Annotated in this window: 46 protein-coding genes (1 of these 46 running past the window's edge); 21 read left to right on the plus strand and 25 right to left on the minus strand. The window is 69.1% G+C overall.

The window, feature by feature from the left end:
- The 3 genes in view from C3B61_RS11915 to C3B61_RS11925 are tightly spaced (at most 55 nt apart) and all read left to right on the plus strand, a layout consistent with a single transcriptional unit that may run on beyond the window.
- Positions 1 to 821, plus strand: partial view of a sensor histidine kinase gene (locus C3B61_RS11915; RefSeq protein ID WP_103460844.1) — the 3' portion only. It extends 349 nt beyond the left edge of the window; 821 of the gene's 1,170 nt are visible here — the last part of the coding sequence; its start codon lies off the left edge, out of view; its stop codon occupies positions 819 to 821.
- Positions 818 to 2,098 carry a hypothetical protein gene (locus C3B61_RS11920; RefSeq protein WP_103460847.1) on the plus strand — a complete coding sequence of 427 codons (1,281 nt, stop codon included), beginning with the start codon at positions 818 to 820 and terminating at the stop codon, positions 2,096 to 2,098. Before C3B61_RS11915 ends, C3B61_RS11920 begins: the two co-directional genes overlap by 4 nt.
- A 55-nt stretch (positions 2,099 to 2,153) precedes the next feature.
- A complete protein-coding gene (locus tag C3B61_RS11925) occupies positions 2,154 to 2,825 on the plus strand; it encodes a response regulator transcription factor (protein WP_255416771.1) in 672 nt (223 codons plus the stop codon).
- A gap of 28 nt (positions 2,826 to 2,853) precedes the next feature.
- Here C3B61_RS11925 and C3B61_RS11930 read toward each other — a convergent pair whose 3' ends face one another.
- The 4 genes from C3B61_RS11930 to C3B61_RS11945 are packed head-to-tail and all read right to left on the minus strand — an operon-like array spanning position 2,854 to position 6,659.
- On the minus strand, positions 2,854 to 4,131 hold the full coding sequence (locus C3B61_RS11930; protein WP_088455346.1) for an MFS transporter: 1,278 nt from the start codon (positions 4,129 to 4,131) through the stop codon (positions 2,854 to 2,856).
- A 58-nt stretch (positions 4,132 to 4,189) separates the two neighbouring features.
- Positions 4,190 to 4,501 carry a thiamine-binding protein gene (locus C3B61_RS11935; protein ID WP_088455345.1) on the minus strand — a complete coding sequence of 104 codons (312 nt, stop codon included), beginning with the start codon at positions 4,499 to 4,501 and terminating at the stop codon, positions 4,190 to 4,192.
- A gap of 2 nt (positions 4,502 to 4,503) precedes the next feature.
- The gene (locus C3B61_RS11940; RefSeq protein WP_103460849.1) at positions 4,504 to 5,766 is read right to left on the minus strand and encodes a glycosyltransferase 87 family protein; all 1,263 of its coding nucleotides are present in this window, start codon (positions 5,764 to 5,766) and stop codon (positions 4,504 to 4,506) included.
- 50 nt (positions 5,767 to 5,816) lie between these two features.
- Positions 5,817 to 6,659, minus strand: coding sequence for an ADP-dependent NAD(P)H-hydrate dehydratase (locus tag C3B61_RS11945; RefSeq protein WP_103460851.1), 843 nt, complete (start codon positions 6,657 to 6,659; stop codon positions 5,817 to 5,819).
- A gap of 22 nt (positions 6,660 to 6,681) precedes the next feature.
- Between C3B61_RS11945 and C3B61_RS11950 the strand changes: the two genes are divergently transcribed.
- Positions 6,682 to 7,818, plus strand: a complete 1,137-nt coding sequence (locus C3B61_RS11950; RefSeq protein WP_244285919.1) for an NADH:flavin oxidoreductase/NADH oxidase — start codon at positions 6,682 to 6,684, stop codon at positions 7,816 to 7,818.
- A 4-nt stretch (positions 7,819 to 7,822) separates the two neighbouring features.
- On the opposite strand, the gene C3B61_RS11955 is transcribed toward C3B61_RS11950, so the two are convergent.
- Entirely contained in the window at positions 7,823 to 8,200 is a 378-nt protein-coding gene (locus C3B61_RS11955) for a VOC family protein (protein ID WP_088455342.1), read from the minus strand.
- Positions 8,201 to 8,305: 105 nt separating this feature from the next.
- On the opposite strand from C3B61_RS11955, the gene C3B61_RS11960 reads away from it, so the two are divergent.
- Positions 8,306 to 9,157: a Cof-type HAD-IIB family hydrolase gene (locus C3B61_RS11960; protein WP_103460854.1), complete on the plus strand. Its 852-nt coding sequence runs from the start codon at positions 8,306 to 8,308 to the stop codon at positions 9,155 to 9,157.
- Position 9,158: 1 nt separating this feature from the next.
- On the opposite strand, the gene C3B61_RS11965 is transcribed toward C3B61_RS11960, so the two are convergent.
- From C3B61_RS11965 to guaB1, 3 genes are all read right to left on the minus strand, one after another.
- Positions 9,159 to 10,226 carry a hemolysin family protein gene (locus tag C3B61_RS11965; RefSeq protein WP_103430718.1) on the minus strand — a complete coding sequence of 356 codons (1,068 nt, stop codon included), beginning with the start codon at positions 10,224 to 10,226 and terminating at the stop codon, positions 9,159 to 9,161.
- A complete protein-coding gene (locus C3B61_RS11970; RefSeq protein WP_103460856.1) occupies positions 10,223 to 11,593 on the minus strand; it encodes a hemolysin family protein in 1,371 nt (456 codons plus the stop codon). The genes C3B61_RS11965 and C3B61_RS11970 overlap by 4 nt, the downstream gene beginning before the upstream one ends.
- A gap of 132 nt (positions 11,594 to 11,725) precedes the next feature.
- Positions 11,726 to 13,165, minus strand: a complete 1,440-nt coding sequence (gene guaB1, locus C3B61_RS11975) for a GMP reductase (RefSeq protein ID WP_088455339.1) — start codon at positions 13,163 to 13,165, stop codon at positions 11,726 to 11,728.
- Positions 13,166 to 13,299: 134 nt separating this feature from the next.
- Between guaB1 and C3B61_RS11980 the strand changes: the two genes are divergently transcribed.
- A complete protein-coding gene (locus tag C3B61_RS11980) occupies positions 13,300 to 17,103 on the plus strand; it encodes a multifunctional oxoglutarate decarboxylase/oxoglutarate dehydrogenase thiamine pyrophosphate-binding subunit/dihydrolipoyllysine-residue succinyltransferase subunit (protein WP_103460858.1) in 3,804 nt (1,267 codons plus the stop codon).
- A 61-nt stretch (positions 17,104 to 17,164) separates the two neighbouring features.
- Here C3B61_RS11980 and C3B61_RS11985 read toward each other — a convergent pair whose 3' ends face one another.
- The 3 genes from C3B61_RS11985 to C3B61_RS11995 all read right to left on the minus strand — a co-directional run bounded on the left by C3B61_RS11985 (position 17,165) and on the right by C3B61_RS11995 (position 20,334).
- On the minus strand, positions 17,165 to 19,369 hold the full coding sequence (locus C3B61_RS11985) for an MMPL family transporter (protein WP_103460860.1): 2,205 nt from the start codon (positions 19,367 to 19,369) through the stop codon (positions 17,165 to 17,167).
- Between the two features lie 142 nt (positions 19,370 to 19,511).
- Entirely contained in the window at positions 19,512 to 19,775 is a 264-nt protein-coding gene (locus C3B61_RS11990) for a GlsB/YeaQ/YmgE family stress response membrane protein (protein WP_088455336.1), read from the minus strand.
- Between the two features lie 103 nt (positions 19,776 to 19,878).
- Complete coding sequence (locus C3B61_RS11995) at positions 19,879 to 20,334, minus strand: Asp23/Gls24 family envelope stress response protein (RefSeq protein WP_103460862.1); 456 nt, start codon at positions 20,332 to 20,334, stop codon at positions 19,879 to 19,881.
- A 159-nt stretch (positions 20,335 to 20,493) separates the two neighbouring features.
- On the opposite strand from C3B61_RS11995, the gene C3B61_RS12000 reads away from it, so the two are divergent.
- A complete protein-coding gene (locus tag C3B61_RS12000; RefSeq protein WP_088455334.1) occupies positions 20,494 to 20,823 on the plus strand; it encodes a hypothetical protein in 330 nt (109 codons plus the stop codon).
- A gap of 11 nt (positions 20,824 to 20,834) precedes the next feature.
- Here C3B61_RS12000 and C3B61_RS12005 read toward each other — a convergent pair whose 3' ends face one another.
- Both C3B61_RS12005 and C3B61_RS12010 read right to left on the minus strand, forming a co-directional pair.
- Positions 20,835 to 21,077, minus strand: a complete 243-nt coding sequence (locus C3B61_RS12005) for a zf-HC2 domain-containing protein (RefSeq protein WP_088455333.1) — start codon at positions 21,075 to 21,077, stop codon at positions 20,835 to 20,837.
- Positions 21,074 to 21,688, minus strand: a complete 615-nt coding sequence (locus tag C3B61_RS12010) for a sigma-70 family RNA polymerase sigma factor (RefSeq protein WP_244285920.1) — start codon at positions 21,686 to 21,688, stop codon at positions 21,074 to 21,076. The genes C3B61_RS12005 and C3B61_RS12010 overlap by 4 nt, the downstream gene beginning before the upstream one ends.
- A 125-nt stretch (positions 21,689 to 21,813) precedes the next feature.
- Between C3B61_RS12010 and aroA the strand changes: the two genes are divergently transcribed.
- The 3 genes from aroA to bcp are packed head-to-tail and all read left to right on the plus strand — an operon-like array spanning position 21,814 to position 24,741.
- Positions 21,814 to 23,175: a 3-phosphoshikimate 1-carboxyvinyltransferase gene (gene aroA / locus C3B61_RS12015; protein WP_103460867.1), complete on the plus strand. Its 1,362-nt coding sequence runs from the start codon at positions 21,814 to 21,816 to the stop codon at positions 23,173 to 23,175.
- Positions 23,176 to 23,185: 10 nt separating this feature from the next.
- Positions 23,186 to 24,250, plus strand: a complete 1,065-nt coding sequence (rsgA, locus tag C3B61_RS12020) for a ribosome small subunit-dependent GTPase A (RefSeq protein WP_103460869.1) — start codon at positions 23,186 to 23,188, stop codon at positions 24,248 to 24,250.
- 17 nt (positions 24,251 to 24,267) lie between these two features.
- Positions 24,268 to 24,741, plus strand: a complete 474-nt coding sequence (gene bcp, locus C3B61_RS12025) for a thioredoxin-dependent thiol peroxidase (protein ID WP_103460872.1) — start codon at positions 24,268 to 24,270, stop codon at positions 24,739 to 24,741.
- On the opposite strand, the gene C3B61_RS12030 is transcribed toward bcp, so the two are convergent.
- On the minus strand, positions 24,742 to 25,179 hold the full coding sequence (locus tag C3B61_RS12030) for a hypothetical protein (RefSeq protein WP_241990378.1): 438 nt from the start codon (positions 25,177 to 25,179) through the stop codon (positions 24,742 to 24,744).
- 182 nt (positions 25,180 to 25,361) lie between these two features.
- Here C3B61_RS12030 and C3B61_RS12035 point away from each other — a divergent pair, with 182 nt between their 5' ends.
- Complete coding sequence (locus C3B61_RS12035; RefSeq protein WP_035837005.1) at positions 25,362 to 25,610, plus strand: WhiB family transcriptional regulator; 249 nt, start codon at positions 25,362 to 25,364, stop codon at positions 25,608 to 25,610.
- Between the two features lie 89 nt (positions 25,611 to 25,699).
- Here the strand turns inward: C3B61_RS12035 and C3B61_RS12040 are convergent, their stop codons facing one another.
- Positions 25,700 to 27,193: a sensor histidine kinase gene (locus tag C3B61_RS12040; protein ID WP_088455328.1), complete on the minus strand. Its 1,494-nt coding sequence runs from the start codon at positions 27,191 to 27,193 to the stop codon at positions 25,700 to 25,702.
- A gap of 49 nt (positions 27,194 to 27,242) precedes the next feature.
- Here C3B61_RS12040 and C3B61_RS12045 point away from each other — a divergent pair, with 49 nt between their 5' ends.
- Complete coding sequence (locus C3B61_RS12045; protein ID WP_103460874.1) at positions 27,243 to 27,746, plus strand: LpqB family beta-propeller domain-containing protein; 504 nt, start codon at positions 27,243 to 27,245, stop codon at positions 27,744 to 27,746.
- 5 nt (positions 27,747 to 27,751) lie between these two features.
- Positions 27,752 to 29,434, plus strand: coding sequence for a DUF5671 domain-containing protein (locus tag C3B61_RS12050; RefSeq protein ID WP_103460931.1), 1,683 nt, complete (start codon positions 27,752 to 27,754; stop codon positions 29,432 to 29,434).
- Here C3B61_RS12050 and C3B61_RS12055 read toward each other — a convergent pair.
- Both C3B61_RS12055 and C3B61_RS12060 read right to left on the minus strand, forming a co-directional pair.
- Positions 29,422 to 30,870 carry a CpaE/TadZ family protein gene (locus C3B61_RS12055; RefSeq protein WP_103460877.1) on the minus strand — a complete coding sequence of 483 codons (1,449 nt, stop codon included), beginning with the start codon at positions 30,868 to 30,870 and terminating at the stop codon, positions 29,422 to 29,424. The genes C3B61_RS12050 and C3B61_RS12055 overlap by 13 nt on opposite strands.
- 2 nt (positions 30,871 to 30,872) lie before the next feature.
- Positions 30,873 to 31,529: an SAF domain-containing protein gene (locus C3B61_RS12060; protein ID WP_103460879.1), complete on the minus strand. Its 657-nt coding sequence runs from the start codon at positions 31,527 to 31,529 to the stop codon at positions 30,873 to 30,875.
- A 141-nt stretch (positions 31,530 to 31,670) separates the two neighbouring features.
- Between C3B61_RS12060 and C3B61_RS12065 the strand changes: the two genes are divergently transcribed.
- The gene (locus C3B61_RS12065) at positions 31,671 to 31,994 is read left to right on the plus strand and encodes a helix-turn-helix domain-containing protein (RefSeq protein ID WP_103460881.1); all 324 of its coding nucleotides are present in this window, start codon (positions 31,671 to 31,673) and stop codon (positions 31,992 to 31,994) included.
- A 5-nt stretch (positions 31,995 to 31,999) separates the two neighbouring features.
- Here the strand turns inward: C3B61_RS12065 and C3B61_RS12070 are convergent, their stop codons facing one another.
- On the minus strand, positions 32,000 to 32,593 hold the full coding sequence (locus tag C3B61_RS12070; RefSeq protein WP_103460883.1) for a hypothetical protein: 594 nt from the start codon (positions 32,591 to 32,593) through the stop codon (positions 32,000 to 32,002).
- A 205-nt stretch (positions 32,594 to 32,798) separates the two neighbouring features.
- Between C3B61_RS12070 and C3B61_RS12075 the strand changes: the two genes are divergently transcribed.
- Positions 32,799 to 33,305 carry an Rv3235 family protein gene (locus C3B61_RS12075; protein ID WP_174776453.1) on the plus strand — a complete coding sequence of 169 codons (507 nt, stop codon included), beginning with the start codon at positions 32,799 to 32,801 and terminating at the stop codon, positions 33,303 to 33,305.
- A gap of 108 nt (positions 33,306 to 33,413) precedes the next feature.
- On the opposite strand, the gene secA is transcribed toward C3B61_RS12075, so the two are convergent.
- The 6 genes from secA to mtrA all read right to left on the minus strand — a co-directional run bounded on the left by secA (position 33,414) and on the right by mtrA (position 41,972).
- On the minus strand, positions 33,414 to 36,227 hold the full coding sequence (gene secA, locus C3B61_RS12080; protein ID WP_103460885.1) for a preprotein translocase subunit SecA: 2,814 nt from the start codon (positions 36,225 to 36,227) through the stop codon (positions 33,414 to 33,416).
- Positions 36,228 to 36,327: 100 nt separating this feature from the next.
- Positions 36,328 to 37,032 (minus strand): ribosome hibernation-promoting factor, HPF/YfiA family, encoded by a 705-nt coding sequence (gene hpf / locus C3B61_RS12085; protein WP_088455321.1) that lies wholly within the window; start codon positions 37,030 to 37,032, stop codon positions 36,328 to 36,330.
- A 99-nt stretch (positions 37,033 to 37,131) separates the two neighbouring features.
- The gene (locus C3B61_RS12090; RefSeq protein WP_103460887.1) at positions 37,132 to 37,854 is read right to left on the minus strand and encodes a ComF family protein; all 723 of its coding nucleotides are present in this window, start codon (positions 37,852 to 37,854) and stop codon (positions 37,132 to 37,134) included.
- 93 nt (positions 37,855 to 37,947) lie between these two features.
- Complete coding sequence (locus tag C3B61_RS12095; RefSeq protein ID WP_103460889.1) at positions 37,948 to 39,630, minus strand: LpqB family beta-propeller domain-containing protein; 1,683 nt, start codon at positions 39,628 to 39,630, stop codon at positions 37,948 to 37,950.
- Complete coding sequence (gene mtrB / locus C3B61_RS12100; protein ID WP_244285921.1) at positions 39,623 to 41,284, minus strand: MtrAB system histidine kinase MtrB; 1,662 nt, start codon at positions 41,282 to 41,284, stop codon at positions 39,623 to 39,625. Before mtrB ends, C3B61_RS12095 begins: the two co-directional genes overlap by 8 nt.
- Positions 41,285 to 41,291: 7 nt before the next feature.
- The gene (gene mtrA / locus C3B61_RS12105) at positions 41,292 to 41,972 is read right to left on the minus strand and encodes an MtrAB system response regulator MtrA (RefSeq protein ID WP_103460891.1); all 681 of its coding nucleotides are present in this window, start codon (positions 41,970 to 41,972) and stop codon (positions 41,292 to 41,294) included.
- Between the two features lie 133 nt (positions 41,973 to 42,105).
- Here mtrA and C3B61_RS12110 point away from each other — a divergent pair, with 133 nt between their 5' ends.
- From C3B61_RS12110 to C3B61_RS12130, 5 genes are read left to right on the plus strand one after another with little or no spacing between them, the layout of a single operon-like run.
- Entirely contained in the window at positions 42,106 to 43,299 is a 1,194-nt protein-coding gene (locus tag C3B61_RS12110; RefSeq protein ID WP_103460894.1) for a hypothetical protein, read from the plus strand.
- 41 nt (positions 43,300 to 43,340) lie between these two features.
- The gene (locus C3B61_RS12115) at positions 43,341 to 43,958 is read left to right on the plus strand and encodes a DUF4129 domain-containing protein (RefSeq protein ID WP_244285922.1); all 618 of its coding nucleotides are present in this window, start codon (positions 43,341 to 43,343) and stop codon (positions 43,956 to 43,958) included.
- Complete coding sequence (locus tag C3B61_RS12120) at positions 43,955 to 45,202, plus strand: DUF4350 domain-containing protein (RefSeq protein ID WP_103460898.1); 1,248 nt, start codon at positions 43,955 to 43,957, stop codon at positions 45,200 to 45,202. Before C3B61_RS12115 ends, C3B61_RS12120 begins: the two co-directional genes overlap by 4 nt.
- Positions 45,199 to 46,200 carry an AAA family ATPase gene (locus C3B61_RS12125; RefSeq protein ID WP_088455313.1) on the plus strand — a complete coding sequence of 334 codons (1,002 nt, stop codon included), beginning with the start codon at positions 45,199 to 45,201 and terminating at the stop codon, positions 46,198 to 46,200. Before C3B61_RS12120 ends, C3B61_RS12125 begins: the two co-directional genes overlap by 4 nt.
- A 17-nt stretch (positions 46,201 to 46,217) precedes the next feature.
- Positions 46,218 to 47,525, plus strand: a complete 1,308-nt coding sequence (locus C3B61_RS12130) for a DUF58 domain-containing protein (protein ID WP_103460901.1) — start codon at positions 46,218 to 46,220, stop codon at positions 47,523 to 47,525.
- Positions 47,526 to 47,535: 10 nt separating this feature from the next.
- Here C3B61_RS12130 and C3B61_RS12135 read toward each other — a convergent pair whose 3' ends face one another.
- Entirely contained in the window at positions 47,536 to 48,531 is a 996-nt protein-coding gene (locus C3B61_RS12135; protein WP_103460903.1) for a stage II sporulation protein M, read from the minus strand.
- A gap of 17 nt (positions 48,532 to 48,548) precedes the next feature.
- On the opposite strand from C3B61_RS12135, the gene C3B61_RS12140 reads away from it, so the two are divergent.
- Positions 48,549 to 49,403: an RDD family protein gene (locus C3B61_RS12140; RefSeq protein WP_103460906.1), complete on the plus strand. Its 855-nt coding sequence runs from the start codon at positions 48,549 to 48,551 to the stop codon at positions 49,401 to 49,403.
- Positions 49,404 to 49,700: the final 297 nt, after the last annotated feature.

Below are 49,700 nucleotides of genomic sequence, written 5' to 3' on the forward strand. Positions count from 1 at the left end.
TCGGCCCCGGACGCCAGCTCATCCTGTTCGGGTCGTTCGGCATGACCGTGGCCGGGGTGGCGTTCGTCACCATCTCGTCTGGCGGGTCGGTGCTGCCCCTGGTCCTGACCGTGTGCGGCTGGGCCGCCCTGTCCCTGGGCGGCTGGTGGATTGCGCAGAGCGTGCCCCGGGTGCTGCAGCGGGTCGCCGCGATCGGGCGCGCCCACCAGGCCGAACGTCATGCCAGCGAACTCGAAGCGCAACGCCGGCAGGGCGCCAGGTTGCTCCACGACACCGTGCTGGCCACCCTCACCCTCCTGGCGCATTCGGGTGTGGGCGTCAGCCCCGCCGCTCTGCGACAACAATCCGGCGATGACGCCCGTCTGCTCCGCCAGTTACGTCTGGGCGCGCTGCCCACCCCCAGCCGTTCCGGGGTCTACACGCTGGAACCGTCCAACACGTCGATGCTCGGCAGCACCCTCGAGTCGGTGAAGCAGCGTTTCGGCCGGATGGGACTCGAGGTCGACTGGCACGGCAGCGGCCAGGTGCTGCTGCCCAGCGACGTTCTCGACTCGTTCCTTCTCGCCCTCGGCGAGTGCCTCGAAAACGTGCGCAGGCACTCCGGCGTCACCAGGGCCGACGTCACGATCTCCGACGACGACACGACGGTGCGCGCCATGGTGACGGATGCCGGTCGGGGGTTCGACCTCAGCGCCGTCGGCACCGAACGGCTCGGGTTCGCCGAGTCCGTCGTGGCCCGCCTTCGCGACGTCGGCGGCAGCGCACGCCTGTTCTCCTCCCCGGGCTCTGGCACCACCGTCGTGCTCGAGGTGCCCAAGTGACATCGGCGGCGACCCCGGCACCGCCGCACTCCGGCAGCTCGTCGGCCCGAGCGCACAAGCAGTTGCTCGACGACCAACGCGACGAGCGACGCCGCACCTTTCGCCGGCCGCAGCGCACCGTTCAAACCACCCTGGCCAACCGCACCGGGCTCGGTAGCCGCCACCTCGGCTTCGGCATCTCCCTGAGCAGCGGGTTCTTCGCCGTGTTCCTGCTGTGGCGGTTCGCGAGCCAGTGGGAGCGATATCCGAACCCGTTGCCGACCCTGGCGGCCTGGATCGTTCTGCTGCTCGCGGCCGTCGTGACGCTGATCCTCGTCAACAGGCTGCCCGACCGGATGCCGACCTGGTTGTTCCTCGCCGTGCTTGCCCTGGGCGAGGTCGTCGTCGGGCTCGACCTGGCCGGGTACGGTCAGGGCACCGCCGCGGGCACCTATCCCACCGCCGCCGCCGCTGTCGGCGCCCTGCTTGCCATGCTGGTCTCGGTGCGGCGCGGACGGGAGATCGTTGCCGCGACGCTGGTCCTCGGCGCCGTGATCGCGGCGGGCTCGGTCACCGCGGCACGCTACGACCCCGAGCTGATGGCGCCGGCCATCCTGACCATCGGCCTGTGCGTGTTCCCGCCGCTGATCGGGGCGTCGGTCGTGCGCGGTTTCCGCCGCATCGTGCAGCGTGAGTTGGACCTGGTGCTGGTGCAGAGCACCATCAGCCAGCCGTCCTCCGCCGTGGGCATGCTCGCATCCGAGGAGCTGGCCCGCATCGACCTCGACGCCGAAACCCTGCTCGACGACGTCGCCACCGGACGCACCGCCCTGCCGCTCAGTTCGGCGAAATCGGCGGCGGCGGCGATGCTCGCCACCCAGTTGCGACTGCACCTCATCGAGGGCCGCCGGGAGACCTGGCTGCACCACGCCCTCACCGAATCCGAGTTCCTCGGCCCCGCCGTCAATCTCGATGACCCGTCAGGGTTGGCCGGTCAGCTCTCGCCGGCTCAGCGCGATGCGCTGTTGCTGGCCATCTGGCTCCTGATCAGCGACACCGACGGTGCCGAACCGACGGTTTCGCTGGTTTTCGGACCTTTTGGCCGTACCAACGGCCATATTATCGGTGAAATGCTTCGGTTTCCGATCAAAATGATCATCGAGGGGGTGCCTCGTCGACGGGTGGACCCGGAGACATGGCAAGCTATCCGAGTAGTGGGCCCTCATATCGATTCGGTGCGCAGTGGACATCTCCACGTCGACATCGAATGCAGTATTGACAATCCTGCGGACGCGTGACCGGGCCGGTTGGCCCGGGATGCTCCGACAGGGAAAAATGCAACAGGAGGTAGCAGTGACGAACACAGCAGCGACGCTCATCGACAATCCCATCCGGTTGGCCCTGGTCGACGACCACCGGATGCTCCTGGGAGCGCTGACGGAGTGGATCAGAGGCGCCGCGGACGACATCAACATGGTGGCCGCCGTGACCACCTGGCCCGAGCTTCTCACCCACCCGGAGTTCCCGGTCGATGTGGTGTTGCTCGACCTGGACCTCAAGGACAACATCCCGGTCTCGCTGAAGATCTCCACCCTCAAGACGGCCGGGGTGAAGACCGTGCTGATGAGCACCTACTCCGAGCCGGCTCTCGTGCGCGAGGCCCTCGCCGCCGGCGCTCTCGGCTACCTCGTCAAGACCGAGGAGGCCAGCACCATCGTTGAAGCCATCCACGCCGCGAACGTCGGCGAGTCCTACATCTCCGCCGAACTCGACCTCGCCCTGCACGCCGGAGCCGCCGGCAGCTCGCCGCGGCTGAGCGCCCAGGAACGCCGGGTGATGGCGTTGTACGGAGCCGGTGAGCCGGTCAAGGCCGTCGCCCACCAGCTGGGCATCTCCGAGGAGACGGCGAAGTCGTACCTCAAGCGGATCCGCGAGAAGTACCGTCTTGCCGGTTTTGATGTCGGAACCAAGGTGGCCCTACGGAAGCGCGCCATCCACGACGGCATCCTGCTGCAGTCCGACTAGAACGCCACCGGCCGGGTCGGCGCGGCGCTCAGTCCGTGCCGACCACCGTGATCAGTGCGGTGCCGTACGGTACGTGCTGACCCCGCTTGCGACGGACCCTGTCGATCGCGAAGGTGACAACGGCCAGCGCCAACCCCACCACGCTCAGGCCGAACCCGACCCAGATCGGGGCGAGATAGCCCAGCCCGCCCGCGATGACGATGCCGCCCAGAAACGCGCCGAGCGCGTTGCCGAGGTTGAGCGCCGAGTGGTTGAGGGCCGCGGCGATCGACTGGCTGTCGTGTGCGACATCCATCAGCCGGGTCTGGATGGTCGGCGACAGCGCCGCCGCCGACGCGCCGACCAGGAACACCCCGGTCAGCAGCCCGGCCAGGTGCTGCGCGGAGAAGGCAAGCAGCAGCAGGGCCGCGAGCATGATGGCGAAGAAGGCGTACATGCTGCGCCGCACACTGCGGTCGGCGAACACGCCGCCGGCGAAGTTGCCCACGGTCATTCCCAGGCCCACCACGACGAGCACCAGCGGCACCGCGAGAGCAGGCAGCCCGGTGACCTCGATCACCAGCGGGGCCACGTAGGTGTAGACAGCGAACAGACCGCCGAACCCGACGGCGCCGATCAGGAGCGCGAACCAGACCTGCAGGCGCCCGAAGGCGCGCAGCTCGTTGCGCATGGTGGCGCCGGGGTTCCCGGCCTGGAACGGCACGGCCACGATCACGGCGACGAAGGTCACCGCGAAGAGGGCGGCCACGGCTATGTAGGCGACCCGCCAGCCCGCAACCTGGCCGAGCCAGGTGATCGAGGGCACGCCGATGACGTTGGCGATGGTGAGGCCGGAGAGCACGATCGCGACACCGCGTGCCCGCTTGCCCGGGCCCATCAGCTCGGCGGCGACCAGCGACGCGATGCCGAAATAGGCGCCGTGCGGCAGGGCGGCGACGAACCGGGCCACCAGCACCAGGCCGAAGGTCGGCAGCAGCGCGGAAGCGATGGTGGCCAGGGTGAAGCAGGCCAGCAGAACGAGCAGCAGCTGTTTGCGTGGCCACCGGGCCGCGGCCGCGGCGATCGTGGGCGCCCCGACGACGACACCGAGAGCGTATGCGGAGATGAGCCAGCCGACCTGGGCGTTGGCGGCATCAGGCGACGACGCGTAGAGGCCGGGCAGCAGGTCGGCGGCCAGATTGGGCAGCAGTCCCATGGCGACGAACTCGGTGGCGCCGATCGCGAAGCCGCCGAGGGCGAGAGCCAGGAGGGCGAGGCGAACGCGCGTCGGCGACAGGCGCGTCGACCCGTCAGAGAGTGAGGGCATCAATCCAGACTACGGGGCGGTCGTGTCTGGACGGTGACGCGGCGGCGCCAGGCCGGTGTCAGGATGCTCCGCCGGCCTCATCCATAGCCGCCTCGAGGCGGTCCAGCTTGGCGGTGAGCTCGCCGGAATAGCCGGGGCGGATGTCGGCCTTGAGCACCAGCGACACCCGGGAGCCGAACGCGCCGACGGCATCCGTCGCCGCCTTGACGACGGCGAAGACCTCGTCCCAATCGCCTTCGATGGTGGTGAACATCGAATCGGTGTGGTTGGGCAGGCCCGATTCGCGGACGACTTTCACCGCAGCGGCGACGGCATCGTGCACCGAATCGGTGGGGCCGCCGGAGGGGGCGACCGAGAATGCGACGAGCATGACTACTCCTTGAGGATCGGGCGATGCGTTGTGGCACCGGGACTGGCGGCGGTGCTCTCTGACAGTGTTGCGGAGGCGGCGCCGAGCCGCCAGATGCGAACGAGCATCCAGCCCAGCAGCACCAGCTCCAGGAGGTTGCGCACCGACAGGATCAGCACCATGGCCGGGGTGGTGGCCAGCAGGTCGTTGTAGAAGTACGGGTAGACGATCTGGGTGAGCGCCGCCATCGCCAGGGCCGTGAGCGCCGGGCCCCGCCAGGCTCGCCAGGAGGAGACCAGGCCGAGGATCAGCGGGGCGGCCAGCCAGGTGATGAACTGCGGCGAGCCCACCTTGTTGACCGCGATCAGGGTGAGCACCAGGGCCAGCAGCAGCGGCGGGAACAGCAGATCGGCCGATGCACCGGCGCGTTGGGCGCGCCAGCCCAATAGCAGCACCACGCCGACGCAGAGTGCCAAAAGCGGGGTCAGCACCGCCGCCGCGAGGTCGGTGCCCGCACCGATCACCTGGTAGGTCAGGATCTGCTGGTCGTAGTACACGACGGCGCCGGGGATGCCCAGGGCCGACTGCCACAACCACCAGGACGCCACCGGCGCCTCGATCTGGATCCCCCGGTTGGTCTGCTCGGTCACGAAGCTGAGGATCGTGACCCCGCTGCCGGCGGCGAGGGCCGCTCCGATGATCAGGGCGGAGGTGCCGGCGAAGGCGGCCAGCACCTGCCAGCGCCGCCTCGAGGCCACCACCAGCGCGATGATCGCCGCGACCGGCCAGACCTTGACCCAGGTGGCGACGGTCAGGAGCACCGCTCCCCAGAACGGCCGGCTGCGCAGCCAGAGCAGGCCCAGAATCGCCAGCGGTACGGTCACGGAGTCGATCCTGGCCAACGCGATGGGGCCCAGCAGCAGCAGGAACAGCAGCCACCACCAGGCGGCCAGGGCTGCCGCCGGACCCGGCCGGCGACCGGTGAGCGCGGCGAAGGCGACCCCGTTGAGCACGGTCACCAGGCCGAGCCAGGTGAGCGCGTACGGCCCGGCGCCGAAGACCAGCGATGCGAGAATCGGGGCGAGGGCCAGGATCGGGTAGACGAAGTCGGTGTTGATGCCCAGGCTGACGGCGCCGGATGTCGTGGCCTCGGCCCAACCCAGGTACACCCGTTCCACGTCGCCGAGTGGCCAGCCGATGCCGCTGAGGTTCAGAATGATGAGCACCGCGTGCACGATCGCGAAGCCGCACCACAGCAGGGCGGGGCGGCGCAGGAATTCAGGCACGCTCCACTGTGGCACACTCCGCTGCGGCACACTCCCCCGGCGCCGCCGGGTCAGGCCAGCAGCGCCGCGATCGTCGCCGGAACGGCCAGGGCCACGTCGAGCGCCACGATCGGGCCACCGCCGGACGCCCGGTGCGCCGCCGCCGCGTGCACGAATGCGGCCGTGGCGGCGAGCGCGGCGAGCGCGTCGGCATCCGCCTGGATACGCCCGCTGTTCGTGGCCAGCAGGGCACCGAGGATGCCGGCCAGCACGTCACCGGAACCGGCCGTCGCCAGCCAGGCGGGGGCGCCGGATACCGTCAGGCGGATACCGGACGGTGAGGCCAGGTGGGTGACGCTGCCCTTCACCAGCACCGTGACATCGAGCAGGACGGCGGCGCGGATCGCCCACTCCCCCGGCTCACCGGCGATGTCGTCGACGGTGACATTCTCGCCGGACCGGCCCAGCAGAGCGGCCAGTTCCCGGTAGTGCGGGGTGATCAGCCGGGGGCCGGTGCCGGCACCGACCAAATCGAGCGCGCCGGCGTCGAGCACCGTCGGCAGACCCTGACGGAGCGCCTTCTGCAGCTGTTTGGTGGTCTCCGGGCTGCGGCTGCCGGCGTCCATGCCCGAGCCGAGCAGCCAGGCCTGCACCCGGCCGTCGACCGTCACCACCTCCGGACGGCGCTGCATCACGAGGGTCCCGACCCGGCGGGGACCGAGGTAGCGCAGCATGCCCACCCCGGTGCGGCTCGCGGCTTCCACACCGAGCACCGCCGCGCCCGGGTACTCGGTGGAACCCGTGCGCACGCCCAGCACGCCGCGGCTGTACTTGTCATCGGTCGCCTGCGGCACCGCGATCCAGTCGCGGGCCTGGGCGGCCTCCCATTCCAGCCATCGTCGAGGTTTCGCCATGCACTCACGATAGGTTGTTTCGGTGTCCGATATCAGCACCGTCCTCGCCCCCGCCGCAGCCGATTCCGCCGCGGCGGTCTCCCTGTTCGACCCGATCAGCCTGCGCGAGGTTGTCATTCGCAACCGGCTCTGGGTCGCGCCGATGTGCCAGTACTCCGTCATCGAGCGGGACGGCGTGCCGACCGACTGGCACCTGGTGCACCTGGGCTCGATGGCCGCGGGCGGCGCCGGGCTGATCGTCACCGAGGCCACCGCCGTCAGCCCGGAGGGCCGCATCACCGACCGGGACACCGGGATCTGGAACGACACCCAGGCGTCCGCCTGGGCGCACATCGTCGACTATCTGCACGGGCAGGGCGCCACCGCCGGCATCCAGCTCGCCCACGCCGGCCGGAAGGCGTCCACCTGGCCGGCCTGGGGCACCAGCCTGCACGGCAGCGTGCCCGCCGACCAGGGCGGCTGGCCGACGCTGGGGCCCTCCGCCATCGCCTTCCCCGGCTACGCGGCACCGATGGCACTCGACCACGCGGGCATCGATACCGTCGTCGCCGACTTCGTCACGGCCGCTCGACGCGCCATCGTCGCCGGCTTCGACGTCCTGGAACTGCACGCCGCCCACGGCTACCTCTTGCACCAGTTCCTGTCCCCGCTGAGCAATCAGCGCACCGACGAGTTCGGCGGCTCACTGGAGAACCGGGCCCGCCTGCTCCTGCGCGTGGTGAAGGCCGTCCGGGCCGAGGTCGGCGAGAGTATTCCGCTACTGGTGCGGTTCTCCGCCACCGACTACACAGTCGACGGTTGGAGTGTGGAGGAGACCGCCGTCGTCGCCGGGTGGGCCGCCCAGGCCGGGGCCGACTTCTTCGACGTGTCCTCCGGCGGCAACGTCACCGGCGTGCAGATTCCCCTGACTCCCGGGTACCAGGTTCCCCTGGCGCAATTCGTCAAGGCCACTGCCGCCGTACCGGTCAACGCCGTCGGGCTCATCACGACAGCCGCACACGCTAACGACATCGTTGCCTCCGGCGCGGCGGATGCCGTCATGCTCGGCCGCGAGTTCCTTCGCGACCCGCACTTCGCCCTCCGCGCCGCCGCCGAGCTGGGCGTGCCACTGGACTACTGGCCCGGCCAGTACGCCAGGGCAGCCTGGCCGGCGGTCTAGCGACCTATACCTCCTGGGCGACGCAGAGGATGTTGCCCTCCGAGTCCTTGAACCAGGCGGCACGTTCCTGGTCGGTGGTGGCAATGCCGTTCTCGGTTTTCAGGCCGGGCAGGTCGTACTCCTCGAACACCACCCCCGCCTCCCTCAGCCGGGCGACCTCGGCGTCGACGTCGTCGGCCATCCAGATCAGGGCCGTGTTCTTGGCCGTGCCCGCGTTCTCGGTTTCGTACACCAGCACCGACCCGCCGGAGGGGGTGCGGAAGCGCATCTCGCCCTCGCGGACGTCGGTGGGCTCCAGGCCGAGCTTGTCGGTGTAAAAGGACCGGGCCCGCTTGATGTCCCTGGCGGGCAGGACCGCCACGGTTTCCAGTTGACTCAACATGAGTGTGTCCTCGCTTTCCAGCTATGCCTGTCAGGGTACGCCGGGTGCCCCAGGCCCACGAGGGGGCCCGGTCGTCGCCGGGCGAGAAGAACTAGGCTGGACCGAATGACCCACCCGAGTGAGACCGCCACCAGCCGGCCGACCGACATCCGCCTGATCGCCAGCGACATGGACGGCACCCTGCTCGACGCCGACGGAGCGGTCCCCGAGCGCTTCTGGCCGCTGCTGGAGAGCATCCTGGCGGCCGGGATCCTGTTCTCCCCGGCAAGCGGGCGTCAGTACCAGACGCTGCAGGCCGTCTTCGGCGACCGGGACGGGCTGGTCTACATCGCCGAGAACGGCACCAACATTGTGCGGGACGGCGTCAGCATCGCCATCGAACCCGTCGTCGGATCGATCATCGCCCCGGTCGTCGAGTGGGTGCGGGCCCAGGCCGCCGCCGGCGCCGACCTGGGCATCGTGGTGTGCGGGGCCAGGTCCGCGTACATCGAACGGACCGATGAGGCTTTCGTCGCGCAGGTGCGTCCGTACTACGCGGCCCTGGCAACGGTCGCCGATGTCACGGTGGCCGCCGCGGACGATGACGTGCTCAAACTGGCGATCTTCGACGCCGGCCGCGCCGAGACCCGCACCGGACCGGCCGTTCGCGCCCTCGACCTGGCCGCCGATGTTGTCGTCTCCGGCGCCAACTGGGTCGACATCATGCGGCCGGGAGCCAACAAGGGCACGGCGCTCATCCGTCTGCAGCAGCACCTGGGCATCAGCCGGGAGCAGACCATGGCCTTCGGCGATTACCTGAACGACGCCGAGATGCTCGACGCCGCCGGGCACTCCTATGCCGTCGCCAACGGCCACCCGAGCATCCGCGCGCGGGCCAGGCACCAGGCTCCGTCGAACCTGGATGAGGGCGTCATCACGAGCATCCTCGCGGCGTTGCCGGCGCTGGCAACGGCCTGACCTAGAGCCGGCGGGTGGCGTCCTGCACTTCGCCGACGAGCTCCTCGATGATGTCCTCCAGGAACAGCACTCCGGTGGCGTCACCGGTGACGGTGAAGGTGCGGGCCAGGTGTGCGCCGGAGCGGCGCATGGTGGCCAGGGCATCCTCGAGGTCGGTGTCCTCGAAGATCGACACCAGTTGGCGGATCAGCTTGGCCGGGATCGGGTCGGTGTAGCCGGTCCTGCCGGTGTCGACGGGGTCGACCGGGTCGACGTCCAGGCCGAGCACGTCCTTGAGGTGAATGTAACCGCTGGGCTCGCCGGATTCGTAGTCGAGCACGTAGCGCGAGAATCCGTGCCGGGTGACGGCCTTCTCCACGTCGGCGGGGGTGGCCGATTCCGGCAGGGTGACCAGCTGGTCCAGAGGCACGGCGATGTCCTTGGCCGTCTTGGTGGTGAACTCGAACGCCGCTGACAGCGCGCCGGAGTCGTCGCTGAGCACGCCCTCCCTGGTGGACTGCGTGACGATGGTTGCCACCTCGTCGAGGGTGTAAGTGCTCGTAGCCTCGTTCTTGGGTGCAACACCGAACAGGCGCAGCACGCCGTTGGCGGTGGAGTTCAGGGCCACGATGACGGGCTTGACGAGGCGGCCGAAGAACACCAGCGGCGGGGCCAGGATCAGGACGGCCTGGTCGGGGATCGAGAATGAGAGGTTCTTGGGAACCATCTCGCCGAAGACGACGTGCAGGTACGACACTATGAGCAGCGCCATGATGAACGCGATGGTGCCGATGGCCTCTTCGGGGAGCCCGGTGAGCTTCAGCGGGATCTCCAGCAGGTGGTGGATCGCCGGCTCCGACACGTTCAGGATCAGCAGCGAGCACACCGTGATGCCCAGCTGGGAGGTCGCCAGCATCAGCGTGGCATGCTCCATGGCCCACAGCGCGGTCTTGGCGCTGCGCTTGCCGGCCTCCGCGAGGGGTTCGATCTGGGAGCGGCGCGCTGAGATCACGGCGAATTCGGCGGCGACGAAGAACGCGTTGCCGAGCAGCAGCACGAACAGCCAGCCGAGTCCGGCCCAGTCGTTCATCGGCCGCTCACCCGCTTGGTCTGTGATGAAGTGGTCACTGGTGCCTTCTGGATGGTGCGCACGGCGCCGGTCGCGGGCGCGCCGGGTTCGACAGGGTCAGGGGTGTAGCGCAAGCGGTCGATGCGACGGCCGTCGAGCCGTTCCACCCGCAGTTCACCGGTGGCGATGCGCACGAGGTCGCCGACGACGGGCAGCCGGCCGAGTTCGCTCATCACGTAGCCGGCGACGGTCTCGTATGGGCCGTCCTCTGGCACGGTCAGGCCGGCCCGCTCGTGCAGCTCGTCCGGCCGCAACATGCCGGGGAAGGTCAGGGAGCCCTGCGAGCGCACGATGCCGGCCCTGGTGCGGTCGTGCTCGTCGGCGACCTCGCCGACGAGTTCCTCCACCAGGTCCTCCAGGGTGACGACGCCGGCGGTTCCGCCATATTCGTCGACGACGACGGCCATCTGGAAGCCGCGGCCCCGCAGCTCGCCGAGTAACCCGTCGAGCTTCATAGTCTCCGGCACGCGCAGTGCTTCGGACTGCAGGGCCGACACCGGCACGTCCGAGCGTCGTTTGCGCGGTACGGCCACGGCCTGCTTGACGTGGACGATTCCGACGACGTCGTCGGCGCTCTCGTCGATGACGGGGAAGCGGGAGTAGCCGGTCTGCCTGGTGAGGTCGATGACGGCCTGCGCGCTGGCGTTGCGCTGAATGCTGGCGAGCCGGGGGCGGGGGGTCATCACGTCGGATGCGGTGTGCCCGGAGAACAGCAGGGTGCGGTGCAGCAGGGTCGCCGTGTCGGCCTCGAGCAGGCCGGCGCTGGCGGACCGGCGCACGAGCGAGGAGAGTTCCTCGGCAGTGCGGGCCCCGGAGATCTCTTCCTTGGGTTCGATGCCGACCATCCGGAGGAGGCCGTTGGCGCTTTCATTCAGCACGGTGACCGCGGGCTTGAACACCGTGGTGAACACGGTCTGGAACGGGATGACGACCTTGGCGGTCTGGATCGGCAGCGCCAGGGCGAAGTTCTTGGGCACGAGCTCACCGACGATCATCGAGACCAGGGTCGCGAGCACGATGGCGACGGCCGATCCCACCACCGGCACCGCGGGCTCGGGGATGCCGACCAGGCCCAGCGGTCCCGCGAGCAGGGAACTGATCGCGGGCTCCAGCGCATACCCGGTGAGCAGGGTCGTCAGGGTGATACCCAGCTGGGCGCTGGAGAGGTGCGTCGAGGTGATCTTGAGCGCGGCGATGGTCATCGCCAGGCGGGTTTCCCCGCGGTCGCGGCGCGCCTCGAGGTCGGATCGGTCGAGGTTGACCAGCGCGAATTCGCTGGCCACGAACAGGCCCGTGCCCAGGGTCAGGATCAGGCCGATCCCGAGCATGATCCACTCATACACGGGCAGCACCGCCGCGGGTCACGGGCGAGGGTTTATGGTCGGGTGAATTCGCAGAAGGGGGGTCGTCCATTAGAGGGTCAACTATACCGGGGCTGCCTGTGCGGTAGCACGCCTGCGTTACCAGGAAACCACGAGCGCCTTGCCCTCTTCGTAGCCGGCTGCGGACTGGATTCCGACCTTCGCCCGGTCGTGGAATTCGGCCACGCTGGCCGCCCCCGCGTAGGTGAACGAGCTGCGCACCCCGGAGGTGATCATGTCGAGCAGGTCTTCGAGCGAGGGACGCAACGGGTCCAGGTAGATCTTCGAGGACGAGATGCCCTCGGCGAACAGGGTTTTGCGGGCCAGTTCGTAGGCGTCGAGCCTGTCGAAGCGCTGCTGCACGGCCTTGGTCGATGCCATGCCCCAGCTCTCCTTGTAGAGGGCGCCGGATGCGTCGGTGTCCAGGGTGCCCGGCGCTTCGATGGTGCCCGCGAACCAGGACCCGATCATCACCGACGCGGCCCCGGCGGCGAGCGCGAGCGCCACGTCGCGCGGGTAGCGCACCCCGCCATCCGCCCAGACGTGTGCGCCGAGCTTGCCGGCGGCTTCGGCGGTCTCGATCACGGCGGAGAACTGCGGGCGACCCACGGCCGTCATCATCCGGGTGGTGCACATGGCGCCGGGCCCGACGCCCACCTTGATGATGTTCGCCCCGGCGCCGACGAGGTGCTCGACGGCGTCGGCGGTGACCACATTGCCGGCCACGATGGGGATGCCGAGCTTGAGCTCCGAAACCGTGCGCAGCGCGCGGATCATGCCGGCCTGGTGGCCGTGCGCGGTGTCGAGCACCAGCACGTCGACGCCGGCGGCGGCGAGCGCGCGGGCCTTGGCGGCGACGTCGCCGTTGATCCCGACGGCGGCGGCGACGAGGAGCCGGCCGGACGCATCGACGGCCGGCTGGTACAGCGTGGAGCGCAGGGCGCTCTTGCGGCTGAGCGTGCCGATCAGCTTGCCGCGCAGCAACACCGGCGCGAAGTCGAGGTCGGCGGCCGTCATCACGTCGAAAGCGCTGCGCGGCCCGTCGATGTCTTCGGCGTCGAGGGAGGTGAGCGGGCCGTGCAGCAGATCGCCCAGGCGGGCGTCCGGTAACGCCGAGGCGAGCCTGGCCGCGTCGATGCAGCCCAGGTAGGTATCGTCACCGTCGTGGATGACCAGGCCCTGACCGGTGACCGGCGGGACCTGGCGCAGCGCGTCGGCCACGGTGGCGTCGGGGGCGAACACGAACGGGGTGTCGTACTGCACGGGCTGCGACTTCACCCAGCGGATGGCCGCATCCAGGTCCTGCAGGTGCATGTCCTGCGGCAACACGCCGAGGCCGCCACGCCGGGCGAGAGATGCCGCCAGGCGGGGACCGGTCACCGAGTTCATATTGGCCGAGACGATCGGGATCGTGGCCGCGGTGCCGTCTCCCGGCGCGAGGGACACGTCGAGCCGACTGCTGATCGCAGACTGGCTGGGCACCAGGAAGACGTCGGAATAGGTCAAATCGTGGCGGGGAACCGCTCCATAGAACTGCATGTTTTTAACGCTAGTCCTCCCAAGCCGTACCGGTGCAGCACCTCGATGGGATTAGTCTTGATATCAACACACTGACCCGGCGGTTGTGATCGCCATGGACAATCAGAATCAACGAAGAGAGTGGGCGATCAGCTGTGTCGAACCAGTTGACCGGCGGTGGGTCCGAAGAAACGGCCTCTGCTGAATTCGGAGCCAACGAATGGCTCGTAGACGAATTTTACGAACGTTACCTCATCGACAAGAACTCGGTGGATCGGGCCTGGTGGCCGATTCTGGACAGTTACCACCAGAGTGCAACGGCGCCGAACCAGGCCGAGCAGGACGCCCCGGCCTCCGAGGGTGCTGCCTCGAGCATCGCCCCCGCCGCCGCAGAGGTTCCCCCGCTGGCAGAGGAACCCGCGACACCGACGGCCGAAGCGCACCCGATCACCGCGCCGATCCCCGTTCTCGGCGGCCCGCGCACGGCCCGCACCACGTCGATCGCCCCCAAGCCGGAGCCGGTTCCCGCCGACGCCCCGATCACCACCCCGCAGCCCGTGGTCTCCGCCGTCGCGCCCACTCCCCCGCAGGATGTCGTCACCCCGCTCCGCGGCATGGCCAAGAGCCTCGCGGCCAACATGGCCACCAGCCTCACCGTGCCCACCGCGACGAGCGTGCGCACCATCCCGGCGAAGCTCCTCATCGACAACCGCATCGTGATCAACAACCACATGAAGCGGGCCCGCGGCGGCAAGGTGTCGTTCACCCACCTGATCGGGTGGGCACTGATCCGGGCGCTCAAGATGTTCCCCAGCCAGAACGTCTACTACGACGAGCAGGACGGCAAGCCCTCGGTGATCGCCCCCGCCCACGTGGGACTGGGCATCGCAATCGACCTACCCAAGCCCGACGGCACCCGCTCGCTGATGGTCCCGGCCATCAAGCGGGCCGACACCATGACCTTCGGCGAGTACCTGACCAGCTACGAAGACCTGGTCGGCCGCGCCCGCAAGGGCAAGCTCACCGCCGACGACTTCTCCGGCGCCACGGTGTCACTGACCAACCCCGGCGGCATCGGCACCGTGCACTCGGTGCCGCGGTTGATGAAGGGCCAGGGCTGCATCATCGGCGCCGGCGCGCTCGACTACCCGGCCGAGTTCATGGGCGCGAGCGTCAAGACGCTCACCAGCCTGGCCATCTCCAAGACCATCACCCTCACCAGCACCTACGACCACCGGGTCATCCAGGGTGCCGGCTCGGGTGAGTTCCTCAAGATCGTGCACGAGCTGCTCATCGGCCAGCACAACTTCTACGAAGATATCTTCGCCGCGATCCGGATCCCGTACGACCCCATCCACTGGGCCCCCGACATCAGCGTCGACCTGGCCAGCGCCGTCGACAAGACCGCCCGCGTGCAGGAACTGATCAACGCCTACCGCGTGCGCGGCCACCTGATGGCCGACATCGACCCGCTCGAGTACCAGCAGCGCACCCACCCCGACCTGGACATCGCCAGCCACGGCCTCACCTTCTGGGACCTGGACCGCGAGTTCATCACCGGTGGTTTCGGCACCAAGCGCACGATGCTGCTGCGCGATATCCTCGGCGTGCTGCGGGACTCGTATTGCCGCACGACGGGCATCGAGTACATGCACATCCAGGACCCGGCCCAGCGCAAGTGGGTGCAGGAGAAGATGGAGAAGACCTACGTCAAGCCCACCCACGACGAGCAGATGCGCATTCTCGGCAAGCTCAACGAGGCCGAGGCGTTCGAGACGTTCCTGCAGACCAAGTACGTCGGCCAGAAACGCTTCAGCCTCGAGGGCGGCGAGTCCACCATCGCGCTGCTCGACGCGATCCTGCAGGGCTCCGCGGAGGCCGGCCTCGACGAGGTCTGCATCGGCATGGCCCACCGCGGCCGCTTGAACGTGCTCACCAACATCGCCGGCAAGACCTACGGCCAGATCTTCCGCGAGTTCGAGGGCACCCAGGACCCCCGCAGCGTGCAGGGCTCCGGCGACGTCAAGTACCACCTCGGCACCGAGGGCACCTTCCGCGGCACCAACGGCGAGGAAGTGGCCGTGTACCTGGCCGCCAACCCGTCCCACCTCGAGGCCGTCGACGGTGTGCTCGAGGGCATCGTGCGCGCCAAGCAGGACCGCAAGCCCATCGGCACGTTCTCCACCCTGCCCGTCCTGGTGCACGGCGACGCCGCCATGGCCGGCCAGGGCGTGGTGCTCGAGACCTTGCAGATGTCTCAGCTGCGCGGCTACCGCACCGGCGGCACCATCCACCTCGTCGTCAACAACCAGGTCGGCTTCACCACGCCTCCCGGTGAGGGCCGCACCTCGGTGTACTCCACCGACGTGGCCAAGACCATCCAGGCCCCGATCTTCCACGTGAACGGCGACGACCCCGAAGCCGTCGTGCGGGTCGCCGAACTGGCGTTCGCGTACCGGCAGGAATTCAAGCGCGACGTCGTGATCGACCTCGTCTGCTACCGCCGACGCGGCCACAACGAGGGCGACGACCCCTCGATGACGCAGCCGTTGATGTACAACCTCATCGAGGCCAAGCGCAGCGTGCGGAAGCTCTACACCGAGGCGCTGGTCGGACGCGGCGACATCACCCAGGCGGAGTTCGAAGCGGCCCACGCCGACTTCCAGGACCGCCTGGAACGGGCGTTCCTGGAAACGCACGCCGCCCAGACCTCGTCGATCCCGATCATCACGCCCGGCGAAGCGGCCGCGGCGGCCCGCGGACTCGCCGGCCACGGCGCCCCTGACGACGCCGTCGGTGAACCCGAGACCACCGGGGTGCCCGAAAGCGTCGTGCACCTCATCGGCGACACTTTCAACAACAAGCCGGCCGGGTTCACCGTGCACAACAAGCTGCAGCAGCTGCTGCAGAAGCGCCTCGACATGAGCCGCAACGGCAACATCGACTGGAGCTTCGGCGAACTGCTCGCGCTCGGGTCGGTGCTGCTGGAGGGCACTCCGGTGCGGTTCGCCGGCCAGGATGCCCGCCGCGGCACCTTCGTGCAGCGTCACGCGGTGCTGCACGACCGGATGAACGGCCAGGAGTGGTTGCCGCTGGCGAATCTCAGCGAGAACCAGGCCCGGTTCTGGATCTACGACACCCTGCTCAGCGAATACGCGGCGATGGGCTTCGAATACGGTTACTCCGTGGAGCGGGCCGATGCCCTCGTGCTCTGGGAGGCCCAGTTCGGTGACTTCGCGAACGGCGCCCAGACCATCATCGACGAGTTCATCTCCTCGGCCGAGCAGAAGTGGGGCCAGCGTTCCAGCGTTGTGCTGCTGCTCCCGCACGGCTACGAGGGTCAGGGCCCCGACCACTCGTCCGCCCGGATCGAGCGGTACCTGCAGATGTGCGCCGAGAACAACATGACCGTCGCCCGCCCGTCGACGCCGGCGTCGTACTTCCACCTGCTGCGCCGCCAGGCGTACATGCGTCCGCGTCGCCCGCTGATCGTCTTCACACCGAAGTCGATGCTGCGCCTGCGCGGAGCGACCAGCCCGGTCGCCGACTTCACCAGCGGCAAGTTCGAACCGGTGATCGACGATGCGCGGATCCAGGACAAGGCCGCCGTCAAGCGGGTGCTGTTCATGGCCGGCAAGCTGTACTACGACCTGCTGGCCGACCTGGAGAAGAACCCGAACCCCGAGATCGCCCTGGTGCGCCTGGAGCAGTTCTACCCGCTGCCCGGCGCCGAACTGAAGCAGGTCGCCGAGCAGTACCCGAACGCCGAACTGGCCTGGGTGCAGGACGAGCCGGAGAACCAGGGTGCCTGGCCGTTCTTCTACCTGCAGACGAACAAGCTCGGCACCCGCCCGATCCGCCTGTTCTCGCGGGCCGCGTCCGCGTCTCCCGCCGCCGGTTCGGCCAAGCGTCACGCCGCGGAACAGACCGAGCTGCTCAAGAGCGCGCTCACCCTATAACGCAACGCACACGAAGAAGGGCCGCACCCGCCAGGGTGCGGCCCTTCTTCGTACGAGGTGGTCAGGACTTGGCGAGCTTGCTCGGCCACCAGATCTTCGGGCCGATGTCGTGGGCCAGGGCCGGCACCAGCAGCGAGCGCACCACGAAGGTGTCCAGCAGCACCCCGAACGCGACGATGAACGCAAGCTGGGCCAGGAACAGGATCGGCAGCACGCCCAGCGCGGCGAACGTGGCGGCGAGCACCAGACCGGCCGACGTGATCACCCCGCCCGTGGCGACGAGTCCGCGCAGGATCCCGGTGCGGGTCCCGAACCGGATGGACTCTTCTCGCACCCGGGTCATCAGGAAGATGTTGTAATCGATCCCGAGGGCCACCAGGAAGACGAATCCGTACAGCGGAACCACCGGGTCAGCGCCGGGGAACCCGAGCAGGCCGTCGAAGACCCACGACGCCACACCGAGCGCGGCGGCGAACGAGAGCACGACGGTGGCTATCAGCAGCACCGGCGCGAGGATCGAGCGCAGCAGCAGCATCAGGATCACCAGGATCACGCCGAGGATGATCGGGATGATCAGGTTGCGGTCATGGATGGCCGTGTCGGTGGTGTCCACGGCGATGGCCGTGGTGCCGCCGACCAGCACGGTTCCGGCCACGTCGTCCAGGGCCACCCGGAGCTCGCGCACCGTGGCTTCGGCCGGGGCGGAGTCGCCCACGTCGGTGAGGGTCGCCTGCAGCATCACGTCGCCATCGATCACCGTCGGCTGGCCCACCGGGGTGCCCGGAGGGCCGAACGCCTGCACACCGTCGCCGGTCACCGGCAGGGTGCCGCTGACGGACTCCTCGGAGAGCACGGTGACGGAATCGACGCCGTCGTTGGCGAGCAGCACATCGGTCATCGCCTGCAGCTCCGACTCCGGGCCGATGATGACGGCGGGGGTGCCGGATCCGCCGGGGAAGTGCTCCCCGACCACGGCCTGGCCGTCCCGGGCCTCTGAGGTGCCGAGCACGAACTCGCTCTGTGAAACGCCATCCGCCTTGAACTGGAACGCGCCGATGGCGGCGACGGCGAGAAGGAGCGTGCTTGCGACCCAGATGAGCCGGGCCCGGCGGCTGATCAGCCTGGCCAGCCACGGCCAGGCCCCCTTCGCGTTGTCGCCGTCGAGGCCGGGGTGGGCGGAGCCGAGTTTCGGGCGCACCGGCCAGAACGCGGCACGGCCGGCCCAGAGCATCAGCGCCGGCAGCAGGGTCAGTGCGGCCAGGAGGGCGAAGCCGATACCGATCGCGGCGACCGGGCCGAGGGCCTTGTTGGAGTTCAGGTCGCTGAACAGCAGGCACAGCAGACCCACGATCACGGTGCCGCCGGCGGCCAGGATCGGCTCGAACGAACCACGCAGGGCGACGAGCGTCGCATCCCACTTCTTCTCGTGGTCCCGCAGGGCTTCGCGGAACCTGGCGACGTAGAGCAGCGAATAGTCCGTCGCTGCCCCGATCACGAGGATGAACAGGATGCCCTGCGTCTGTCCGGTCAGGATCAGCACATCTGCGCTGGCCAGCGCGACGACCACGAGCACCGAGGCGCAGAGCGCCGCGAGGCTGGTGAACAACACGATGACCGGCAGTAGCGGCGATCTGTAGACGATCACGAGAATCACCAGCACGGCCGCGAGGGCGGTGAGCAGCAGGATGCCGTCGATGCCGGCGAACGCACCGGTGAGGTCGGCGATCAGGCCCGCCGGTCCGGTGACATAGGTATCGACGCCCTCGATGGGGTTCTCGGCGAGGTAGGCGCGGATCGACTCGACGGTGTCGGCCGGGGTGATGGCGGTGTCGAGGGTGAGGATCGCCTCGGCCGCTTCCCCGTCCTCGGAGAAGATCGCCGGCGACACGCTTTCGGTCACGACGCCGTCCAGCTGGGCCAGGTCGGCGATCTGGTCGGTGATCGCGGCCTGGTCGGCCTCGGTGAGTCCGCCGGAGCGTTCGTAGATCAGCACACCGGGCAGCACGTCATCCCCCCGGAACTCGGCCTGCAACGCCTGCACCTTGGTGGCGTCGGCGCTGGCCGGCAGCTGCTGCACCTGGTCGTTGGTAGACACGTCACTGATCCGGCCGAACGACGCCCCGCCGGCACCGAACATGACGAACCAGACCAGGATCAGAATCGTGGGTATCAGGATGCGCAGCCAGAGCGGCACCCGGCTGCCGGAGCCGGTCCGTCGGGTCCGGCGCTCCGGGTCTGAGTGCGGTGCGGGGTCAGTCGTCTTCATCACAGTCCCGAGCGTAGGCGAGCGTGCAAACCGCTGCGTCGTCCGAAAGTTGGAAGATCGTGACCGGGAAATCGAAAAAGGCGGCACCCGCACCCTGTGGGTGCGAGTGCCGCCTTTTCACTCCGGGGAGACCCCGCTGCTGTTACGCCTTGCGACGGCCCACGGCGAAGCCGTAGATGAGCAGAACGATGATGGATCCGCCGATGGCGAGGAGCCACGTCTGGATGGAGAAGAAGTCTTCAAGCGGTGCGCCGAAGAGGGCGCTACCGAGGAATCCGCCGAGCAGTGCGCCGACAACGCCGAGCAGAAGGGTGATGAACCATCCGCCACCCTGGTTGCCCGGGAGGATCAGCTTGGCGATGGCGCCCGCGAGGAGGCCGAGAAGAAGGAATCCGAAAAACCCCATGGAGTGTCTCATTTCTGTTGGTGTGGGTACTGCTGGTGTTTCGGACGTGCTGTGCATGTCCGACCGGGCTCTTGCGAGCCGGCTTGATTACGCGGCCGGGAACCTAAGCGACGTCATTGTCGTCGGGTTCCTTGGCCACGTAAATGTCTGTGATGGTCACGTTCACGGTTGACACCGCGATTCCCACCAAACCTTCGATGGCTCGCGTCGTCGCGGCGCGGACCTGATCCGCGAGAGCCGTCAGGGGCACCGGATAGTCGGCGACGAGCACGATTTCGACGGCGACGTCGTCGTCGCTCACCGTGACGGAGATGCCGGGGTTGACGTCGGCACTGCTGATGGCGTCGAGGATCGCACCGAGGGCCCTGGTCGGCACGCTGCCCAGGGAGTGCACGCCCGGTACCTCGCGCACGGCCAGACCGGCCACCTTGGCGATGACGCTGTCCTTGATGGTCGTGACGCCCTGCCCCACCCTGTCGACAGCACCGTCGGTCACCTCGCCGGCGTTGGCCGGCAGGGTGGTGGCCGAGGTCGGCTGCTCGGGGGTGCTACTGAACATCTGGAAACTCCTTGGTAGTCCGCGATGAGGGCAGAAATTGCATCGTCTAAGTTACGACGCAGCCCACGCTCGATTCGTCACGGATTCGCAGGAAAGTTTTTTCAGCGCCGAAGATCTACACTGATCTGGTACCACCCGCTCCCCGAGACTGGAGATGTCATGAGCACATCCACGAAGCCCACCGAGGAGCTGGCCGCAGCCGTCGAACAGGTTCCGGGCGTTGACGAACTCTACCCGGCAGCGCCCATCGTGGCCACCGTGGTGCACCAGGTTGTCGGGGCGATCACGGCGAAGCCGACGGCTCCGGAATTCGTCACGCTGACCGAGACGGACGAGGGCGTCACGGCATCCGTCGCCATCGGCATCGCGGACGCTGACGCGGCGACGGAGGTCTGCCGCAGGGTCTACGACACCATCGAGGAGTACTTCGTCGAGTCAGGCGACCCTGCCGTGACGACGATCGAAGTGAAGGTGGCGCGGATCGGCTAGTGCGTCGGCCGTCAGTGCGCTGACTGGATGGCACGCAGCCGCAGCAAGACCTGATCGCGCAGGTCCTCGGGAGCGGTCTCCTTGCAGGCCCGCTGCATCACCTCGGTGAGGGTACGCCCGACGTGGTGTTCGCTGCGGCAGTCCGGGCAGTGCTCCAGGTGCTCCCGGATGTCGATGGCGTCCTCCTTGCGGAGTTCGTTGTGCAGATACTCTTCGAGTTCGGCCTTGGCCTTCTCGCAACCGCAATCGGTCATTTTCTTGTGCTCCCGGATGTCTTCTTGATCGGTGCGCTCTGGCCGGTGCCGAGTCCGCGCTCGAGGGCGTAACCGGCCAGCAGCTCGCGCAGCAGGCGGCGGCCACGGTGCAGGCGACTCATCACCGTTCCGATGGGTGTCTTCATGATTTCGGCGATCTCCTGGTAGGAGAAGCCTTCGACGTCGGCGAAGTACACCGCCAGGCGGAAGTCCTCCGGGATCGATTGGAGGGCGTCCTTGACGGCGCTGTCGGGCAGGTGGTCGATCGCTTCGGCTTCCGCGGAGCGGCTCGACGTCGCCGTCGTGGATTCCGCGCCGCCCAGCTGCCAGTCCTCGAGGTCGTCGATGGTGCCCTGGTAGGGCTCTCGCTGCTTCTTGCGATAGGTGTTGATGAAGGTGTTCGTGAGGATCCGGTACAGCCACGCCTTGAGGTTGGTGCCCTGCTCGAACTGCTTGAACGACGCAAACGCCTTGACGAAGGTTTCCTGCACGAGGTCCTGGGCGTCAGAGGGGTTCCGTGTCATCCGCATCGCCGCTGCGTAGAGCTGGTCGATGAACGGCATGGCCTGTGCTTCGAACAGGTCCCGCGTGGCAGTTGTATCTGTTGTCATCACGGGCAATTCTAAGCCGTCGACGCCGCTGGGCGTCGCGGCCGTGCGTTCCATAAGCGTGGATGCGCTCACGTGACCTCCTGTGCCTCACTGTGTATCGGCAATCCCGACTATTCTGATAACCGATGTTGATCTCGAGATATTCCAAGCCGGAGTTCGATCCATACGGCGACAATTCGCCCGAAGAGACGGATGCCCTGTGGGCGGCCCCCGTCGCGCCGCGAGCGCTGACAGCCACCCTGTCGCTGCCCGGCTCCAAGTCGCTGACCAACCGCGAACTCGTCTTGGCGGCCCTGGCCGACGCACCCTCGGTGCTGCGCGCCCCGCTGCACTCGCGGGACAGCGACCTCATGGTTGCCGCACTGCGGCAGCTCGGCACAACGATCGAGTCCGTCGACGGTGACGGCGAATACGGCCCCGACCTGCGCATCACGCCAGGCGAGCTGTTCGGTTCCACCACGATCGACTGCGGTCTGGCCGGCACCGTCATGCGGTTCCTGCCGCCGGTCGCCGCGCTCGCGCTGGGCCCGACCACCTTCGACGGTGACGCCGGCGCCAAACGCCGACCCATGAAGACCACGATCAGTTCATTGCGCGCGCTGGGCGCCGACATCAACGACGACGGTCGCGGTGCCCTGCCGTTCACGGTGCACGGCACCGGCGGCCTGGACGGTGGCGAGGTGACCATCGACGCGTCCTCCTCCAGCCAGTTCGTGTCCGGCCTGCTGCTCGCGGCCCCCCGCTTCACCAACGGCCTGCGGCTGCGCCACTCCGGCGAGCGCCTGCCAAGCCTGCCGCACATCGAGATGACAATTCACACCCTTGCGCAGCGCGGCGTTACCGTCACCAGCCCCGAGGTCGGCGTCTGGTGTGTCGAACCGGGTCCGATCCGCGGCACCGAGGTCGACATCGAACCCGACCTCTCCAACGCCGCCCCGTTCCTGGCCGCGGCTCTGGTCGCCGGCGGCAGCGTCACCATCACGGGCTGGCCGACCACGACCACCCAGGTGGGCGCCCACCTGGCCGAACTGCTGCCGCGCTTCGGCGCCACCGTCACCGTCGACGGCGACAGGCTCACGGTCACCGGCACCGGCCGGATCACCGGGGTGGACCTCGACCTGTCCACCGGCGGCGAGCTGGCCCCCACCCTGGTGGGCCTGGCCGCCCTGGCCGACTCCCCGAGCACCATCACCGGCATCGGCCACATCCGCCACCACGAAACCGACAGGCTCGCCGCCCTGGCGACGGAGATCAACAATCTCGGCGGCCACGTCACCGAACTGCCGGACGGACTCGCCATCGAGCCGCGGCCGTTGCACGGCGGCACCTGGCACAGCTACGACGACCACCGCATGGCCACCACCGGAGCGCTGCTCGGGCTGATCGTCGCGGGTGTCGAGGTGGAGAACATCGGCACGACGGCGAAGACCCTCCCGCAGTTCGCCGAGCTGTGGCACGGCCTGGTGTCCGGGCCGGTCGCTTCGTGACGGGCACAGAATGACCTGGTGGTCGAGCCCGGATGACGATGAGCCGGAGTTCGACGAATCGAGCGTGCGGATTCGTCCGGGCCGTAAGGGCACCAAACCGCGCACCAAGACCCGGCCGGAGCACGGCGACGCCCTGACCGGGCGCATCCTCTCGGTCGACCGCGGTCGTTACACGGTGATGCTCGACGAGAACGAGCCCACCGAACGCCGGGTCACCGCCGCGCGCGCCAGCGAGTTGCGCAAGCACGCCGTCGTCACCGGCGACCGCGTCGACATCGTCGGCGACACCACCGGCGCCGAGGGCAGCCTGTCCCGCATCGTGCGCATCGTTGCCCGCGAGACCCTGTTGCGACGCAGCGCCGACGACACCGACGCCGTGGAGCGCGTGATCGTGGCCAACGCCGACCAGATGCTCATCGTGGTGGCCGCGGCCAACCCGGAACCGCGCATCCGTCTCGTCGACCGCTACCTCGTCGCCGCCTACGACGCCGGGGTCTCCCCCATCCTCTGCATCACCAAGACCGACCTCGCCGACCCCGCCGAGTTCCTGAACAACTTCGCCGGCCTGGACCTGCCCGTATTCCAGAGCCGCGACGACGCCATGCCCCTCGAGGAAATCTCCGCGGCGCTGGTCGGCCACGACACCGTCTTCGTGGGCCACTCCGGCGTGGGCAAGTCCACCCTGGTGAACGCCCTCGTGCCCGACGCACACCGCGCCGTCGGCGTGGTCAACACCGTCACCGGCCGCGGCCGGCACACCTCCTCGTCGACGATCTCGCTGCGGCTCGAAACGGATGCCGGACGCGGCTGGGTCATCGACACCCCCGGCGTGCGCTCCTTCGGCCTGGGCCACATCAACACCGACAACATCCTGCGCGCCTTCACCGACCTGGCCACCATCGCCGAGAAGTGCCCGCGCGGCTGCACGCACCTGCCCAGCTCGCCGGACTGCGCCATCAACGAGGCCGTGGCTGCCGGAACCCTGGGCGACACCGGAAAGGCCCGCCTGGACTCGCTCCAGCGCCTCCTGGCCACCTTCGCGGCCGCGCCGGCGCACCGCCCGGGTGAGAACTGACCGGTAGCGTGGGTTCCATGACGGATTCCACGCGGCTCGCAGCCGGCGACACGGCCCCAGACTTCACCCTCACCGACCAGGATGGCGCCTCCGTCAGCCTGGCCTCCTACCGCGGCCAGAAGGTCGTGGTGTACTTCTACCCGGCCGCCATGACCCCGGGCTGCACCACCCAGGCCTGCGACTTCCGCGACAGCCTGGGCTCGCTCGCCGCGGCCGGCTACCAGGTGCTTGGCCTGTCCAAGGACACCTTGGCGAAGCTGGCGTCCTTCGCCGAGAACGATCACCTCACCTTCCCGCTGCTCAGCGACGAGGACCTCGCCGTGCACCGCGCCTACGGCGCCTGGGGAGAGAAGAACCTCTACGGCAAAATCGTCACGGGCGTGCTGCGCTCGACCTTTGTGATCGATGAGGCCGGTCTGGTGACCCTGGCCCTCTACAACGTGAAGGCCACCGGCCACGTTGCCAGCCTGCGCAAGAAGCTCGGGATCTAACTAGGGCTCGCGGCGGCTCGTGGCCTCGACCACGCTGCGGGTCAACAGCAGCACGATCACGAGCACCGACGGGATGAGCAGCGCCCAGCCGAGGTCCGGCCTGGCGTAGAGGCCCTGAAAACAGCCGATGGCGACGAAGACCTGAACCAGCTGCCAGGTCACGGCCGCCGCCCGGATCCAGGAACGCCCGCGGAGCGCGCCGACGGTGATGGCCGACACCCAGACCGCGGCGACGATGGTGAGCACCAGAATCGCCAGCGCGCTGGCGAAGGAGGCGGGCTGGTCGGTCAGCAGCTCCAGGATCAGCCACAGCACGGCCGCCCAGAGCAGGGCGGCTTCGGCGGCCAGGAGCAGCACCAGCGCGATGAGCGCGCGGGACCGACGGGCCGGCTTGGGCGCGTCCAGGCCGTCCTGGCTGGGGTCGAACGGTTGTCTCACAGCGATATCCCATACAAAACTATTGATTTGACATCCCTATTATGGGACCATATTTAAGGCCCGGTTGACGCTCACAGGGTGGTGAGCAGATCTCTTCGCAGATCTGACCTTCCTGCAACCTGGGCATCCCCGCATCTTCGGCCGATCGGCCAGGCATCCCCCCGCAATAAAGGAGCACCCCTATGGATTGGCGCGATAAAGCAGCCTGCCTTACCGCTGACCCGGAACTTTTCTTCCCGGTCGGTAACACTGGTCCCGCAGTCGACCAGATCGAGAAGGCCAAATCCGTTTGTGCCCGCTGCAACGTCACGGAGGTTTGCCTTCAGTACGCTCTCGAGACCGGGCAGGATTCCGGCGTCTGGGGCGGCCTCAGCGAAGACGAGCGCCGCGCCCTCAAGCGCCGCGCCGCCCGCGCACGCCGCGCCTCTTAGAGCCTCTCCTCTAGCTTCTAAACGGGCGAGCAGCTTCGGCTGCTCGCCCGTTTTGTTGTATCGCGACGCGGTGCCGCCGGTTGATTCGATCAGTCGAATTCCATGAAGCGCAGCGGGATCTCGATGGTGACCTCTGTGCCGCTGTCCATCATGGTGTGCCAGTCGATCGTGCCGCTGAGCTCACCCTGAATGAGCGTGCGGACGATCTGGGTGCCGAGCCCGGATCCGACCTTGCCTTCCGGCATCCCCGAACCGTTGTCACGGACGCGCACGGTGAGGGTCTCCTCGTTGCGCTCGGCCTCGATGGCGACCTCGCCCTCCCGGCCGGCGAGTCCGTGCTCGACGGCGTTGGTGACGAGCTCGGTCAGTGCCAGGGCCAGCGGGGTGGCGTAGGCGCTGGGCAGGATGCCGAAGCTGCCGGACGACTTCGGGTGCGCAGTGGTGTTGTGCGCAGAGGCCACTTCGGCGATCAGCAGCAGCACCCTGTCGAACACGGCGTCGAAGTCCACGTTCTGGCTCAGGCCCGAGGACAGGGTGTCGTGCACGACGGCGATGGCCGCCACCCGGCGCATGGCCTGGTTGAGGGCCTCGCGGGCGGTGTCGGAGTGGGTGCGCCGCGCCTGGATGCGCAGCAGCGACGCCACGGTCTGCAGGTTGTTCTTGACCCGGTGGTGGATCTCCCGGATGGTGGCATCCTTGGTGATCAGCTCGCGCTCCTGGTGCCGCAGCTCGGTCACATCGCGGGAGAGCACGATGGCGCCGATCCGTTCGCCCCGGTTGCGGATCGGGATGGCGCGCAGCGACACCGTCACCCCTCGGGCCTCGATGTCGGTGCGCCACGGGGCCCGGCCGGTCACAACCAGAGGCAGGGACTCGTCGACCACAGCCTTGCCGGAGAGCAGGCTCGTCGTCACCTCGGCCAGCGACTCGCCCTCGAGTTCGTCGGCGAAGCCCATCCGGTTGAACGCGGAGAGCGCGTTGGGGCTGGCGAAAGTGGTGACGCCGTCCAGATCCAGACGGATCAGGCCATCCGACGCCCGGGGGGCGCCGCGCCGAGGACCGGTCGGGGCACCCAGGTCGGGGAAGTCGCCGGAAGCGATCATGGCGAACAGGTCGTTCGCGCAGTCGTTGAAGGTCAGCTCCTGACGGCCGGGGGTGCGCGTCTCGCTGAGGTTGGTGTGCCGGGTGAGTACGGCGATGGGCTCCGGAGTGATCTCGGCGCCGCTGGAACTGATGCGGCGGCGCACCGGGATGGCCCGCACCCTGGTGGGGGTCTCCTCGTACCAGTCCGGCGCCGTGGTGTCGATGATCTTTGCGGTGTCGAAGGCCTCGGTCACCTGCTTGCGCCATTCGGCCTTGATCTCCTGGCCCACGAAGTCCCGGTAGAACAGGGTGGCGGCGCTGGACGGCCGGGCGTGGGCGACGGCGACGAAGCTGCCACCGAGCGTCGGCACCCACACGACGATGTCGGCGAAGGCGAGGTCGGCCAGCAGCTGGCCGTCGGAGACCAGCATGTGCAGCCAGTCGACGTCCTCCGCGCTGTTGCGGCCTTGGGCAAGTACGAGATCACTGAGCGTCGACACGTGACCAGCCTATGTGGTGCCGCAGCGGCGGATACGCCATGCTCTCGATATGACCTCTGCTGTTCCTCCGACTCCCGCATCGCCCGCCCGGCGAGACCCGGCGCTCTGGGTGGTCCTGGGCCTGATCATCCTTCTCGTCGCGGTGGCTCTCGTCGTGGTGTTCACCCGGAGCGAGCCCGCCCTCCTCGACGCCGGCACGCCCGGCGGGGTGGTGCAGCGATATTCGACGGCGGTGTTGGACGGCGATGAGACGAGCGCGGCCCGCTACCTGAGCGCTGCCGCACTGGCGGACTGCGACAGCGGGGAGACCGCGGCGGACTCGTCGGCCACCGACGACATCCGGATCAGCCTCGTCGACACCACCGAACGAGGCTCGACCGCCGACGTGCGGGTGCTGATCGTCACCTCGTACGGCAGCGGCCCCTTCGGGTCGTCGGAGTATGAAGCAGAGGAGGCCTTCGAGCTGGTGCGGGTCGACGAAGACTGGCTCATCGACGAGGCGCCGTGGCGACTCACCGTGTGCCCGCCCCGCAGCCAGGGAGACACCCCGTGACCGCGATGACGGCGGCGACCCCGCCGCGTCCAGGTGCCGCACCGATCGTGCGCAGGGTCGTGGTGTACACGATCCTCTTCGTGCTGGTGGTGCTCACGGCGAGCGGTGTGAGCGACCTGCTGGGCCGGCTGTTCGACGTGGTCACCGGTGAGAAGCTCGCCGGCACCGACACCGTCGGCCTCGCGGTGTCGCTGACCTTCACCCTGATCGCTGGACCGTTGGCGGCGGTTCTGGGCTGGTTCGCCTGGCGCCGCCTGGCCGATCCGCCGGAGCGGGCGTCGCTGGCCTGGGCGTTGTACCTGGTGGGCATGGGCACGCTCGCCCTGGTCGTTTCAGCCACGGCGCTGCTGAGCGCCGTCGCCGCCGCCGTGACCGCTGAGGCCGTCACCGCCGAGACGGCGACGGGTCTGGTCTGGGCGGGCGTGTGGGCCGGGCACGGGTTTGTGCTGCGCCGAACCGACCGGCGGCCCACCCGGCTGCCCAGCACCACCGCGGTTCTCGGCGGCACGTTCGGGCTGGTGATCGGGGCCGGCGGCGCGGTGACGGCGCTCACGATACTCGTGGACGAGGCCCTCGCCGTCGGGCTGGGCACGGATGGTGCGGCCGGGTCAGTGGGGTCGCCCTGGTGGACCGGTGCCGTGCAGGCCCTGGTCTGGGCGGCCGGCGGCGCTTCGGTCTGGTGGTGGCACTGGCGCCGCGACGGTGGCCGCACCGCCGGGACCGCCCTGGCCGGGGTGGCCCTGGTCGGTGTCGGCATCCTGGGTGGTGCCCTGCTGACCCTGGCCGGTACCGGCACCGTCGTGTTCGTGCTGCTACGGCTGGCCGTCGACCGCACCGACTCCGTTGCGGTGGTGTGTGAGCCGCTGGGGCCGGCGATTGCTGCAGCCCTCGTCGGCGGCCTGATCTGGGTCTATCACCGCGGGGTGGTGCGTCGGCGGACCGCCGCTGTGCGCCAGGCGAGCACCCTCGTGACCAGCGGAATCTCGCTGGTCGCCGCCGCGACCGGGCTCGGGGTCATCGTGAACGCGCTCCTGGCCGCCGCGACCACTCCGCTGGCCGGGTCGGACCCCCGCACCCTGCTGCTCGGCGGCATCAGCTCGCTGCTGGTCGGCGGGCCGGTGTGGTGGCTCACCTGGCGGCCGGCCACCGGGCCGGCGGCCGACCCTCGCCGTTCCGCCGGCCGCAGCGTCTATCTCGTGGTGGTATTCGGCATCAGCGCCATCGTCGCCCTGATCACACTCCTGGTCATCGGCTTCCGACTCTTCGACACCGTCCTGGCCGGCGACCCCGGGCTCCTGGACCGTATCCGAGCGCCCCTCGGATTGCTGGCGGCCACCGCTCTGGTGGCGGGATATCACTTCACGGTCTGGCGCCAGGACCGAGCCGCGGTCGCCGCGACCGCTCCCCCGGCTCCGCCTGCCAGCGCCCCAGCCGCCCCGCCGGCCGGGGTGGTCGGCGAGCTGGTGCTGGTCATGGGTCCCGGCGCGGAGCCCGTCGTGACGCATCTGCGCCGACTCACCGGCGCACCCGTGGTCTATTGGCAGCGGGCCGGCGGTACCGCGGTGTTGCCGGATCCGGCGCACGTCGAGCAGGCCCTGCACGGCGTCAGCGGCGACAGGGTCCTGCTGATAGTCGGCGTCGACGGCACACTCACGGTGATCCCGGTGGCGGCGGCTCAGGTGGCCTGAGCCGTTCGCCGCCAGGCGAAGACCCGGCGCCGCGGCCGCCGGGCGGGGTGGGCATCCGGGGCCGGCAGCAGTTCGTCGCGGACGAGGGCGAGGATGCCCAACCGGGCCGGTGACCGCGGCGCCGCGTCCCGCAGGGTGCGCCCGGACAGCACAGCGGCATCAACCCCGGCCTGGTCATGCGGCACCAGAACGGCCGCGTCGATGCCGCCGAACCGGCGCAGCGCACTGCTCACCTGGGCGGCGGGAGCCGGGCCGACGGCGCTGGAGCGCACCCTGTTCATCACGACATACACCCGATGGGTGCTGATCACGTCGGTGAGATCGCTCCAGGCGCGGAGGAACCTGGCCATGCCCACAGGGTCGGCCAGACCGCAGGCCACCACCCGGTCGGCGATCCCCAGGGCGGCCAGTGTCGCCGCGTTGCGGCGGGGCGCGAACAGGTCGCTCGAGATCTCCTCGTCGCTCTCCAGACTGAACCCCGTGTCGAGCACCACGTAGTCGGCCCAGCGCCGCAACGCCGAGATCGTGCCGCTGACCCGTTCCGCCGACAACTCGGGCCACCTGGACGGTCGTCCGATCCCGGTCAACACCCAGAAGGCGCCCCGTGGCGAGTTGTAACGGTGGGCGATGCGTTCCAGTTCGACCGGCGTGAGGGTGTCGGAACCGGACAGCCGGCAAGCCGCCGCGAATCCAGGCGCCTCATCGAGGAGGCCCAGGCTCGGCGCTATCGAACCGCTGTAGGTGTCGACGTCCGCCAGCACCACGGTGTGACCCGCGGCCGCGATCTCGGCGGCGATGTTGATGGCCAGGGTGGTGCGGCCGGGAGCCCCGGCCGGACCCCACACTGCGATCACGGTGCCCGATCCGGTGAGCCCCGCGGTGACGTCGTCGTCGGATGAGAACGGGTCGGATTCGATCGGGTCGCCGGCCGCGGAGCCGGCGGTGGGGGTCTCGGCCCTGGGCCGGCGGCGGGCCCGACGCGCCTCCGGCCGATCGGCTCGCCGGCCCTCTTTCGCCCGTCGTCCGGAGCCGGACCGTCGGGGCAGTGCGGGAGGGACGGCGTCGGGCGGTGGGTCATCGTCGATGCGCAGCGGGATATCGCCGCCCTCCGTCAGCACGCGTTCGATTTCGGTCCAGGCGGCCTCGGCGTCGACGACCTCGTGCAGCCCCAGCTCGGCGGCGTAGCGGCGCTCCGCTTCCGTCGCGGCGAGGGCGACGACGCGGATGCCGTTCGCGTCGCTGGCCGCGAGCACCTCGATGGTCAGGGTGCCGGCCGTTGCTCCCACTATCAGCGCCTCGGGGTCGTGCCGGTCGATCGCGGCGAGCAGTTCGCGCACGTTCGCCGGCCGGGCGACGATCACGTGCCCGTGCTCGATGATGTCGGCGAGCAGCCGGTCCTCGGTCTCCCGGTCCAGGGCCAGGGCTAGCAGCGTCATCGTCAGCCTCCGATCGGGGCGTTCACGGCCACGAGGGACAGCGCCTCGTCGTTGGCAATCGCCTCCAGCACCGCCGCGACCTTGTCCTTGGGCACCAGCACCTCCACGGCTCGGCCGTCGCCGGACTGGATCAGTCCGGACGGCTCCAGGATGCGCACGATGGCCGCACGACCGACGAGGACGGCCGGAGGGCTGAACAGGCCGCTCTCGACCTCGCCGGCTGACCACACATCCACGACGGACCCGGCCGCCAGGCTCGTCGACAGCCTCCCGCGCAGGTCGAGGACCAGGCTCGTGACGGCCTCGCCCGCCCGGGTTCCCACGGCGGCCGCCGGGACGAGTTCGCCGGCGGTGACGGTGCGCGTTACGACCAGGCCGTCGGCGGGGACCAGGGAGGGGGTGAGGTACAGCTCCACAGCCGCCCCGAGCCGCACTTCGGTCTCGACCAGGTCGGCCGCGTCCAGACGATCGCCGACGGCCAGCGGCACCCTGGCCGCATACACCGCGACGGTGCGGTCGCTGCCGGCCACGACGACGCTGACCCCGACGATGGAGGCCACGACGAGAACCAGGCCGAGTGCGAACCGCGGATCGAACCAGAACCGGGTCTTCGTCGATGTCGTCGGTCGGCCCGAACCGGCCGGCCGTCCTGTCCTCATCCGCGCACCTCGTCTTATCCACTGTCTCGCCAGGTTCAGGCTGGCTACCATCGTGACGGGACCAGGAGCAGCGCGCTGAAGTTATCCACAGGTCGTCCGCTCACCCCACGGGATCGGCGAACACGACGGATAATCGTTCTCATGAGCGATCCCGTATCCTCCGCATCCGTGGGCCGATTCCTGACGCTCGCCGACACCGCCCAGATCCTGAATCTCTCGCTCGCCGCCGCGAATGATCTGGTGCGAACCGGCGAGCTACCCGCCATCCGCATCGGCGCCACCGGCGCCTGGCGGGTGGAGCGGGTCGTGCTCGAGTCATACATCGAGGCGAAGTACGAGGAGGCCCGCCGGCTGTCGCTCTGGGAACAGTCCGACTTCGGCAACATCCCCGAGCTGTCCGGGGGGCGGATTCTGCGCCCCGACGAGCTCACCGATCCCCCAACGGGCGACGACACCCCGCCCTGATCGTCTCAGTCCAGGCGCACCAGGTGGATCTGGTTCAGCGGCACGATCCGGTACTGCCGCACCTCACCGGCCCGCCTGAGGGTACCCGGCGCGTGCACCGCCAGGTCCACATGATCCCGGCCCACCCTGTCGATGGTCCCGGTCACCGGCCCCACCCCGGTCTGGATCTGCAGGCTCTTGCGGCGCCGGCACAGATCTCGCAGAACGAACGAGAGGCCGATGCGGTCGACGAGCCGGGCCGGCGCCCCGGTCTCGACCGCCAGCGAGTCCGGCACCTGATCGGGCTGCAGGATGACCGCGCCGATACCCGCAAACGGGAGTATGCACTGCGGGCTGCCGGTACCGGCTTCGAGGAGGTCGGCGGCCAGCCAGTCCCTGCCGAATGTGGTCGGTCGCACCGTGAGGACCTGGCCGTCGACAAGCACCACCCTGAGCACCCGTGACGGCGCCGGACCGTTGACCACGCCGGTCAGCCGTTGACGGAGCGCCAGGCGGCCCAGGCGCAACCGCTCTTCCTCCGCGCGCAGCTCGAGGTCCTCGGCGTTCAACTCGTTCTCGAGCTGACCTTCGAGGTCGTCGAACAGATTGTCCCAGCGCACACCCCGACGGTAGTCGGCTGGCCGCCTCCGACGCTGACGTTATCCACAGCCGCCCGGACAAGCCTAGACAGACCGGTTTTCGGGTGGTTGAGTGTCGCCCAAGGCCTCAGCCGTCTCGGGGTCGATCCGGTGTTCCACCCGTTAGACAGCCACATCAGCCCGCTCTCCTCGTCGACACCACGGATCCATGCATCTGGAGCAACCCATGAGCGATCCACTTGCCGAGCCCGACCCCCTGCTTTCGCCGTCTGCGAACGGCCCCAATCCCCGGGGCACTCCCCCCGGCGCGGCCGCTCCCGACGTCACCCGCGAGTCCGCCGAGGGATTCCAGTCCGACGACTTCTTCGACCATCAACCGACGTCCCGCGCCGTGCTCCCCGATCCGGAGCCCCTGCTGATCAACCTCACCCGGTGCGTCATCGAGGTCCTGGCCGGCGCCAGGGAGCTCGACCAATTGGCTCGCTGGGTGAGCGACGACGTCTACAGGCACCTGCTCAAGCGGGTGGTGCTCTCGGCCAGGGCCCGCGCGGTCAAGGGGCAGCGCGCGCAACGCCCCGCCATCACGATCGGCAGGGTGAGCATCAACGAACCCAGGGACGGCATCATCGAGGCCGTCGTGATCGTGCACAGCAAGGTGCGCGTGCGCGCCGTCGCGGTGCGCCTGGAAGGGCTGGACAACCGCTGGCGGGCCAGCGCCATCAACGTGCTCTGACCCTGCCGACGCCCCTGCGGCCGCCAACTGTTGCCCGAGCGGACAACTGTGCCCGGTGTAACGGACGCAATTGTCCGCACCGGGCACAGTTGTTTGGCCGCGTGCTGCTTACTTCTTTTTGCCCTGGGTGCGACGCTCGGCGCGGTTGTTGGCCGCCGGGGTGTCGGACTCGGGGCGCTGGCCGAAGGCACCGCGCTGCGGCGGGCCGGCCGGCACGGCCGGTTCAGCGTCGGCGACGGCGGGCGCGGCGGCGCGGCGGGCACGGTCCGTCGCGGCCTGCTGGATCTGGCCGCGCTGGTTGCGCACCTCGACTCCGCCGGAGTCGCTCGGGGCGGTGTAACTCAGCTTCTCCTGGCCGGATTCGGCCGGAGGGGTCAGGCCCTTGGCGGCGACGATCGGCGCGTCGACGGCACCGGCCGGCTGGGACACCTCGACCTCGAGGTTGAACAGGAACCCGACGGTCTCTTCGCGGATCTGGCCCATCATCTGCTGGAACATGGCGAAGCCCTCACGCTGGTACTCGACCAGCGGGTCGCGCTGCGCCATCGCGCGCAGGCCGATGCCGTCCTTGAGGTAGTCCATCTCGTAGAGGTGCTCGCGCCAGCGCCGGTCGATGACCGAGAGCACCACGCGGCGTTCGAGTTCGCGCATCGCGGGTGAACCGAGGGATTCCTCACGGCGGGCGTAGGCGACCTTGGCGTCGGAGATGATCTCCCGGCGCATGAAGTCACGGTTGATCTTGCCCTTGTTGCCCGCTTCGGAGATGACCTCGTCGATGGTGAGGCCGACGGGGTAGAGGGTCTTCAGCTCGGTCCACAGGGCGTCGAAGTCCCAGTCGTCGCCGTTGCCTTCGCCGGTGTGGACCTCGAGCACCTCGTCGATGACGTCTTCGAGGAACCGCTGGGTGCGTTCGTGCAGGTCGTCACCCTCGAGGATGTGCCGGCGGTCGCTGTAGATCGCTTCGCGCTGGCGGTTGAGCACGTCGTCGTACTTGAGGACGTTCTTGCGGATCTCGGCGTTGCGGCCCTCGACCTGCGACTGGGCGCTGCGGATGGCACGGCTGACCACCTTGGACTCGATGGCCATGTCGTCGGGAACACCCTGGCGGCCCATCAGGCTTTCGGCGGCGCCGGCGTTGAACAGGCGCATCAGGTCGTCGGTGAGCGAGAGGTAGAACCGGCTCTCGCCCGGGTCGCCCTGGCGGCCGCTGCGGCCGCGCAGCTGGTTGTCGATGCGGCGGGACTCGTGGCGTTCGGTGCCGAGCACGTACAGTCCGCCGGCGGCGATGACCTTGTCGGCCTCCTCGGAGACCTCGGCCTTGACGGCGGCGAAGACGTCGTCCCACTCTTTTTCGTATTCGTCCGGCGTCTCGACCGGGCTCAGGCCCTTGGCGTTCATCGCGGCGACGGCGAGGAATTCGGCGTTGCCGCCGAGCATCACGTCGGTGCCACGGCCGGCCATGTTGGTGGCGACGGTGACCGAGCCCAGGCGGCCGGCCTGGGCGACGATCGCGGCCTCACGGGCGTGGTTCTTGGCGTTGAGGACCTCGTGGCGCACGCCCTTCTTCGCCAGCAGGCGGGAGAGGTATTCGCTCTTCTCGACGCTCGTGGTGCCGACCAGGACCGGCTGTCCGTTGGCATGGCGCTCGACGATGTCCTCGACGACCTGGCCGAACTTGGCCTCTTCGTTCTTGTAGATCAGGTCGGACTGGTCGATGCGCTGCATCGGCTTGTTGGTGGGGATCGCGACGACGCCGAGCTTGTATGTGCTCATGAACTCGGCGGCCTCGGTCTCGGCGGTTCCGGTCATGCCGGAGATCTTCGAGTACAGGCGGAAGTAGTTCTGCAGGGTCACGGTGGCCAGGGTCTGGTTCTCGGCCTTGACCGCGACGCCTTCCTTGGCCTCGATCGCCTGGTGGATGCCCTCGTTGTAGCGGCGGCCCATCAGGATGCGGCCGGTGTGCTCGTCGACGATGAGCACCTCGCCGTTCATCACGACGTAGTCCTTGTCCTTCTTGAACAGGGCGTTGGCCTTGATGGCGTTGTTCAGGAACGAGATCAGCGGGGTGTTCGCGGATTCGTAGAGGTTGTCGATGCCGAGGTAGTCCTCGACCTTTTCGATGCCGGGTTCGAGCACTCCGACGGTGCGCTTCTTCTCGTCGACTTCGAAGTCCTCGTCGACGACGAGGCGCTTGGCGAGGCTGGCGAACTCGGTGAACCAGCGGTTCGCCTCCCCCGATGCGGGTCCGGAGATGATCAGCGGGGTGCGGGCCTCGTCGATGAGGATCGAGTCGACTTCGTCGACGATCGCGAAGTAGTGACCGCGCTGCACCATGTCGCTGGCCTGCCAGGCCATGTTGTCGCGCAGGTAGTCGAAGCCGAACTCGTTGTTGGTGCCATAGGTGATGTCGCAGGCGTACATCTCGCGACGCTGCGCGGGGGTCTGTCCGGAGACGATGCATCCGGTGGTCATACCCAGGGCGCGGAACACGCGGCCCATCAGTTCGCTCTGGTAGCTGGCCAGGTAGTCGTTGACCGTGATGACGTGCACACCACGGCTGGTGATGGCATTGAGGTAGGCCGCCGTGGTGGCGACCAGGGTCTTGCCCTCACCGGTCTTCATCTCGGCGATGTTGCCCAGGTGCAGGGCCGCGCCGCCCATGAGCTGGACGTCGAAGTGCCGCAGGCCCAGGGTGCGGGTGGAGGCCTCTCGTACGGCGGCGAACGCCTCGGGCAGCAAGTCGTCCAGCGACTCACCGCCCGAGTAACGCTCACGCAACTGCACGGTCTCGTTCTTCAGCTCCTCATCACTGAGGGTGCTGAAGTCGTCTTCCAGCGCATTGATGGCCTTTGCGTAGCTCTCGAGTCGACGCAGAATGCGCCCCTCGCCAACACGAAGAACTTTTTCCAGTATTCCGGCCACGAATGCACTCCACTAGTCGTCACGGCGTGCGAACACGCCTGTCGTCCGGTCGGACGCACGTAGCGCCGACCTAGCCGGCAACTATAGCAATGCTAGTTGGTCAGGAGCTGGACCCGCTGGACACTGACGCCAGCTCTCTCGCTGCGTCGGAGTTCGGGTCCAGTTCGATGACACCGTAATCCCAGCCCTTGCGCCGGTAGACGACGCTGGGCCGGTTGGATTCGGCATCCTGGAACAGGTAGAAGTCGTGACCGACGAGCTCCATGAAGTACAGGGCATCGTCCACGGTCATGGGCGCGGCAGAGAAGACCTTGCGTCGGATGACCACCGGGCTGTAGACCTCCTCGGCTTCTTCGGTCTCGCCGGCCTCGTCGGAGACGACCTGGATCGCCCCGGTGCGCACGCGCTCCAGGGTCTCAACGTCGGCCGGGACGATGTCGATCACCGCGAAACCTGACGACGACGCCTCGTGCAGCGAGGTGGGCCGGTGCGCGCCCCCACGGTGCACCTTCCGGCGGTCCTTGGCTCGACGCACCCGTTCCAGGAGCCTGCCGAGGGCGATGTCGAAGGCCGCGTACTTGTCGCTACCCTCGGCTTCGGCCCGGACGATGGGCCCCTTGCCGATGAGCGTGAGTTCGACGCGGTCGTTACCGGCGGCGCCGCTCTTCTCGGTGTGACGACTGACCTTGATTTCCAGGGCGAGGGCCTTGTCGGCGAGGCCGGCGATCTTCTCGGCCTTCTCCGTCGCATATTCCCGGAAGCGATCAGTGATCCCCAGGTTGCGTCCAACGATGTTAGTTTCCATGACGACCTCCAGATCTGGCGAACCGCCCCTGATCCGGGCGATTGGTACGCGCCTTTGGCACAACCGTAGTCGTGCCAGCTGGATAAGTCACAGCTTTTGTCAATCAGTTTCCCGTGAACGATGAATGTCGGGATGGTGCCGTCGTGTTTCCGCGACGGTCGCCGCTCCGACCACCTCACCGCCGGCCTGTCGGAGGGCGCGCCGGGCCTCCAGGAGGGTGGCGCCTGTGGTCACGATATCGTCGACGAGCAGGATCCGGCTGCCGGCAAGCGGCCTGGTCGCCACCAGCGTGCCGCTGCGGTTGTCCATCCGCTGCTGCCGGCCCAACCCGACCTGGTCCGCGACGCCGGCACGCGGCCGCAGGAGCGCGCTCCCGCGGAGGCCGGCCCGGCTGAGGAGCAGGTCGACGGGATGGAACCCGCGCGCCCGCCAGGCCCGGCGGGAGGACGGCACGGTGACCAGCACGATGCCACTGGAGACCTGGGTGGGCTCTACGGGCTCTGCGGCGACCAATGCCGCCCCCACGGCCAGGCGAAGCGCCACGGCGAGCGCCGGCGCGGCATCCGTTCGACCGCCGTCCTTGTACGCCACCAGCACCCGGCCCACCACGCCGGTGTACTCCAACGCGGACCAGACCGTGAGGTCCTCCCGGTAGACCGCCCTCGGCTCGGCACGCAGCGCGCTCAGGCAGGCGGCGCAGAGCGCCCGGTCCGGCGTGCCGCAGCCGCTGCACTGGGTGGGCATCAGCACCGCCCAGGCATCGAGGAAGGCGGCACGGGTTGCCGCGCGCACCGTCTGCATCACCCCTCGGTCGCTGGTCATCCGGTCAGATTCGCGCGTCGGGGTGATCCCTGCGGCCTGACGCGCTCACCTGTGCATTGTCGGCGGCCGCGGCGGCTGGGGAGGAGGGCCGGCTCAGCCGCCGGTGCCCTGCTGGGTGGCCACGAGGGCGACCGCGTCGATACGTTCCTGCCAGCCGATGCCGCGCTGCACCAGGAGTGACCCCTCCACGGACAGCGCCCGCAGGTCGCGCAACAGGTTGCTGCCCGTGATCGAGCGGATTCCCGTCGACGACTCGAGCTGCTCGCTGGTGCCGCCGATCTCGTGGGAGACGACGCGACTTTCTCCGTCTGGCTGCAGGCTCAGGTACGCCACCGTTGCCTGGTCGACCCAGGTCGCATCCATCGGGATTCCGGCGTCGGTGGCCAGCTGCACGGGGTCGCCCAGGCCGACCGGAGCGCCGTTCTCCCGCAGCACACCGGCCACCACGAGGCGCAGCTCGCCGGCCGCGCTCAGCAGCGCGATCACCCGGGTGCCGTCGCGGGAGACCTTGAGCGCGGTGATCGCCGAGGAGTCCAGCCATGGCGTCGGAATGGCCTGCGCCGCTCCCTGAGTGTTGTACACGAAGAGCTCGTTGGGCCGGTCTCCCGGCACCGACCAGACATAGCCGGAGCCGTCGATGGACGGGGCGATGAGGTTCTGCCGCGGATCGAGCAGCCTGGCGTCCTCGCCCACCCTGACTCCGTAGACCCCGGTGGCGGTGAGGGCGGCGGCCGCCGTCTGCGACGGCGACAGCGTGACCGCGCTGGGTGCGAGGGCGGCGACGGACTCCGACAGCCCCGGCAACAGGTTGATCGTCTTGCCGGTCGCGGCAAGGAACCCGAACTCGCCATCGCGCAGCACGAGGGCCCGCGCATCCACCCGGGGGTTCACCACGGGTTCGTTCGCGCCGAGAGCGGCGATGTCCTGAGAGTTCCGGTTGATCGTGACCGTGACCGTGAGCCCGCTGGGCAGGCTGTTCTCCAGCTGGCTCTTCATCCGCTGCAGGGTCAGCCTGTCGGCGTTCAACGCCTCGCTGTTCAGGTCCACCTTGGCGTCCCTGGCCACCACGGTGACGGCGTCGGCGGTGAGGGCGGTGCCCTCGGGGAACGCCGACGTCACCGCGCCGGCGAGCCACTCACTGGGTCCGCTGAGCACGCCGTTGACGATCTTGGTCGGCAGGGATGTCCCGCGCGGGTACCACCGCACGTCGGGTACCAGGAATTGGAAGTCCGGGTCGAAGAAATAGAGCGACTGGGCGCTGAAGACGTCCTCGAAGGTGTTCTGGTCGAGAACGGTGCCGTTGGGCGCCGCACTGATCCGCCACTCGCCGTTCACCTGCGCGAATTGGTAGCGGAGTTGCACGTTCGCCGACGCGGCGTCGCCGTGGTACTCACCGATCGCGTTGACCTCGGCCACCGGTCGCACGGACACGAGCATCGTGCTGTCGTCGACGGGCACGACGATGCGCCCAGACCCGTCTTCAACGGTGACACCGGTGTCGGACTTCCAGGTGTCGCTGAAATCCGCCGTCAGGAACTCCCTGGCGATCTCGTAGTTGTTGTCCGGGCTGGTGGCGGCGCCGATGAATCCGGTCAGGATCTCCTCCATCGAGGCCCCGTCCCGTGGCCGGTCCGGCAGGAAGACCGGGGCCGGGTTTTCCCCGGCCACCACGTCCTGGCCGGTCTGCACTGCCCCGGTGCGCGGAATGCTCGAGCAGCCGCCGAGCAGGAGGGCCATCGCGGTGACGACGGCGACGAGCCTGGCCGGGCTACGCATGGTGGTCTCTTCTCGGTTCGGCGTGGGACGACACGAATCCGGCGGTGTCGGCATCCGCCGGCGGCAGCGGGTTGGGCGACACCGTCAGCGCGACGCCGGTTGTGCGGGGCAGGGTCAGTCTGAAGCAAGACCCGGCGCCGGGACTGGACCAGACCTGCAGCCAGCCGCGGTGGGCGGCGGCATCCTCGAGGGAGATGGCCAGGCCGAGCCCGGTGCCGCCGATCGTGCGTTTGCGGGACGGGTCAGCCCGCCAGAACCTGTCGAACACGTGGGTGATCTCGGCCTGGGTCATGCCCATTCCGTAGTCCCGTACCGACAGCGCCACCGCCGATTCGTTGCTGTCCACCGACACGACGATCGGTTTGCCCTCGCCGTGCTCGATGGCGTTGCCGATGAGGTTGTTGACGATGCGGCGCACCCGTCGTGGGTCCATCTCCGCGGCCAGGTGCCCGCCGGGCGCGGCCAGCCTGATCTCGCTCCCCTTGGAATCTCCGAGCGAGCGCATGCCGTCGATGACGTCCTCCGCCAGATGCACAAGATTGGTGGGTTCGGATTCGAGCTCGACGGACCCGGCGTCATAGCGGCTGATCTCGAGCAGGTCCGCCAGGAGCAGCTCGAAGCGTTCCACCTGGGTGTGCAGCAGCTCCGCGGTGCGTTCGGTGGCCGGCGGGAAGCTGGCCCGCTGGTCGTAAAGGAGGTCTCCGGCCAGGCGGATCGTGGTGAGAGGGGTGCGGAGCTCGTGCGAGACGTCGGACACAAAACGTTGCTGCACCTCGGACAGGTCGGCCAGTTCCTTGATCTGGCTCTGCAGGCTGTCGGCCATGCCGTTGAACGAACGGGCCAGCGTCGCGATCACGTCCTCGCCCTTCTCGGGGATCCGCACGCCCAGGTCACCGGAGGCGAGTTTCTGGCTGGTCTGGGCCGCCACCTGGATCGGGGCGACCACGAAGCGCACCACGATCCAGGTGACCGCTCCGATCAACACCATCAGGGCCAGGCCGGCGCCGCCCAGGGTCCGCTGCACGAACAGCAGCGTCGATTCGGCGTCGGCGAGGCTGTACCCGATGTACAGCTCGTAGCGCCCGGCGACGGGGACCGTGATCTGGGAGCCGACGACGATTCCGGGCACCGACGAACCGTCGTCGGAGGCCAGGGTCACCGATTGCCAGAACTGCCCGTCGGCGTCGTCCTGCACGGCCTCCCGGAGTTCCGGCGAGATGACCGCGGTGGATGATCCGAACGTCGAGGAGTCCTGGGGTGCCACGGTCGACGATTCCTGCCCCGGCACCCTGAAGACGGCGACCAGCCGGCTCGACGACGCGGCGGAGATCGACGTGCGGGCTGACTCCAACAGCGTCTGCACCTGCACCCGGTCGACGGCATCCGAGGAGTCCAGGATTCCCTGGGCGGCGCTGGTGGCCCGGTTGGAGTCCACCAGAATCTGGGTCAGCCGCGACTGGAACAGGTCGTTGCCGACACTGACCGACATGTACACGCCGACCAGTCCAATGGCGGCGCCCGACGCCAGCACCGTGATGGCGACGGTGCGGAACTGCAGGGAGGAGCGCCAGCTGCGCCGCAGCTGCTGGGCCAGGCGGCGCCACGATCCCCACGATCGCCAGTCCAGCCTGAACACGCCCAACCGCGCAGCCACCGGGCCCCTAGCTGGCGGCGCCGGCGCGGTAGCCGACTCCGCGCACGGTCATCACGATGCGCGGGTTGTCAGGGTCGTCTTCGACCTTGGCGCGCAGACGCTGAACGTGCACATTGACCAACCGGGTGTCGGCCTTGTAGTGATAGCCCCAGACCTGTTCGAGGAGCATCTCACGGGTGAAAACCTGGGCTGGTTTGGAGGCCAGCGCCAGCAGCAGGTCGAATTCCAGCGGTGTCAGGTTGATGCTCTGGTCGCCGCGTTTGACCTCGTGGCCGGCGGCGTCGACGACGAGGTCGCCGATCTGCAGACTGGCGGGCGTCTCCACCGGGACCGGTCGCAGCCGGGTACGAATCCGGGCGACAAGCTCCTTGGGGTTGAACGGTTTGACCATGTAGTCGTCCGCGCCGGATTCCAGCCCCTTGACCACATCGGTGGTATCCGACTTCGCCGTCAGCATGATGATGGGGGTGCCGGACTCGGCCCGGATCAGGCTGCACACCTCGATGCCGTCCAGCCCGGGCAGCATGAGGTCGAGGAGCACCAGGTCGGGTACGACGCTGTGAAACGCGTCAAGGGCCTGCGCCCCGTCCGCACAGAAGTGCGGCTCGAAGCCCTCGCCCTGCAGGACGATGCCGATCATCTCAGCGAGTGCGGGGTCATCGTCGACAACCAAAATGCGTGAGTTCATTGATCCGTTTTCCGCCCGGTCACCGGGCAATAACGCGCACGACACGGGCAATCTCTGGCACAAGAATAGTCGACACGGCTCCGAGATATCGCGCAGGCCACACAGTGCAGTCCGGGTATGCCAGCATGGAGGCGTGACGGACCCAGACTGGCACCCCCCGACCACCTCCCCCGGCGTACCTCGCTACGGCGAATACGCCCCGACGGGCGCGCCCGGCACCCCTCCGGCGGCACCGTCCGGCGGCTACCGGCCCAGTGCGCCGCCGGCCTGGACCCCGCCGCCCAAGCCCGGTCTGATTCCGCTGCGCCCGCTGGGCTTCGGTACCCTGCTCGGCGCTCCCTTCCAGGTTCTGCGGCGCAATCCCAAGGCCACCTTCGGCAGCGCACTGATCGTGCAGGGCGCCACGCTCCTGATTACCCTGGTCGTCGTCGGCCTGGTGAGTTTTTTCGCCCTCAGCCGGGTCGCCTCGGCGCCGGTCGATGAACAGGATGCCGTCGAGGCCGGCGCGATCCTCACCATCGTGCTGTCCGCCCTGATACCTGTCGCCCTGGCCATCGTCGCGTCGGCACTTCTGCAGGGCGTGATCGTGCTCGAGGTGTCCCGGGCGACCCTGGGTGAGAAGCTGCGCCTGGGCGCGCTGTGGCGCCAGGTGGGTCGGCGGGTGTGGCCACTGGTCGGCTGGACCCTGCTGCTCAGCGCGGCGCTGCTGGTCGGCGTGCTGCTCATCGGTGGACTGGTCTTCGTGTGCGTCCTCCTGGGCGGCGGGTGGATCGCAGCGGCCGTGATCGTCGGTGTCTTCGGCGGACTGGGGCTCGTCGCCCTGGGAGCCTGGGTGAGCACCAAGACCGCCGTCGTCCCGAGCCTGATCGTGCTGGAACGGTTGGGCATCCGGCAGGCGATCCGGCGTTCCTGGTCGTTGACGGGCGGCTTCTTCTGGCGCACCCTGGGTGTTCTGCTGCTGATCACGGTGATCGTGAACGTCGTCGCGCAAATCGTGACCACCCCGCTGTCGCTGTTGTTCAGCGTGGTGCTCAGCCTGATCGACCCGAACGCCGCCTTCGACGCCTACATTCCCGCCATCGTGCTGTACGTCCTCACGCTCCTGATCGCCCTGGTCCTGGGCGCCGTGACCGCCGTCGTGCAGTCGGCCGCCGTTGCCCTGATCTACATCGACCTGCGGATGCGCAAGGAGGGCCTTGACCTGGAGCTGCAAAGGTTCGTCGAAGCGGCCCCCGGCGCCAAGGCCAGCGATCCCTACCTCACCCGCACCGCGCCCGCTGCCGCCGACACTGCGACCCGCCCCGACCCGGGGTCGCCCTGGGCATGATCACGGGGTGGGGGCCGGTTCTGCCGTGGATGGGGATCCCGGTGGATCCCAGCGCGCCCGACGCGCAGCAGTGGCTGCGCGATGAGCTCGCCAAGGCTCCCTACCAGGCGGCCCAGCCCACCTGGTTCGACAGGCTCTCCCAGGCGATCTTCGACTGGTTCTCTTCGCTGTCCTTCGTCGGCGACGGCAGCGGGGGCTGGATCCCGCTGGTCGCGACGCTGATCGGGATCGCCTTGCTGGTGGCCGCCGTGCTCGTTTTCGGGCTGCCCCGGCGGGCACGTCGCCGCCGGAAGGCCGCGGGACTGTTCGCCGCCGATGATCGCCGCACCGCGGATCAACTGCGTAAATCGGCCGCCGCCGCCGCATCGGCCGGCGACTGGACCCTCGCCAGCGAGGAGGCCTTCCGGGCCATCGCCCAGGGGCTGGCGGAACGCACCATCCTGCGGCCGACACCGGGAACGACGGCGCACCGCGTCGCCGAACTGGCCGGCGACGCCTTCCCCGACGAACGGGCCCGGCTGATCAGTGGCGCGAGCGTATTCGAGAGCGTGCGTTACCTCGGCGGCACCGGAACCGAGCAGGGTTACTCCGCTCTGGTCGACCTCGACGCCGATCTGCGGGCCGCCCGCCCCCGCTCGACGGCGCCGGTGGCTCCGTGAGCGCCGTCGCCACCGCGAGTCCGGTGTCGAGCACGCCCACGATTCGCCTCGCGCTGCGGAGGTCCGTGTTCTGGGTCGTCGCCGGGGTCGGCGCCCTGCTCGTGGCCGTCATCGCCTTCATCCTCACCGGGGCCGGGGGCGCCGCCGGCCCGCGGCTGGGGGCCGACAACCCCGCTCCGACCGGCGGCATGGCCGTCGTCGAGGTGCTCCGCCAGCAGGGGGTGACCGTCGTGCCCGTGAACACCCTCGACGAGGCCGGCGATGCGACGGCCGCGGCCGGGAATGCCACCCTGTTCCTGTCCGACGAGTCCGGCTACCTCAGCACCGACCAGCTCGATCGGCTCGGTGATCTGGCCGGCCGCACCGTTGTCGTTGACCCCGACTTCCGTGCCCTGCAGGCCTTGGCCCCCGAGGTCGGGTTCGGCGGCGTGTCTGGCGCGGACTCCCTCGACGCCGAGTGCCCGGTTCCGGCCGCCGAGCGCGCCGAAACGATCTCACCCGGCGGCAAGACACTCGGCCTGCCCGCGGGCACCGCCGGCTATACGGGCTGCTTCCCCGGCGAGAACGACACCTTCTCGGTGATCGAACGGGTCACGGATGACCGCACCGTCACCCTGGTTGCCGACACCGCGGTGTTCGCCAACGACGAGATCGCCACCTACGGCAATGCCGCGCTGGCCCTCAACCTTCTCGGCGCCACCGACACCCTGGTCTGGTATCTGCCGACCCTGGCCGACGTGCCCGTCACCGGCCCGCCCTCGCTCGGCGCGCTCACGCCCGGCTGGGTGACGCCGATGCTGCTCCTGCTGGTGGGCGTCGCCGTCACCGCCATGGTGTGGCGCGGCCGCCGGTTCGGCCCCCTGGTCGCCGAGAACCTGCCCGTCGTCGTGCGGGCCAGCGAGACCATGGAAGGGCGCGCGCGGCTGTACGCCCGCGGCAGCGCCCGGCTGCGGGCGGTCGATGCGATCCGGATCGGCGCGGTGGCCCGGATGGCCCAGGCCGCGGGATTGCCCCGGACCGCGCCCCTCGACCAGGTGATCCGCACTGTCGCGGCGCTCACCGCCCGGCCGCCGGAGCGCGTGCACGCCGTGCTCGTCGGTGAGGTGCCGGGCAGTGACGCCGCCATGATGGCGCTGTCGGACGCCATCGACGAACTGGAACGCGCCACCGCCCTCGCCGCCCGCCCGCCCGGCGCCGGGCCCTCCCCCACCGCTCGCCCGTCAACCGGAAGAATGGAACCATGACCAGCCACGCCCCGACATCCGCCGAGACCAGCCCAGCCGACGCCTCGACCGACAGCCTGCGCCGCGCCCTCGCGCAGGTGCGCACCGAGGTCGGCAAGGCCGTCGTCGGGCAGGACGGCGCCGTCACCGGACTGATCATCGCCCTGCTCTCCCGCGGTCACGTGCTGCTGGAAGGCGTACCCGGTGTGGCCAAGACCCTGCTGGTGCGGTCCCTGAGCCACGCGCTCAGCCTGGACACCAAGCGGGTGCAGTTCACCCCCGACCTGATGCCGGGCGACGTGACCGGTTCGCTCATCTACGACGCGAAGGCCGGCGAGTTCGAGTTCCGCAACGGGCCCGTCTTCACGAACATCCTACTCGCCGACGAGATCAACCGCACACCTCCGAAGACCCAGTCCGCCCTGCTGGAGGCGATGGAGGAGCGCCAGGTCAGCGTGGACGGGCTCTCGCTCCCGCTGCCGGAACCGTTCATCGTGGCCGCGACCATGAACCCGATCGAATACGAAGGCACGTACACGCTCCCCGAGGCCCAGCTGGACAGGTTCCTGCTCAAGCTCGTGCTCGACATCCCCGAGCGTGACGTCGAGCTGGAGGTGTTGCGCCGGCACGCCACCGGGTTCAGCCCACGCGACCTCACCGCCGCGGGCGTCACCCCGGTGCTCGGTGCCGCCGAACTCGCCGCGGCCCAGGCATCCGTCGCCGCCGTCGGTGCGAGCCCCGACGTGCTGGCGTACATCGTCGACCTGGCCAGGGCCACCCGGAACAGCCCGTCGGCCAAGCTGGGCGTGAGCCCCCGTGGCACCACCGCCCTCCTCGCCGCGGCCAAGGCCTGGGCGTGGCTGAGCGGTTACGCGTCGATCACCCCCGATCATGTGCAGGCCATGGTGCTGCCGGTGTGGCGACACCGAATCCAGCTGCGCCCGGAGGCGGAACTCGAAGGCATCACCGTCGACACGATCCTGCATGGCGTGCTGCAGCAGGTCCAGGTTCCGATCTAATCGATGACACGCATCCGATGACACTGACCGGCCGCTTCGTCCTCCTCGTCGCCCTCGGCGTCGTGCCCATCGTGCTGCTCGGCGACACGTCCACGCGGGCACTGGCGGTCCTGGCCGGCTGGCTGCTGCTCGCCCTGACACTCGGGAGCATCGACCTGGCCCTCGCCGCGTCGCCGCGGCGGCTGACCCTGGCCCGGGTGTTGCCGTCCAGGGTGCGCCTGGGTGAGGAGGTGACCAGCGAGCTCTATCTGCGCAACGATGGTCCCCGCCGGCTTCGCGGCATCGTCCGCGACGGGTGGCAGCCGTCGGCCGGCGCGGGCAACAACCGCACGGCGGTGACGCTGCCGCCCGGGGAACGACGCCTGGTCGAGCTGACTCTCGTGCCCACCCGGCGCGGAGAACGCACCGCGTCCCACGTGACGGTGCGCTCGATGGGCCCGCTGGGCCTCTGGGCCAGGCAGGCCACCCTCATCGCGCCCGCCCAGATCAGGGTGCTGCCGCCCTTTCACTCGCGCAAACACCTGCCGAGCCGGATCAGCCGGCTCAAGGAGCTCGACGGACGCACCAGCGTGCTCGTGCGCGGCCAGGGTACCGAGTTCGACTCCCTGCGCGAATACGTGCGCGGCGACGACGTGAGGTCCATCGACTGGCGTGCCACCGCCCGCCGCAACGACGTCGTGGTGCGCACCTGGCGGCCCGAACGTGACCGACGCATTGTGATCGTCATCGACACCGGCCGCACCTCCGCCGCCCGGGTCGCCGACGAACCACGGCTGGACACCGCCTTCGAGGCGGCGCTGCTTCTGGCCGCACTGGCGTCCAGGGCCGGAGACAGGGTGGACTTCCTGGCCTGGGACCGCCGGGTGCGGGCCCGGGTGCAGGGCGCGTCGGGAGCGGAACTGCTCAGCCGCATGGTGGACGGCATGGCGCTGATCGAACCCGAGCTCATCGAGATGGACTGGACGGCCCTTCCCGGCCAGATCCGTGGCATCACCGGCCAGCATGCGCTGGTGGTGTTGCTCACCCCGATGGATGCCCCCGGCGCGTCGACGGGGCTGCTGTCGGTGCTCGGTCAACTCACCTCGCGGCACACCGTGCTGGTGGCATCGGTGACGGACCCGACGGTCGCCGGTCTGACCCGCAGCCGAGGGACCCGCGAAGACGTGTACAGGGCCGCGTCGGCGGAACGCACCTTGCTGGACGCCACTCGGGTGGCCGCGGCTGTGCGGCAGCTCGGCGCAGACGTGGTCACCGGTGCCCCCGACGAGCTGCCGCCGGCCCTGGCCGACCGCTACATCGCCCTCAAGGCGGCGGGCCGGCTCTAGTCGGCGACGCTCAGCCGGCGAAGACCCGGGCGCTGCCGGCCTCGAACTCGGCCAGGTCACCGGTCTCGCCCGCGCGCACGGCGCGCCCGCCGAGCACCAGCATGTAGGCGAGAAAGGCCAGCAGGGCCGCAGCGCCGATGCCGATCTTCACCGGCCAGGGCCATGGCGCCGGGGTCACAAAGCCCTCGATGATGCCGGACACCAGCAGCACAAAAACCAGTCCGATCGCCACCGTGAACAGCGCGCGGGCATCCTCGGCCAGGGCCTGACCGCGGGTGCGGGCACCCGGCGCGATCCAGGCCCAGAAGATGCGAAGGCCCGCTGCTGCCGCCACGAAGATCGCGGTCAGTTCCAGCAAGCCGTGCGGGGCGATGTAGAGGAAGAACGTGTCGCCCTCGTCGTAGGCGAACATCACCGCAGCGGTGACGCCGAGGTTCTGGGCATTCTGCAGGACGATGTACGGCACGTAGACGCCCAGGATGCCGAACGCGACACACTGCGCCGCGATCCAGGCATTGTTGGTCCACACCCGTCCGGCGAAGGACGCCGCGGGGTTCTCGGAGTAGTAGGAGACGAAGCTCTGGTTGGCGAGTTGCTCCAGCTCGGCGGGAGACCCGAAGTTGGCCAGCACGTCGGGGTTGTTGGTGGCCCAGACCGCGTAGAGGCCCGCGACGACAAACGTCACCACGGCCACCGCCAGGGTGAGCCAGCGCAACCTGTGCAGCGCGGCCGGCAGCTGGGTGAGGAAGAACCGCGGCAACTGCGAGAGCACGTTGGTGCCCGCGCCCGTGAAGCGCAGCCGGGCCCTGGACAGGAGCACCGAGAGCCTGTCGCCCTGCATCGTCGAACCGGCGGCGGTCTTGATGACCGAGAGCTGGGTGGCGCCGGCCTGGTAGGCCTGGATCAGTTCGTCCGACTGGGCACCGCTGAGTTGCCGCCGGCGGCCGAGTGCGGCCAGGCGGTCCCATTCGGCGCGGTGCGCCGCTGAATACGCGTCAAGATCCATCTGATTCAATAGTAGACATGGCGGAGCCCTGGAAAGCAGCCGATCACGGTGAAGATTCCCTGATCGAGCACGAGCTGGTGACCGGTGAGGCCGTTGCCCTCGATGTTCGCCCGGCGAGCGTGATCCTGCGAGGTGCGGGAACGATGATCGATTGGGTGGCCTACGTCGGCTTCTTCCTGCTCATGGCGCTAGTGGTTTCGGGTTTGTTCGGCGACGGAATTGACGAGGCTTTGGCCCAGGCGCTGGCCATCTCGGGCCTGGTCTTCTCGCTGCTGATCGTGCCGATGCTGGTCGAGACCCTCTCGCACGGACGGTCGTTGGGCCGCTGGGCGGTCGGCGCGCGCATCGTGCGGGATGACGGCGGCGCCACCGGGCTGCGGCATTCCTTCATTCGGGCGCTGATGGGCGTGATCGAGATCTTCCTCACCTTCGGCGGACTCGCGGTCACCTGCGCCTTGCTCAACTCCCGTTCCAAACGACTCGGTGACCTCCTGGCCGGCACCTACAGCCAACACGAGCGGGTGCCGCGGTTCAGTGAACCCACCTTTGTGCTGCCGCCGGTCCTGGCGTCCTGGGCCGCGACGGTGGACGTCGCCCGCCTGCCCGATCGCCTGTCTCGCCGGGTGGCGCAGTTCCTGCGGCAGGCCCACCAGCTCTCCCCCGACACCCGGGTGCGGCTCGCGGAGGGCCTCGCCGCGGAGGTGGCGCCGTTCGTGTCGCCCCTCCCGGCGGTACCGCCGGAGTACCTTCTCATCGGCGTAGCAGAAGTACGGCGTAACCGCGAGTACAACGGCCACCTGCTCGAGCGCGGCCGGCTTGAGAAGCTCTCTCCGGTCCTCACCGGCCGCCCGCACGACTTCCCCGAGCGCTAACCCCTCCCTCCCCTTCGCCCGCGAGCTGTGGCTGTCGAGCCCTGGTGAGCCGCCCTGCGGGTCGTGACCGTCCTCGTCGGTCGAGGCCTGTCGAGACCCGGTGAGCCGCCCCCAGGGGCGTGACCGTCCGTCGGTCGAGCCTGTCAAGACCCGGTGAGGCCGGCTCTGGGGCTCGTGAGGGGCTCGACCGGGGAGGGTGGGGGTTAAACGCAGAAAAGCCACCCCGGTGGGGTGGCTTTTCTGTGTGTTTCTAAGTTAAGTCCGGCGGTGTCCTACTCTCCCACAGGGTCCCCCCTG

Source organism: Cryobacterium zongtaii, from assembly GCF_002909375.1.
In the GTDB taxonomy this organism is placed as follows: Bacteria; Actinomycetota; Actinomycetes; order Actinomycetales; family Microbacteriaceae; genus Cryobacterium; species Cryobacterium zongtaii.

Excerpts from the sequence above, each read along its gene's own strand:
- C3B61_RS11930 (WP_088455346.1), bottom strand. The coding sequence starts at position 4,131 with ATGCCCTCACTCTCTGACGGGTCGACGCGCCTGTCGCCGACGCGCGTT.
- C3B61_RS11935 (WP_088455345.1), bottom strand. The coding sequence starts at position 4,501 with ATGCTCGTCGCATTCTCGGTCGCCCCCTCCGGCGGCCCCACCGATTCG.
- C3B61_RS11945 (WP_103460851.1), bottom strand. The coding sequence starts at position 6,659 with ATGGCGAAACCTCGACGATGGCTGGAATGGGAGGCCGCCCAGGCCCGC.
- C3B61_RS11955 (WP_088455342.1), bottom strand. The coding sequence starts at position 8,200 with ATGTTGAGTCAACTGGAAACCGTGGCGGTCCTGCCCGCCAGGGACATC.
- C3B61_RS11960 (WP_103460854.1), top strand. The coding sequence starts at position 8,306 with ATGACCCACCCGAGTGAGACCGCCACCAGCCGGCCGACCGACATCCGC.
- C3B61_RS11965 (WP_103430718.1), bottom strand. The coding sequence starts at position 10,226 with ATGAACGACTGGGCCGGACTCGGCTGGCTGTTCGTGCTGCTGCTCGGC.
- C3B61_RS11970 (WP_103460856.1), bottom strand. The coding sequence starts at position 11,593 with ATGCTCGGGATCGGCCTGATCCTGACCCTGGGCACGGGCCTGTTCGTG.
- guaB1 (WP_088455339.1), bottom strand. The coding sequence starts at position 13,165 with ATGCAGTTCTATGGAGCGGTTCCCCGCCACGATTTGACCTATTCCGAC.
- C3B61_RS11985 (WP_103460860.1), bottom strand. The coding sequence starts at position 19,369 with ATGAAGACGACTGACCCCGCACCGCACTCAGACCCGGAGCGCCGGACC.
- C3B61_RS11990 (WP_088455336.1), bottom strand. The coding sequence starts at position 19,775 with ATGGGGTTTTTCGGATTCCTTCTTCTCGGCCTCCTCGCGGGCGCCATC.
- C3B61_RS11995 (WP_103460862.1), bottom strand. The coding sequence starts at position 20,334 with ATGTTCAGTAGCACCCCCGAGCAGCCGACCTCGGCCACCACCCTGCCG.
- C3B61_RS12000 (WP_088455334.1), top strand. The coding sequence starts at position 20,494 with ATGAGCACATCCACGAAGCCCACCGAGGAGCTGGCCGCAGCCGTCGAA.
- C3B61_RS12005 (WP_088455333.1), bottom strand. The coding sequence starts at position 21,077 with ATGACCGATTGCGGTTGCGAGAAGGCCAAGGCCGAACTCGAAGAGTAT.
- C3B61_RS12010 (WP_244285920.1), bottom strand. The coding sequence starts at position 21,688 with ATGACAACAGATACAACTGCCACGCGGGACCTGTTCGAAGCACAGGCC.
- aroA (WP_103460867.1), top strand. The coding sequence starts at position 21,814 with ATGTTGATCTCGAGATATTCCAAGCCGGAGTTCGATCCATACGGCGAC.
- rsgA (WP_103460869.1), top strand. The coding sequence starts at position 23,186 with ATGACCTGGTGGTCGAGCCCGGATGACGATGAGCCGGAGTTCGACGAA.
- bcp (WP_103460872.1), top strand. The coding sequence starts at position 24,268 with ATGACGGATTCCACGCGGCTCGCAGCCGGCGACACGGCCCCAGACTTC.
- C3B61_RS12035 (WP_035837005.1), top strand. The coding sequence starts at position 25,362 with ATGGATTGGCGCGATAAAGCAGCCTGCCTTACCGCTGACCCGGAACTT.
- C3B61_RS12045 (WP_103460874.1), top strand. The coding sequence starts at position 27,243 with ATGACCTCTGCTGTTCCTCCGACTCCCGCATCGCCCGCCCGGCGAGAC.
- C3B61_RS12050 (WP_103460931.1), top strand. The coding sequence starts at position 27,752 with ATGACGGCGGCGACCCCGCCGCGTCCAGGTGCCGCACCGATCGTGCGC.
- C3B61_RS12055 (WP_103460877.1), bottom strand. The coding sequence starts at position 30,870 with ATGACGCTGCTAGCCCTGGCCCTGGACCGGGAGACCGAGGACCGGCTG.
- C3B61_RS12060 (WP_103460879.1), bottom strand. The coding sequence starts at position 31,529 with ATGAGGACAGGACGGCCGGCCGGTTCGGGCCGACCGACGACATCGACG.
- C3B61_RS12065 (WP_103460881.1), top strand. The coding sequence starts at position 31,671 with ATGAGCGATCCCGTATCCTCCGCATCCGTGGGCCGATTCCTGACGCTC.
- C3B61_RS12075 (WP_174776453.1), top strand. The coding sequence starts at position 32,799 with ATGAGCGATCCACTTGCCGAGCCCGACCCCCTGCTTTCGCCGTCTGCG.
- hpf (WP_088455321.1), bottom strand. The coding sequence starts at position 37,032 with ATGGAAACTAACATCGTTGGACGCAACCTGGGGATCACTGATCGCTTC.
- C3B61_RS12090 (WP_103460887.1), bottom strand. The coding sequence starts at position 37,854 with ATGACCAGCGACCGAGGGGTGATGCAGACGGTGCGCGCGGCAACCCGT.
- C3B61_RS12095 (WP_103460889.1), bottom strand. The coding sequence starts at position 39,630 with ATGCGTAGCCCGGCCAGGCTCGTCGCCGTCGTCACCGCGATGGCCCTC.
- mtrA (WP_103460891.1), bottom strand. The coding sequence starts at position 41,972 with ATGAACTCACGCATTTTGGTTGTCGACGATGACCCCGCACTCGCTGAG.
- C3B61_RS12125 (WP_088455313.1), top strand. The coding sequence starts at position 45,199 with ATGACCAGCCACGCCCCGACATCCGCCGAGACCAGCCCAGCCGACGCC.
- C3B61_RS12130 (WP_103460901.1), top strand. The coding sequence starts at position 46,218 with ATGACACTGACCGGCCGCTTCGTCCTCCTCGTCGCCCTCGGCGTCGTG.
- C3B61_RS12135 (WP_103460903.1), bottom strand. The coding sequence starts at position 48,531 with ATGGATCTTGACGCGTATTCAGCGGCGCACCGCGCCGAATGGGACCGC.
- C3B61_RS12140 (WP_103460906.1), top strand. The coding sequence starts at position 48,549 with ATGGCGGAGCCCTGGAAAGCAGCCGATCACGGTGAAGATTCCCTGATC.